Origin of the sequence: Streptomyces glaucosporus, assembly GCF_039533345.1 — a bacterium.
In the GTDB taxonomy this organism is placed as follows: domain Bacteria; phylum Actinomycetota; class Actinomycetes; order Streptomycetales; family Streptomycetaceae; genus Streptomyces; species Streptomyces glaucosporus.
Genome location: NZ_BAAATJ010000039.1, coordinates 1 through 51,369, shown reverse-complemented (window position 1 = coordinate 51,369; position 51,369 = coordinate 1). Strand labels below are relative to the sequence as shown.

Here is a 51,369-nt window from a genome sequence, read left to right as displayed (position 1 = left end):
GTCCGCGGTGGCGGTCGCCGCGGCGGCGGGGCTCGCCGCGGCCGGCGCGGGCGTGGTGGAGGGCCCGTACGGGGCGGTGCGGTGCGCGGCGGCGGCCGTGTCGGCGCTCGGCGCCGCGGAGCTGCTGCTGGTCCGCTGCCGGCGGCGGCTGGGCGGGGTGACCGGCGACGTCTTCGGCGCCCTGGCCGAGACGGCTCTCACCACGGCCCTGGTGGTGCTTGCGCTGGGTTAGCGCCCCCCGGAGAATTCCGGGGCGAAGGGTCCGTAACGCCCGTCCCGCTCCTGCCCGGCGGGCGGCCTCCCGCGCCCGTCCGGAGCCGCCGAGGCGACCGCACGGGCCGCGAGTAGGCTCGGCTCGTGCCCGAAGCCGTGCACACCCACTCGGCTTTCCGACCGGAAGAGGGATTCCCACCACCGTGTCTGCTCTGACTCTCAGTACCTCGTCCGCCGCGGCGCTGCGCGCGGACGCCGTCGTCGTCGGCGTCGCCAAGGGCCCCGGCGGACTCGTCGTCGCCCCGGGCGGCGAGACCGTCGACCAGGCCTTCGGCGGCAGGCTGGCCGCCGTCCTGGACACCCTCGGCGCCTCGGGCGGCGAGGGCGAGGTCACCAAACTCCCGGCGCCCGACGGTGTGAAGGCGGACCTGGTGCTGGCGGTCGGGCTCGGCGACGCCCCGGCGGAGAACGGCCCGTACACGCCGGAGGCGCTGCGCCGCGCCGCCGGCTCGGCCGCCCGCGCGCTGGCCGGCCGCAAGAAGGCCGGCTTCGCGCTGCCCGCCGGGGACGAGGCGTCGGTGGGCGCCGTCTGCGAGGGCGCCCTGCTGGGCGCGTACGCCTTCACCGCGTACCGCGGCAAGGAGGACAGGACCGCCAAGGCCGGCAAGGCTGCCAAGGCCGACAAGGGCTCCAAGGCCGCCAAGGGCAAGGACGGGAAGGACGCGGACGGCGCCCCGCTCGGCGAGGTCGTCGTGCTCGGCGCCAAGCCGCGCGACAAGGCGCACAAGGCCGCGGCCGAGCGCGCCGAGGTCGTCGCCGCCGAGGTCAACCGCACCCGTGACCTCGTCAACACCCCGCCCAACGACCTCAACCCGAAGTCCTTCGCCGCCGCCGTCCAGTCCGCCGCCAAGGAGTACGGGCTGGAGGTGGAGGTGCTGGACGAGAAGGCCCTCGCCAAGGGCGGCTACGGCGGCATCCTCGGCGTCGGCCGGGGTTCGGCCAACCCGCCGCGTCTGGTGCGGGTCGCGTACCGGGGCTCCAGGGCGAAGAAGACCCTGGCCCTGGTCGGCAAGGGCATCACCTACGACTCGGGCGGCATCTCCCTCAAGCCGGCCGGCCACAACGAGACCATGAAGTGCGACATGAGCGGCGCCGCCGCCGTCTTCGCCGCGGTGGTCGCCGCCGCCAGGCTCCGCCTCGCGGTGAACGTCACCGGCTGGCTGGCCCTGGCCGAGAACATGCCGTCGGGCAGCGCGACCCGGCCGGGCGACGTGCTCACCATGTACAGCGGCAAGACGGTCGAGGTGCTCAACACCGACGCCGAGGGCCGTCTGGTGCTGGCCGACGCCCTGACCCGCGCGTGCGAGGAGAAGCCGGACGCGGTGGTGGACGTGGCCACGCTGACCGGCGCGATGATGCTGGCCCTGGGCAGCCGCACCTTCGGCGTCATGGCGAACGACGACGCGTTCCGCACCGCCGTCCACGAGCTGGCCGAGGAGGCGGGCGAGCCGTCCTGGCCGATGCCGCTGCCCGCGCACCTGCGCAAGGGCCTGGACTCCTCCGTCGCCGACATCGCCAACATGGGCGAGCGGATGGGCGGCGGCCTGGTCGCCGGCCTGTTCCTGAAGGAGTTCGTCACCGAGGGCACCCCCTGGGCGCACCTGGACATCGCGGGCCCGGCCTTCAACGAGTCCGGCCCCTTCGGCTACACCCCCAAGGGCGGCACCGGTTCCGCGGTGCGCACCCTGGTCCGTCTCGCCGAGAGCGCGGCGGCGGGAGAGGTGCTGTAGGAGCGCCTCCCGCCCGTACGGCCCGCCCCCGGCACGCGTGTGCCGGGGGCGGGCCGGTTGCGGGGACCCGCCCGCCCCGCCGCGGTGGTCCGTCCGGGCCCGCCCACCGCCTCCCGGCGCCCCGGAACCCGCGCGTCCGTCCTTCCGAACGCACGCTCGCCCTCTCGACAGGTGTTCGCCCTGAGCGATCACCGATGGGCTACTCTCCGGTAGACACGCGTGGCGGCTCGCGATCCCCCTGCTCAGGGCGGTATGAGCGGTTCGGGCACCGGCCCCGCGTCCCACCACTCGCAGACAAGTGCAAAGATGTTGTCTCGGCAGGACAGGGCCCGCTTAACCCACAGGGCCGAGCAGAAAGCGGCCGAACATACAGCCGCCCGGTCTCCGACGGACCGGCTCCGGCGCACCCATGCATGGAGGACGTGACGTGGCGAACGACGCCAGCACCGTTTTCGACCTAGTGATCCTCGGAGGCGGTAGCGGCGGTTATGCCGCTGCCCTTCGCGCTTCGCAGCTGGGTCTGGACGTCGCCCTGATCGAGAAGGACAAGGTCGGCGGTACCTGTCTGCACTACGGCTGCATCCCGACGAAGGCCCTGCTGCACGCGGGCGAGATCGCGGACCAGGCCCGCGAGAGCGCCGACTTCGGCGTCAAGGCCACCTTCGAGGGCATCGACATGGCGGCCGTCCACAAGTACAAGGACGGTGTGATCTCCGGCCTGTACAAGGGCCTGCAGGGGCTGATCGCCTCCCGCAAGATCACCTATGTCGAGGGCGAGGGCCGGCTGTCCTCCCCCACCTCGGTGGATGTCAACGGGCAGCGCTACGAGGGCCGGCACATCCTGCTCGCCACCGGTTCCGCGCCCAAGTCGCTCCCGGGGCTGGAGGTCGACGGCAACCGGATCATCACCTCCGAGCACGCACTGACCCTGGACCGCGTACCGCAGTCCGCCATCATCCTCGGCGGCGGTGTGATCGGCTGCGAGTTCGCCTCCGCGTGGAAGTCCTTCGGCACCGACGTCACCATCGTCGAGGGCCTGCCCCACCTGGTTCCGGCCGAGGACGAGAACAGCTCCAAGCTGCTGGAGCGCGCCTTCCGCAAGCGCGGCATCAAGTTCTCGCTGGGCACCTTCTTCGAGAAGGCCGAGTACACCCAGAACGGCGTCAAGGTCACCCTCGCCAACGGCAAGGAGTTCGAGGCGGAGCTGCTGCTCGTCGCCATCGGCCGCGGCCCGGTGTCGCAGGGCCTGGGCTACGAGGAGGCCGGGGTCGCCATGGACCGCGGCTACGTGCTCGTCGACGAGTACTGCCGCACCAACGTGCCCACCATCTCGGCCGTCGGCGACCTCATCCCGACGCTCCAGCTCGCGCACGTCGGCTTCGCCGAGGGCATCCTGGTGGCCGAGCGGCTGGCCGGGCTGAACGTCGTGCCGATCGACTACGACGGCGTGCCGCGCGTGACGTACAGCCACCCGGAGGTCGCCTCCGTGGGGCTCACCGAGGCCAAGGCCAAGGAGAAGTACGGCGCGGACAAGGTCGTGACGCTGAAGTACAACCTCGGCGGCAACGGCCGGAGCAAGATCCTCAAGGCGCAGGGCGAGATCAAGCTCGTCCAGGTCCGCGACGGTGCCGTGGTCGGCGTCCACATGGTCGGCGACCGGATGGGCGAGCAGGTCGGCGAAGCCCAGCTGATCTACAACTGGGAGGCCCTGCCCGCCGAGGTCGCGCAGCTCATCCACGCCCACCCGACGCAGAACGAGGCCCTCGGCGAGGCCCACCTGGCCCTGGCCGGCAAGCCGCTGCACTCCCACGACTGACACTCCCCGGGCGCGACCACATCCGCACATCTCGTTAGAGGAGCAACCGAAACCATGGCGGTTTCCGTAACCCTGCCGGCGCTCGGCGAGAGCGTCACCGAGGGCACCGTCACCCGCTGGCTGAAGGCCGAGGGTGAACACGTCGAGGCCGACGAGCCCCTGCTGGAGGTGTCCACCGACAAGGTGGACACCGAGATCCCCGCCCCCGCCTCCGGCGTCCTGTCGTCCATCAAGGTGGCCGAGGACGAGACGGTCGAGGTCGGCGCCGAGCTGGCCGTGATCGACGACGGCTCCGGCGCCCCGGCCGAGGCTCCCGCCCAGGAGCAGGCCCCGGCCGCCGCCGAGGCCGCTCCGGCGCCCGCCCCGGCCCAGCCCGAGCCGCAGGCCCAGCCCGAGCCCGCCCCGGCCCCGGCTCCGCAGGCCCAGGCCGCCCCGCAGGGCGGTGCGGCGGAGGGCACCGACGTGGTGCTGCCGGCGCTCGGCGAGTCCGTCACCGAGGGCACCGTCACCCGCTGGCTGAAGTCGGTCGGCGAGGAGGTCGAGGCCGACGAGCCGCTGCTGGAGGTGTCCACCGACAAGGTGGACACCGAGATCCCCGCCCCCGCCTCCGGCACCCTGCTGGAGATCCTGGTGGGCGAGGACGAGACGGCGGAGGTCGGTGCCAGGCTGGCCGTCATCGGCGCCCCGGGCGCCGCTCCGGCGGCCGCCCCGGCCCAGCCCGAGCCGCAGGCCCAGCCCGAGCCCGCCCCGGCCCCGCAGGCCGAGGCCCCGGCCCCGGCGCCCGCCCCGGCTCCGCAGACCCAGGCTCCGGCCCAGCCCGCTCCCGCCCCGCAGGCGCCCGCCGCTCCGGCTCCGGCGCCCGCCCCGGCCCCGCAGGCCCAGGCTCCGGCCCCGGCCCCGCAGGCCCAGGCTCCCGCCCCGGCTCCGCAGGCCCAGGCTCCGGCCCAGCCCGCTCCCGCCGCCGCCGGCGGCGGCGAGGGCGCCTATGTGACCCCGCTGGTGCGGAAGCTCGCCGCCGAGAACGGCGTCGACCTCTCCACCGTCAAGGGCACCGGCGTCGGCGGCCGCATCCGCAAGCAGGACGTCGTCGCCGCCGCCGAGGCCGCCAAGGCCGCGAAGGCCACGGCCGCCCCGGCTCCGGCGCAGGCCGCTCCGAAGGCCGGCCGGGCTCCGGTCACGCCGTCGCCGCTGCGCGGCCAGACGGTTCCGATGACCCGGATCCGCAAGGTCATCGCCGAGAACATGATGAAGGCGCTGCACAACCAGGCGCAGCTCTCCAGCGTGGTCGAGGTGGACGTCACCAGGATCATGCGGCTGCGGGCCCGGGCCAAGGAGGACTTCCTGGCCCGCGAGGGCGTCAAGCTCTCCCCGATGCCGTTCTTCGTCAAGGCGGCCGCCGAGGCGCTGAAGGCCCACCCGTCGATCAACGCCAAGATCAACGACGACGGCACCGTGACCTACCACGACGTCGAGAACATCGGCATCGCGGTGGACTCGGAGAAGGGCCTGATGGTCCCGGTCATCAAGGGCGCGGGCGACCTGAGCATCGCCGGCATCGCCAAGAAGACCGCGGAGCTGGCGAACAAGGTCCGCACCGGCAAGCTCAGCCCGGACGACATGTCCGGCGGCACGTTCACGATCAGCAACACCGGTTCGCGCGGTGCGCTGTTCGACACGATCATCGTGAACTACCCGCAGGTGGCCGAGCTGGGCATCGGCGCCACCGTGCGCCGCCCGGTCGTGATCGACCACCCGGAGCTGGGCGAGACCATCGCCATCCGGGACATGGTCTACCTGACCCTGTCCTACGACCACCAGCTCGTCGACGGCGCGGACGCCGCCCGCTACCTGACGGACGTCAAGGCCCGTCTGGAGGCCGGCGAGTTCGAGGGCGAACTGGGGCTCTGAGCGGTCCGTCCCACGTCGTCGGCGCCCCCGTCCGGAGAGTCTCCGGGCGGGGGCGCCGCCTTTTCGGCAGAACTCCCCGCGGGTTCCCCGCGTCTTTCCGAAGGCCCGCGGCGATCCCGCCGGCCGCCGTATCGTCGATGGTCCCGACCCCGCAAGGAGCATCCATGTCCCTCCCCGTCGTCCACTCCCTCCGCGAGCAGATCCGCGAGCACATCGTGGAGGGGATCGTCAGCGGACGCTGGAAGCCGGGCGAGCGCATCGTGGAGCGGCGGATCGCCGTGGAGCTGGAGGTCAGCCAGACCCCCGTGCGGGAGGCGCTGCGCGAGCTGGAGGCGCTGCGGCTGATCGAGTCGGCCCCCAACAAGGGCGCGCGGGTGCGGAACCTGACCGCCGCCGACCTGGAGGAGATATACCCGGTGCGGGCCGGGCTGGAGCAGATCGCCGCCGAGCTGGCCGCCCCCCGGCTGGCCGAGGACGTCTCGGCGCTGGAGGCGCAGGTGGCGCGGCTGTACGAGGCCGACCGCGCCGGGGACTCGGAGGCGCAGGTGCGGCACACCGTGGCCTTCCACCGGGAGCTGGTGCGGGCGGCCGGCAACAGCGTCCTGCTGCACACCTGGGAGTCGCTGGGCATCGGGGTGTGGACCACGCTCGCCATCCGCTGGCTGGGTACCCGTCAGCAGTCGTACGCCGAGGAGCACGAGGCGGTCGTCGAGGCGTTCCGGAGGCGTGATGCCCGGGTGGGCGAGCTGGTCAAGGAGCACGTCCTGGGCTGTGCACCCCGTGCCTGATTAGTGGCACTGAATGCCAATTTCTCTCTTCCGGCTTCTTTTCTTGTTCCTTCCTTTGATCGATCATCGATCGTGGGCGTACAGTGCGTCGGGGCGACACCCCCACCTCCCGCCGGGGCGGCACCCCGCCCCGCTCCCCCCGTTCTGTCGTCCGGAAGGCGGCCACCATGACCAGTGCCGAACGCCGTCCGAGCGAGCTGGACCAGCTCCCGGACCGCGACCCCGAGGAGACCGCCGAGTGGGCCGCGTCCCTCGACGCCGTCGCCCGCGCGGCCGGCCCCCAGCGCGCCGCGTACCTGATGCGGCGCACCCTGGAGCACGCCGGACACGCCGGGATCGCCCTGCCCCCGCTGCTGGAGACGGACTACGTCAACACCATCCCCACCTCCGCCGAACCGGCCTTCCCCGGCGACGAGGAGATGGAACGGCGGATCACCGCCTGGAACCGCTGGAACGCCGCCGCCATGGTCACCCGCGGCAGCCGCTGGGGCCTGGGCGGCCACATCGCCACCTACGCCTCGGCCGCCTGGCTCTACGAGACCGGCTTCCAGCACTTCTTCCGCGGCAAGGACGCCCCCGAGGCCCCCGGCTCCGGCGACCAGCTCTACATCCAGGGCCACGCCTCCCCCGGCATCTACGCCCGCGCCTTCCTGGAGGGGCGGCTGACGGAGGAGCACCTGGACAACTTCCGGCAGGAGGCGGGCGGCCGCGGGCTGCCGTCCTACCCCCATCCGCGCCGGCTGCCCTGGCTGTGGGAGTTCCCGACCGTCTCCATGGGCCTGGGCCCGCTCGCCGCGATCCACCAGGCCCGCTTCAACCGCTACCTGACGCACCGCGGCATCAAGGACACCTCCGGCAGCCGGGTGTGGGCGTTCCTCGGCGACGGCGAGATGGACGAGCCCGAGTCGACCGCCGCGCTGTCGCTGGCCGGACGCGAGGGCCTGGACAACCTCGTCTTCGTCGTCAACTGCAACCTCCAGCGGCTGGACGGCCCGGTCCGCGCCAACTTCAAGATCGTGCAGGAGCTGGAGGCCCGGTTCCGCGCGGCCGGCTGGAACGTGGTCAAGGCGCTGTGGGGCACCGCCTGGGACGAACTGCTGCGCCTGGACACCGAGGGCGCGCTGCTGCGGCGGCTGCGCGAGGTCCCCGACGCGCAGTTCCAGACGTACGCCACCCGCGACGCCGCCTACGTCCGCGAGCACTTCTTCGGCCCCGACCCGGCGCTGAGGCGGATGGCCGGGTCGCTGACCGACGAGCGGATCGCCGAGTGCTTCGGCTCCTCGCGGGCGGGCCACGAGCCGCGCAAGGTGTACGCCGCCTACCGCGCGGCCGTGGAGCACTCCGGCGCGCCGACCGTGGTCCTCGTCCAGACCGTCAAGGGCCACACGCTCGGCCCGGGGTTCGAGTCGCGCAACGCCAACCACCAGATGAAGAAGCTCTCCGGCCAGGAGTTCCGCGCGATGCGCGACCGGCTGGAGCTCCCCGTCCCCGACAGCGCCCTGGGCGAGGAGCTGGTGCCTTACGCCCACCCCGGTCCCGACTCCCCCGAGGTGCGGTACCTGAAGGAGCGCCGCGCCGCGCTCGGCGGCCCCGCCCCGGAGCGCCGGTTCCACGCGGTGGGCCTGCCCGAGCCGTCCGAGAAGCCGTTCCGGGCCCTCGCCAAGGGGTCCGGCAAGCAGGAGATCGCCACGACGATGGCGTTCGTCCGGCTGGTGAAGGACCTGCTGCGGGAGAGGGGCACCGGCCCGCGCTGGGTGCCCATCGTCCCCGACGAGGCGCGCACCTTCGGCATGGAGTCGCTGTTCCCGACGGCCGGGATCTACTCCCCGGTCGGCCAGACCTACGACCCGGTGGACCGCGACCAGCTCCTGTACTACAAGGAGGCCGTCGACGGCCAGATCCTCAACGAGGGGATCACCGAGGCCGGTTCGATGGCCGAGTTCACGGCCGCCGCCACCGCGTACGCCACGCACGGCGAGCCGATGATCCCGTTCTACATCTTCTACTCGATGTTCGGCTGGCAGCGGACGGCCGACCAGATGTGGGCGCTCGCCGACCAGCTCGGCCGCGGCTTCCTCATCGGCGCCACCGCCGGCCGCACCACCATGACCGGCGAGGGGCTCCAGCACGCCGACGGCCACTCCCCGCTGATCGCCTCCACCAACCCGGCGGCGATCTCCTACGACCCGGCCTTCGCCTACGAGGTGGCCGTGATCGTGCGGGACGGCCTGCGGCGGATGTACGGGCCGGACCCGAGCAGGCACGAGGACGTCTTCTACTACCTGACCGTCTACAACGAGCCGAAGGTCCAGCCGCCGATGCCCGAGGGGGTCGAGGAGGGCATCCTGCGGGGGCTGTACCGCTTCCGGGAGGGGAGCGTCCCCGCGTCCCCTGGCGGGGGCGACGCCCCGCGCGTCCAGCTGCTGGCCTCCGGCACCGCCGTCCACTGGGCGCTGGACGCCCAGCGCATGCTCGCCGACGACTGGGGCGTGGCCGCCGACGTGTGGTCCGCCACCTCCTGGAGCGAGCTGCGCCGCGATGCCCTGTCCTGCGACGCGGCGCAGCTCAAGGGCGAGGACCGGACCCCCTACGTAACCCGTGCTCTGCAGGGCGCGCCCGGTCCGGTCCTCGCCGTCAGCGACTGGATGCGGGCCGTCCCGGACCAGATCGGCCAGTGGGTCGAGCAGGACTGGTCCTCGCTGGGCACCGACGGCTTCGGCCTGTCGGACACCCGTGAGGCCGCCCGCCGCCACTTCGGCGTGGACGCCGAGTCGATCACGGTCGCGGCGCTGGACCGGCTGGCCCGGCGCGGCGAGGTCAAGCGGGAGACGGTGCGCGAGGCCGCCGAGCGCTACGGCCTGGCCTGACACCGGTGCGGCCGGGACCGCCGGGCGCGTCCCGGCGGCCCCGGCCCCGGTCGGTTCCCCCGGCGCCGGGGGCCCGTCGGCACCGGGGAGGGCGGCTGCCCGTCAGCGGTCCTCCCCGGTGCCCTCCCCGGGCCGCTGCTCGTCGGGGTGGCCGCGGAGTTTGAGGACGGCCGCCACCAGTCCTCCCCACACGACGACGATGGCCACGATCAGCATCACGACGGCGTCCGCCGACATCAGCGGCTCCCCTCTGCCGGTGTGTCACGCTCCGGTCCCGCCGGCGGCTCGTCGCGCCGCCACGGGATCAGGGAGACCAGTACGGCCAGCACCAGTGCTCCCAGGGCGGGGAGCCACCCGGCCCAGAACAGGAAGCCGGCCGGGTAGTCCCCGTAGTTCTCGTCGAGTTCCGTGCGCAGGCTGTCGACCATCATCCAGCCCAGCACCAGCGGGGTGACCACGCCCAGGGCCAGGCGCCACCACACGCCCAGCCGGATGGCCGAGGTGGCGTCCGCGTCCTTCTGGAGCACCGGGAGCGCGCGCAGCACCCAGGCGACGGCGACCAGGGACACCAGGGAGGCCAGCACGATGCCGTACTGGTTGATGAAGTGGTCGGCGCTGTCCAGCAGGTACAGCCCGGCGTCGGTGGGGAAGACCAGCAGGGAGACCAGGGCGATCGCCCCGCCGACGGTGAGCACCGCCGGCACGCGTCCCATTCCGGTGCGGTCCTGCACCGCCGCGACGGCCACCTGCACGATGCTGATGAGCGAGGTCAGTCCGGCGATCACCAGCGAGACGAAGAACAGCACTCCGAACAGGGCGCCCAGCGGCATGTTGGAGATGATCGTCGGGAAGGCGACGAAGGCCAGTCCGATGCCGCTGGTGACCGTCTCGTCCACCGGCGTGCCGCTGGTGGCGGAGAGGAAGCCGAGCGTGGCGAAGACCCCGATGCCCGCCAGTACCTCGAAGGAGCTGTTGGCGAACCCGGCGACCAGGGCGGAGCCGGTGAGGTCGGCGCGGCGCCCCAGGTAGGAGGCGTAGGTGATCATGATGCCGAAGCCGACCGAGAGCGAGAAGAAGATCTGCCCGTAGGCCGCGACCCAGACGCTTCCCCTGGTCAGGGCCTCCCAGTCGGGGGAGAACAGGGCGTCCAGACCGGTGGCGGCGCCGTCCAGGGTGACCGCCCGGACGACCAGGGCGCCGAAGAACACCACCAGCAGGGGGATGAACACCTTGTTCGCCACCTCGATGCCGCGCCGCACCCCGAGGGCCAGGATCACCAGGACGACGACCCAGATGGCGGCCAGCGGCCAGAACACCCCGCCGACGTAGGAGGAGACCCAGCCCGGTTCCTCGGCGGCCTTCAGGAAGTCTCCGAAGAAGAAGGCGTCGGGGTCGTCCCCCCAGCTCTCGCCGACCGAGAAGCCGACGTAGCGCACGGCCCAGGCGAGGATGACGGCGTAGTAGGAGGCGATGACGCAGCAGATCGCCACCTGCCACCAGCCGATCGGCTGCAGCGCGGAGGCCATCCTGCGGAACGCGGCCGGCGGGGACTTGCGGTGGCGGCGGCCGATGACGTATTCGAGGATCAGCAGCGGGATGCCGGCCGTCAGCAGGGCGATCAGGTAGGGCAGCATGAACGCTCCGCCGCCGTTCCGGTACGCCTCGGACGGGAAGCGCCAGATGTTGCCGAGCCCGATGGCCGAGCCGATCGCGGCCATCAGGAAGCCCAGGCGGGATCCCCACTGTTCCCGGGGTTGGGCGTCGCGGGGTTGAGTGGCCATAAGCGACAGTCCTTGATATGTGTGCTTATCAGTTGACAGCACGTTAACAGTGCCGTCGGTCCCGCGCGCCCCGGCGCGATGATGGTCCCATGCGCGCTGCCCGGCTGATCAAGATGGTGCTGCTGCTCCAGACCCGGCGGTCGATGACCGCCGCCGAACTGGCGGAGCGGCTGGAGGTCTCCGAGCGGACGGTGGCCCGGGACGTGCTGGCCCTGTCGGAGGCCGGCATCCCCGTCTACGCGGACCGCGGGCGGGCCGGCGGGTACCGGCTGGTCGGCGGCTACCGCACCCGGCTGACGGGGCTGGGGCGGGACGAGGCGGAGGCGCTGTTCCTGTCCGGGGTGCCGTCCGCCCTGCGGGACATGGGCCTGGAGGACGCGGCGTCGGCGGCCCGGCTGAAGGTGGCGGCGGCGCTCACGCCCGAGCTGGCCGACGCCCCGCACACCGCGGCGCAGCGGTTCCACCTGGACGCCCCCGGCTGGTGGCAGCCGCCCGAGACCCCCGGGGAGCTGCCGGCGGTCGCCGAGGCCGTGTGGGACGACCGGCTCCTGTCCGTGCGCTACCGCCGCCGGGACGGGGAGGTGGAGCGGACGCTGGAGCCGTACGGCCTGGTCCTCAAGGCGGGCGTCTGGTACCTCGTGGCCCGCGTGGCGGACGGCCACCGCGTCTACCGGGTGGACCGCCTCGTCGCCGTCCGCCCCCTCGACGAGGGCTTCGCCCGGGACGAGGGGTTCGACCTGCCCGGCTTCTGGGAGGAGCACTCCGCCGCCTTCGCCCGTTCGATCCTGCGGGAGAGCGCGGTGCTGCGGCTGACGGAGGCCGGGGCGCGCGCACTGCGGTACGTCACCGACCGGGCGGCGGCCGACGAGGCCCTGGTCCGGGGGGAGCCCGACGGGCAGGGGCGGATCACCGTCACCCTGCCCGTGGAGTCCTGGGACGTCGCCTACACCCAGCTGCTCTCCCTCGGCCCGGAGTGCGAGGTGCTGGGCCCGCCCGCGCTGCGGGAGCGCATGGCGGAGGCGGCCGAGCGCACGGCCGCGCTCTACCGGCGGGCGCCGTAGGGCCCCTACCGGTACTCCTCCGCGCTCGCCTCCTTCCCGCCGTGGACGACCTCGATGAAGTAGCGCCAGGCGTCCGGCCGCGAGCCGTCGGCGTCCGTGAAGCCGTACTCGCCCGCGAGCTGTCCGCTGGAGAGCGACTGCCCGTTCCAGCGCGCCACGTCCGGGTCGCACGCCAGGGCGGCGACCGCCCGGCCGACGTAGACGGGCGACTCGGCGATCGCGAAGTGGGGATCCTTGGCGACGGCGTCGCGCCAGTTCTCCTCGGCCACCCCGAAGTGGTCGAGCATCTGCTCCGAGCGCAGGAAGCCCGGGGTGACGGAGACCGCCGTGCAGCCGTGCTCCTTCAGCTCCTCGGCGAGGCCGAAGGCCATCCGGATCGGGGCGTTCTTCGTCAGGTCGTAGAAGAGGTTGCCGCGGTACCTGGGGCCGTTGTACTCGCTCGTGCCGTCGGTGACCTCCACCACCAGGCCGCCGCGCCGGCGGATCAGCAGCGGAAGGGCGAAGTGGCTGGTGATCAGGTGGGTCTCGACGCCGAGCCGCAGCATGCGCAGGCCCCGCTCCAGGCCGACCTCCCACACCCTGGTGTCGTCGAGGTCGACCAGGTGCTCGCCGCCCCACACGTCGTTGACCAGGACGTCCAGCCGGCCGTGGTCGCGGTCGATCCGCTCCACCAGGGCGCGCACCCGCTCCGGCTCCAGGTGGTCGGTCGGCACGGCGATGCCGGTGCCCCCGGCCGCCGTGACCAGCTCGGCGGTCTCCTCGATCGTCTCGGTCGGGCGGCCCACCTCGCTGACGCTCCCCCGGGTGGTGCGGCCGGTGACGTACACCGTCGCACCCACCCGGCCCAGCTCCACGGCGATCGCCCGGCCCGCGCCCCGGGTCGCCCCGGCCACCAGGGCGACCCTGCCCGTCAGGTCCTTCGCCGAACCGGTCCGTACCGATGCAGTGCTCACGTGCGTACTCCTTCTCCGGATGCGTACGCCGGGCACGCTGCCACCGATACCCGACACCTCCTGTCGGGTTTTCCGCCGGATTTCCCTCCGCTCCCCGTCCGGCCCCGCCCGCGGCGGGTCAGGACACGGGCGGGGCGGCGCGGGCCAGGGAGCGTCCCATCAGCACGTCGTCCGCGTAGCCGCCCTCCAGCAGGAACTCCCCGGGCAGCACGCCCTCCACCGCGAAGCCCTCGGACTCGTACAGGGCCCGTGCGGGCTCGTTGTGGCCCAGCACCCGCAGGGTGATCCGGGAGGCGCCCTGCCGCCGCGCCTCGTGCATCGCCGCCCGCAGCAGCGCCCGGCCCACCCCCCTGCCGCGCGCCCGGCCGTCCACCACCAGCCCCTGGATCTGGCGGACGTGGGCGTTGCAGGCGAGCCGGGTGGGCGGCACCAGCCGGACGTAGCCCACGAGTTCCCCCTCCAGCTCGGCGACGAGGAACTCCCGGGGCCGGTGGTCGGAGTCGAAGAACGGGTCGTACGGCGGCTGCGGCCGGGGGGTCACCGCGTGCAGCGGCGACCAGGCTCGCCGGTCCAGCTCCCCGAGGAGCTCCCCGTCGCCGGAGTCGGCGGTGCGTATGACGGGCTGTGCTGACATGCGGCCACTGTGCCTCGCCATCGGGCGCGGCGTCCATCAGGATGGCTCCATGCGCATCGCCGTCACCGGATCGTCCGGACTCATCGGCCGGGCCCTCGTCACCTCCCTGCGCGCGTACGGCCACGAGGTGGTGCGCCTGGTGCGCCGTCCCGCCCGGGCCGGGGACGAGGTGGAGTGGGACCCGATGCGGCAGTACGTGGACGCCGCCGGGCTCGTCGGCTGCGAGGCCGTGGTGCACCTGGCGGGCGCCGGGGTGGGGGACCGCCGCTGGACACGGGAGTACAAGCGGGTGATCCGCGACAGCCGGGTCCTGGGCACCGCCGCCATCGCCGAGGCCGTCGCCTCGCTCGACACACGGCCGCGGACGCTGGTGGTCGGCACCGCCGTCGGGTACTACGGCGACACCGGCGACCGCGCCGTGGACGAGGACGCGCCGCCCGGCGACGGCTTCCTCGCGGACGTCTGCCAGGAGTGGGAGGAGGCCGCCGCGGCGGCCGAGGAGGCGGGCGTGCGGACCGTGTACGCCCGCACCGGCCTGGTGGTGGCCCGGCACGGCGGCGCCTGGGGGCGGCTGTTCCCGGTCTTCAGGGCGGGGCTCGGCGGGCGGCTGGGCAGCGGCCGCCAGTACTGGAGCCACATCGCGCTCCACGACCACATCGCCGCGCTGCGGCACCTGCTGGAGCGCGAGGAGCTGTCCGGGCCCGTCAACCTCACCGCACCCGAACCGGTCACCCAGCGCGAGGTGGCCGCCTCGATGGGGCGGGTGCTGCACCGCCCGGCGGTCCTCACCGTGCCCGCGCCCGTGCTGCGGGCGGTGCTCGGCGAGTTCTCGCAGGAGGTGCTCGGCAGCCGGCGGGTGCTGCCGCGGCGGCTGCTGGAATCCGGGTTCGTGTTCGCCTTCCCCGGCATCGAGGACGCCGTCCGGGCCGCCCTGCGCTGACCTTGGCGGGCGGCCCACACGCCGGCGGACGGACCGGCGGGCACGCGGCCGGAGTGCGCGTTCCACGCGCCCCCGTGCGACCGTTGTGCGACCGTGCCCGCTCCATACGCGCTGTCCACGGTCCCAGACCCCCCTAGTGTCGAACCGGTGCGCGAGTCGAACGGGTCCGCAGCGGGCAGGAACCTCCCGGACGCGCACCTCGCGCCGACGCGTCAACCAGGGGAGGGCCCATGCTCGGCAGCGCACTCCGTCCGGGTCCCGGCCGGGACACCACCGACGTCGCCGTCATCGGCGCGGGCCTCGCGGGGCTGGCCGCCGCACACCACCTGACGGCCTCCGGGCTGCGGGTCACCGTCCTGGAGGCGGCCGGGACGGTCGGCGGCCGGATGGCCACCGAGGAGATCGACGGCTACCTGCTGGACCGCGGCGGCCGGCTGCTCCCCTCCGACTGGCCCGAGCTGAGCCGCTGCCCCGGCCTGGAGCGGCTCTCCCTGCGCCCCTTCTCCGGGGTCCTGGTCCACAGCGGCGACCGCGCGCTGCGCATCACCCCGCCCCGTGCCCAGCGGGCCCCCCGGGGTCCGAGGGCGGGCGGCGGCAGGACGGGCGCGCGCGCCGCGGCGAGCGCCCTGGCCGGCGCCCGGCGCCCGCTGAGCGGCACCCTGGACCTGGCACGGCTGCGCGCCCAGCTCGCCCGGCTCGCCGCCACCCCCTCGGAACGGCTGCGGACCCGGCCGGAACTGCCCGCCGCCCAGGCCCTGGCCGCCCGCGGCCTCCCGGCCCGCACGGTCGAGGGCCTGCTGCGGCCCCTCCTGGGCGCGCTGCTGTGCGACCCGGACCTGACCACCTCCAGCCGGGTCGGCGACCTGGTGCTGCGCGGCTTCGCCCGCGGCGGCCTGTGCCTGCCCGCGGGCGGCGCGGCGGCCGTGCCCGGGCTGCTGGCCGCCGGCCTGCCGCAGGGCACCGTCCGGACCGGGGTGCGCGCGGTCTCCGTGTCCACCAACGCCGTGGTGACGCACGGACACGGCACCGTCCGCTGCCGCGCGGTGCTCATCGCCACCGGCGCGCACGACGCGGCGGAGCTGCTGCCGGGTCTGCGGGTGCCGGACTTCCACCCGGTCACCGTCCTCCACCACGCGGTGGACGAGCGGGCGCCGACCGCCGGGCCCCAGCTGCTGATCGACGCCGACCGGCGCGGTCCGGTGGCGTACACGATGGTCGCCAGCGCCGTCGATCCCTCGCGCGCCCGGCCCGGCCGGGCTCTGGTCACCTCGGTGGTGCTCGGCTCCGCCGCGGGCCTCCCGGCCGGCGAGCTGGACCGGGCGGCCCGCGCCCAGCTCGCCGTGCTGTACGGCGCCCCGACCGGCCGCTGGAACCTGCTGGCCGCCCACCACGACGCGCGGGCCGTGCCCGCGATGCCCGCCCCGCACGACCCGGGACGGCCCGTACGCGTCCTGGACGGCCTGTACGTCTGCGGCGACCACCGCGACACCTCCGGCCCCGACGGCGCCCTGCGGTCGGCCCGGCGCGCCGCGGACGCGATCCGCCGCGACTTCGGCATCGGGCCGCTCACTCGGGAGGACGGCGGTCCGCTGTCCGCCGTCGCCTGACGCCGTGCGGCCGCGCCCGCGAGGGGCGCGGCCGTCCCTCCGGGGGCCGGGCCGGTTCAGGTCGGTTCAGGTCAGTTCAGGGAGGCGACGCGTTCGCGGTAGGCGCGCACCGGGGCGGCGTCCCGGTAGGGCTCCAGGCGGCGCTCGAAGTCCTTCACGTACTCGTGCGCCCGCACCGACCGCATCTCCGCCGCCTGCTGCGCCGCCTCCGCGGCCAGGGCGCACGCCTGCTCCACGTCGCCCAGCCCCAGCCGGGCCGTGGCCAGCACCACCCTGCAGAACAGCCGGCCGCGGACGTGGCCCGCGCACCGCAGCTGCAGGGCGCGCTCCGCGTGCTGGGCCGCCGAGCGGTACTGCTGGAGGTCCCGGTGGCAGTGGGCGAACTCGTCGGCGAGCTGTCCCTCGTCGAACCCCTTCGCCCAGTTCGGCGTCTCGTCGCCCGGCCGCGCCTGCTCCAGCGCCCGCTCGGCGCGGGCCAGCGACGCCGAGCAGGCCCGCACCTCGCCCAGCACCCCGTGCCCGCGCGCCTCCACCGCGTGGAGCAGCGCCTGGACCGCCGGGGGGACCGAGGAGCCCACGCCCTGCTGGGCGACCCGCGCCAGCTGCACCGCCTCCCGGCCGTGCCCGAGGTACACCGCCTGCCTGCTCATCGTCGCCAGCACGTAGCTGCCGTAGGCCCGGTCCCCCGCGGCCTGGGAGAGCCGCAGCGCCTGGACGAAGTAGCGCTGCGCCAGCCCGTGCGCCGCGATGTCGTACGCCGTCCAGCCCGCCAGGCGGGTCAGGTCGGCCACCGCCGCGAACAGGCGGCGGCCGACCTGCTCGCCGTAGGCGCCCCGCAGCATCGGCTCGGCCTCGTGCTCCAGGTAGCGGACCAGCGCCTGCCGGGCGTGGCCGCCGCCGTAGGCGTGGTCGAGCGTGCGGAACAGCTCGCCGACGGAGCGCAGGGCGGCCACGTCCCCGGCGGTCACCCGCTGCCCGGGGCCGCGCTCGGTCCGTCCGGCGCGGGCCGCCTGCCCCGCGCGGGGCGGCGGCACGGCGGCGGGCCCGCGTCCCTGCGGGGGCACCCGCGGGGCCTCCGGCGCCGGCTCGCCGCGGGCGACGCGCTCGTCGGGGCGGCCGATCAGCCAGTCCCGGCTGGGCACGACCAGCCCGGCCGGGGTGAAGGCGATCTTCCGCAGTTCGGCGTGACTGCCGGTGTCCTTGCGCCACAGCCCGCCGACGATGTCCACCGCCTCCGCGGGCGTGGCCGCGAACTCCAGCCCGGCGTACACCGGGGCGCACGCGTCCAGCCCCAGGTCCTGGGCGGTGAGCCTGCGCCCGAGGCGGCGGGTGAAGACCTCGGCGATCAGCGCGGGGGTCGTGCCGCGCGGCTGCTGGCCGCGCAGCCAGCGCGTCACCGAGGTCTTGTCGTAGCGGAGGTCCAGCCCGTGCTCCAAGCCGAGTTGGTCGACCCGCCGCGCGAGGCCGGCGTTGGAGAACCCGGCCTCGGCGATGAGGGCTGCGAGCTGGCGGTTGGGGGTGCGCTGGGAAGGCTTCCCACGTCGTTCCGTCGACATCGGCTTTGCGGTCTCCTGCCTCGCGGCTTTCCTACGACAGACGCCGCGCCGGGGCGCCCTGCCGGAACGGCGCGAATGTAGCGGGCCGGGCGGCTCTCCCGCGGGTCTGCGCCCGGCTTTCATCCGTACGTGTGAGGCCGGGACGGATCCCGGCCCTCCCTCCCCGCGCCGTACAGTGGCTGCCGGGTGCGGGAGAGGCCCGTGACGACCCGAGGAGGAGCCGCGTGAGCGAGCTGCACTTTGTGCACCTGGGCTTCGGCGAGGACGCCGTGGAGTATCTGGAGGCGCTGCAGAGGCAGCGCGAGGTCCACGCGGCCCGCTCCGCGGGCGAGATCCCCGACACCTGCCTGCTGCTGGAGCACCCCCCGGTCTACACGGCCGGGCGCCGCACGGAGGACGGCGAGCGCCCGCTGGACGGCACCCCCGTGGTGGACGTCGACCGCGGCGGCAAGATCACCTGGCACGGCCCCGGCCAGCTCGTCGGCTACCCGATCCTCAGGCTGCCGGACCCGGTGGACGTCATCGCCCACGTGCGGCGGCTGGAGGAGGCGCTGATCCGCACCTGCGCGGAGTTCGGCCTGGAGACGACCCGGATCGAGGGCCGCAGCGGGGTGTGGGTGCTGGGCGACCCGGCGCAGAGGACGGCCCTGGGCGGGCTGGAGCTGGACTTCGCCCCCCGGCCGGCGGGCGGGGACGAGGAGTACGACGCCCGGCTGAGGGGGCCCGAGTACGCCCCTTCCAACGCCGGCCAGCGCGGCGAGGACCGCAAGCTCGCCGCGATCGGGGTCCGCGTCGCCAGGGGCGTCACCATGCACGGCTTCTCCCTCAACTGCGACCCGGACACCACCTGGTTCGACCGCATCGTGCCGTGCGGCATCCGGGACGCCGGGGTCACCTCGCTCTCCCAGGAGCTGGGCAGGAGGGTGACGGTCGCGGAGGTGCTGCCCGTGGTGGAGAAGCACCTGCGGGCGGTGCTGGAGCGGACGGAGCCGCTGCCCCGCGCCGTCTGACCCGCGGGGCCGGGGCGTACGCTTGTGCACGCCGAAGAGTCAAGTCCAAGGGAGCCGGACGTGTCCGCTGTCGCACCCGACGGTAGGAAGCTGCTGCGCCTGGAGGTCCGGAACAGCCAGACCCCCATCGAGCGCAAGCCCGAGTGGATCAAGACCCGGGCGAAAATGGGCCCCGAGTACAACGCCCTGCAGTCCCTGGTGAAGCGCGAGGGTCTGCACACGGTCTGCCAGGAGGCGGGCTGTCCCAACATCTTCGAGTGCTGGGAGGACCGCGAGGCGACCTTCCTCATCGGCGGTGAGCAGTGCACCCGGCGCTGCGACTTCTGCCAGATCGACACCGGCAAGCCGGCCGAGTTCGACCGCGACGAGCCGCGCCGCGTGGCCGAGTCCGTGAAGCAGATGGAGCTGCGGTACGCCACGATCACCGGCGTCGCGCGCGACGACCTGCCCGACGGCGGCGCCTGGCTGTACGCCGAGACCGTCCGCCAGATCCACGCGATGGTCCCCGGCACCGGCGTCGAGCTGCTGATCCCCGACTTCAACGCGGTGCCCGAGCAGCTCGCCGAGGTGTTCTCCTCGCGTCCGGAGGTGCTGGCGCACAACGTCGAGACGGTTCCGCGGATCTTCAAGCGCATCCGTCCGGCCTTCCGCTACGAGCGCTCCCTGGAGGTGATCACCCGCGCCCGCGAGGACGGCCTGGTCACCAAGTCCAACCTGATCCTGGGGCTGGGCGAGACCCGCGAGGAGGTCTCCCAGGCACTGCGCGACCTGCACGAGGCGGGCTGCGAGCTGATCACCATCACCCAGTACCTGCGGCCCTCGCCCCGGCACCACCCGGTGGAGCGCTGGGTGAAGCCCCAGGAGTTCGTGGAGCTGCAGCAGGAGGCGGAGGAGATCGGTTTCGCCGGTGTCATGTCCGGGCCGCTGGTCCGTTCCTCCTACCGCGCGGGCCGGCTGTACCGGCAGGCGGTCGAGCGCCGGGGCGCCACCGCGGCCTGACGCGCGGCCTCCGCTCCGTTCACCCGCTCGCGGCCGGTTCCTTCCGGTGCTTTTGACCGCTGTGTCATCTTCCGGTAACACCGGAAAGTGATGATGTGGGCGCACACCGCTCACGTCACGCGCCGCACGAGGCCCGTCACCCCAAGGGGATCCTCGATGAACACGACTCTGCGGGTTCTGGAGAGACTGGAGGGGCTGCTGCTGCCCGGCGGGCAGCGGGCGGCACGCCGCAACGCCTGGGCGGCGGTCCTGGAGGACCGCCGCCGGGCGCGGGCGCGCAGCGAGGCCGCCGCCGTGCTGGAGGCCGCGGCGACCCGACCCAGACGGGCGACGTAGACTTCGCCGTATGGCGAGGAAGGAAACTACCGAGAATCCCCCGGGGCGGCTCAAGCAGATCGCCCTGACCTACAAGATGACCCGACGCGTTGACAAGAAGGTCGGCTTCGTCATCGCGGGCGTGGGCATCGTCACCTTCGGTGTCCTTCTCGCGATCGGCTTCTGGGTCGGTCATCCGGTCTACCTGGGCATCCTGGGCTTCCTGCTGGCCTTCCTCGCGATGGCGATCGTCTTCGGGCGGCGCGCGGAGCGGGCCGCCTTCAGCCAGATGGAGGGGCAGCCGGGCGCGGCGGCGGCCGTACTGGAGAACATCGGCCGCGGCTGGACGGTGACCCCGGCGGTGGCCGTCAACCGCCAGCAGGACGTCGTCCACCGGGCCGTCGGCAAGGCCGGCATCGTGCTCGTCGGCGAGGGCAACCCGAACCGGCTGCGCGGCCTGATGGTGGCCGAGAAGAAGCGCATGGCGCGCATCGTGGGCGGCGACACCCCGGTCCACGAGGTGCTCGTGGGCAACGGCGAGGGGCAGACGGAGCTGAAGAAGCTCCGCACCAAGCTGCTGAAGCTGCCCCGTGTCCTCCAGGGCCCCCGGGTCACGGAGATCAACGACCGGCTGCGGGCCATGGGCGACCTGATGAGCAACCTGCCGCTGCCCAAGGGCCCGATGCCCCGCGGGCTGCGGATGCCGAAGGGTCCGACCCGCCGCTGAGACACGGCCCGAGACGCGTGTGGCTGCGGCCCGGAACCGAGGGGTTCCGGGCCGCAGCCACACGCGTCTCGGGCGTCCTCGCGCCCGGGTCAGATCCTCACCTGGACGGCGCCGGAGAACCGGTCGTGCAGGCCGCGGGAGTCGCGGTCCCAGACGAGGGCGGGGACGGCGAGCGACAGCAGCAGTGTGCGGAGGACGGCGCGGGGCAGTGTGAGCCGGCCCCCGTTCACCGAGATCACGCGCAGGCCCATCAGCCGCTTCCCCGGGGTGAAGCCGACCGTCCCCACGGTGAGGACGCCGAGCACCGCGAAGACCAGCAGCGCCCAGTTCCCGGCGGCGCGGAAGTCGCCGCCCGTGAGCAGACCGTATGCGATCAGGAGGCACAGGCCCCAGTCGACGCAGATCGCGGCGATCCTCCGCCCGGGCGGGGCGATCGACCCGCTCCCCTCCTCGGGCAGGCCCAGCCGCTCACCGCGGTAACCGAAGTCCGCGCCCATCTGCTCGGCCGCCGCGCGGGGGCCGGAGAGCCACGAGCCGATTGCTTGCCTGTTGTCCACCCGACCACGGTAACGCGCGCCCCCTCGGGGTACCCGGTGGGGTTCGGGCGGTCCGCACGCGGGTGCCTCCGGCCCCGTCGGCGCGTCCGTTCGCACATCCGCCCGGTTAACATCACCGAAACGAATGGGTCATGGGAGAGAAATCCCGCAAACCTATCGTCGAGCGCAGCAGGACACCGCACTGGACTGCCACTCGAGCTGCCACCCCGTCCCCTCGCGGCGGGACTAGGAGGACTTGGATGTTCCAGAACGCCGACGAGGCAAAGAAGTACATCTCGGACAACGACGTCAAGTTCGTCGACGTCCGCTTCTGCGACCTGCCGGGCGTCATGCAGCACTTCACGATCCCGGCCTCGACGTTCGACCCCGAGGAGATGCAGGCCTTCGACGGGTCCTCGATCCGCGGCTTCCAGGCGATCCACGAGTCCGACATGGCGCTGCTGCCGGACCTGTCCACCGCCCGTCTGGACCCGTTCCGCCGCGACAAGACGCTCAACATCAACTTCTTCATCCACGACCCGATCACCGGCGAGCAGTACAGCCGCGACCCGCGGAACGTGGCGAAGAAGGCCGAGGCGTACCTCGCCTCCTCCGGCATCGCCGACACCGCCTACTTCGGTCCCGAGGCCGAGTTCTACGTCTTCGACAGCGTCCGCTTCGAGACCAGTGCGAACCAGTCCTTCTACCACATCGACTCCGAGGCGGGCGCCTGGAACACCGGCGCGCTGGAGGACAACCGCGGCTACAAGGTCCGCTACAAGGGCGGCTACTTCCCGGCTCCGCCGGTCGACCACTTCGCCGACCTGCGCGCCGAGATGTCGCTGGAGCTGGAGAAGGCCGGCCTGCAGGTCGAGCGCCAGCACCACGAGGTCGGCACCGCCGGCCAGGCGGAGATCAACTACAAGTTCAACACGCTGCTGGCCGCCGCCGACGACCTGATGCTGTTCAAGTACATCATCAAGAACGTCGCCTGGCGCAACGGCAAGACCGCGACCTTCATGCCGAAGCCGATCTTCGGCGACAACGGCTCGGGCATGCACGTCCACCAGTCGCTGTGGCAGGGCGGCGAGCCGCTGTTCTACGACGAGCAGGGCTACGCGGGCCTGTCGGACACCGCCCGCTACTACATCGGCGGCATCCTCAAGCACGCCCCGTCGCTGCTGGCCTTCACCAACCCGACGGTCAACTCCTACCACCGCCTGGTGCCCGGCTTCGAGGCGCCGGTGAACCTGGTGTACTCGCAGCGCAACCGCTCCGCCGCGATGCGCATCCCGATCACCGGTTCGAACCCGAAGGCCAAGCGCGTCGAGTTCCGCGCCCCGGACCCGTCCTCCAACCCGTACCTGGCCTTCGCCGCGCTGCTGCTGGCCGGTCTGGACGGCATCAAGAACAAGATCGAGCCGGCCGAGCCGATCGACAAGGACCTCTACGAGCTGGCTCCGGAGGAGCACGCGAACGTCCCGCAGGTCCCCACCTCCCTCCCGGCCGTCCTGGACGCCCTGGAGGAGGACAACGAGTACCTGCAGGCGGGCGGCGTCTTCACCGCGGACCTGATCGAGACCTGGATCGACTACAAGCGGACCAACGAGATCGCCCCGATCCAGCTCCGCCCGCACCCGCACGAGTTCGAGATGTACTTCGACATCTGAGCCGTCCGGGACCGCCCCAGGTCAGAGCGGGTTTCCGCTCGCCCGGGCCGTCTGTGGGCCGCCGGCCGCGCCTTGGGGGAGGCGCGGCCGGCGGCCGTTTCACGGTGGGGCTCCCCGCGCGGTGGCATCCTGGTGACCGTGTCCGAGCCCTCTCCCCTTCCCGACGCCCCCGAGCCTCCGGCCCAGGACCGCCCGCCCGTGCTGTGCCGGATGTGCGGCCGGCCGCTGCGGGACCGGCAGGCCAGGCTGTGGGGGCTCGGGCCGGAGTGCCGGGGGAAGCTGGCGGTGCGCCCCGCGCCGAGGACGACGGGCTGGGACGTGGCGCAGGAGACGCTGCCCGGCCTGGAGTCTCCCCCGGACGCGGCGCCACCGGACGCGGCGCCGGCGCGCCGGCGCGGCCGCCCGGACCGGGCCTGACGTCGCCGCGGGCCGCCCGGCCGCCCCTCACCCCCGCCTGCGGGTCCTGGTGCTCCGGTAGCCGAAGGGGCCGGGAAGGTCGATGGAGGTGGTGCGGCGGCCGGTGGAGCTGATGGTGTGGCGCGGGCCCCTGCCGCCGCCCAGGGTGACCGACCAGGAGCGGCGTCCGATGTTCAGCCGGACACCGGGCAGGATCCGGAAGCTCTTGCGGAATGTGACGGCCATGCGGCGCTCCCCTTCTCGGCTGCCGACGGGAACAGGTGTACACCCTCCGTGTTCCCTTCCCGGCGGCGGCCGAACTCGGCGCCGCTCCGGCCCGTCCCGGGGCGGGTCTCTCCCGGCGGGTCGCTCACGGCGGTCACCCCCCGAAGTCCGCTCTCCGGGTCACTCCCCGCGGGGCCGGTCCGGTGAGTCCGGGGAGCGCCGGCCGTCCCGCTCCGCCGGCCCGTCCGGCTCCCGGAAGACGGGCGCCAGGGGTCCGCGGTCGTCCTCGTCCTCGGTGGCGAGGGGCGTGGCGGTGGTGTCGTCGAGGAAGGCCCGCTCCACCGCCGGGTCCTCCTCCACCGGCCTCACCGGTGTCCGTTCCCGGTCCTGCCCGCCGTCGCCCTTCTCCGGCCGGCCGGAGGCGCCGGAGGGCCTCGCGCGCTGTTCGGACATGGGATCCTCCCTTCCTGCCGGGGCTCCGCCGAGTACCCCGCCGGACGCCGGGGACGCCGGGGACGCCGTCGGAACGGATGCCCGCCGTCCGGGTGGCCTGGCCCGTCCGGGTGAATCCCGCACAGGGCGCCGGAGGCCCGCGGGAAAGCGTTCTCCGGCCTTTTCCCGCCCCCGGGGCCGGGTGGCGGGTCACTCCTCCGGTGGCCGCCCGGAAGGGGCGCACGTAGCTTCGTGCGCAGAACGGAACAGATGTGCGGAGGCAGGCTCCGCACCCGCCCGTACGGCCGGCCCCGCAGGCGCGTCACGCGCATTCCGGGGGCGGGGCCCCAAAGCCCCGTCCCGCGGGGACCGGCCCGGCGCGACCGGCGGGCACCGAGCGCGGCGGAGGTGAATGCCGTGGCCACGCAGACAGGAATCCTGCTCGAACCGCCCGGGGTCGAGGACGGTGCCGCCGTCTGGCGCATCGCCCGCGACTCCAGGGCGCTCGACCTGAACTCCTCCTACAGCTACCTGCTGTGGTTCCGCGACTTCGCCGCCACCTCCGTGGTGGCGCGCGGCGACGGCGGCGAACCGGTCGGCTTCACCACCGGCTACGTCCGCCCCGAGCGGCCCCGCACGCTCGTCGTCTGGCAGATCGCCGTGGAGGAGCGGCAGCGCGGGCGGGGCCTGGCCGCGGCCATGCTGGACCACCTGGCCGCCCGGCTGCGGCCGCGGGGAGTGCGGTACCTGGAGACCACCGTCACACCGGCGAACACCGCCTCGAACCGGCTGTTCACCGTCTTCGCCCGGCGGCACGGCGCCGCGCTCGGGCGCGAGGTGCTCTTCGACGGCGGGCTCTTCCCCGACGGCCACGAGCCGGAGGTGCTGTACCGGATAGGCCCGCTGCCCTGACCCGCTCCGCGGACGCGAGCGGTCCGCACGCCCGGGAGGGGTTCACCGAGGAGGACACGTCATGACCACCACCACAGCCGAACCGTCCGTCTTCGAGGTCCTGGAGTCGGAGGTGCGCAGCTACTGCCGCGGCTGGCCCGCCGTCTTCGACCGCGCCGAGGGCAGCCGCATGTACGACGAGGACGGCCGGGTCTGGCTCGACTTCTTCGCCGGGGCCGGGGCCCTCAACTACGGGCACAACAACAAGGTTCTCAAACGCGCCCTGCTGGACTACCTGGAGCGCGACGGCGTCACCCACGGTCTGGACATGTCCACCACCGCCAAACGGGCCTTCCTGGAGACGTTCCGCGATCTGGTCCTCGAGCCGCGCGGCCTGGACCACAAGGTGATGTTCACCGGCCCCACCGGGGCCAACGCCGTGGAGGCGGCCCTGAAGCTGGCCCGCAAGGTCAAGGGCCGCGAGACGGTGGTGTCGTTCACCAACGCCTTCCACGGCATGTCGCTGGGCGCGCTGGCGGTCACCGGCAACGCCTTCAAGCGGGCCGGCGCGGGCGTGCCGCTGGTGCACAGCGTGCCGATGCCGTTCGACGACTACTTCGGCGGCACGGTCGAGGACTTCCTGTGGTTCGAGCGGCTGCTGGGGGACCGCGGGTCCGGGCTCGGCCGTCCGGCCGCGGTGATCGTCGAGACCGTGCAGGGCGAGGGCGGCGTCAACGTGGCCCGGCCCGAGTGGCTGCGCGGTCTGGCCGACCTGTGCCGCCGCTGGGACATGCTGCTGATCGTCGACGACGTCCAGATGGGCTGCGGCCGCACCGGCGCCTTCTTCTCCTTCGAGGAGGCGGGCATCGTCCCGGACGTCGTCACCCTGGCGAAGTCCATCAGCGGCTACGGCCTGCCCATGGCGCTGACCCTGTTCCGGCCGGAGCTGGACGTGTGGGAGCCCGGCGAGCACAACGGCACCTTCCGCGGCAACAACCCGGCCTTCGTCACCGCCACCGCCGCGCTGGACACCTACTGGGCCGACGGCCAGACGGAGAAGCAGACCCTGGCCCGCGGCGAGCGGGTCGAGGCCGCCCTGCGCGCCATCGCCGCCGAGCACGGCGACGAGGTCGCCGGCGTCCGCGGCCGCGGCCTGGTGTGGGGCCTGGAGTTCCACGACAAGACGCACGCCTCCCGGGTGTGCGCCCGGGCCTTCGAGCTCGGGCTGCTGATCGAGACCTCCGGCCCGGAGAGCGAGGTCGTCAAGCTGCTCCCGCCCCTCACCACCACCCCGGACGAGCTGGACGAGGGCCTGCTCGTGCTGGCCCGCGCCGTCGCCGAGACGGCCTGAGCCCGGGAGGCCCGCGCCTCGCCGGCGGGCGGTTCCGCGTCCCCGGCGGCCCGCCTCCCCCACGGCGAAGTCCCCGGGCCTTCAAGGGGGCGCACTCCCCGGCCCCGTCACGCGGGTCCGCCTTCCCGGGCCCCGTCGGCCCCCACAGACCTCACAGACCCCACCGACCCCACGGGTGTCAGCACGGCACCCGCCGGAAGTCGGCCGCGGACGGTCCCGTTCCGGCCGACGACGAACGGAGCCTGAACATGCGTACAAGGCACTGGGCCTCCACCACCGTGGCGGCTCTCGTCCTGGCCGGCGCGTCCGCCGCCCCGGCCGTCGCCGTCGAGCAGGTCGGCGAGCAGGACAGCACCTTTCTGAAGGCAGCCCACCAGGGCAATCTCACGGAGATCGCCGCCGGCCGGGACGCGCAGGAGAACGCCGCCACCGCCTGTGTGCGGAACGTGGGCGCCACCCTGGTCCGCGACCACACGCGGCTGGACGCGCGGACCAAGGCCCTGGCGGACAAGTTCGGCGTCGCCCTGCCGGCCGCCCCCGCCCCCGAGCAGCGGCGGCAACTGGAGGACGTGCGGGCCAGGGCCGGCACCGCCGAGTACGACCGGGCCTGGCTGCGGGTGCAGGCCGCCTCCCACCAGAAGACCCTGGACCTGATCGACCAGGAACTCCGGGCCGGCCGGAATCCCGAGGTCAGGGCGGCGGCCCGGGCCGCCCGGCCGGTCGTCGCCATGCACCTGGAGATGGTCCGCGGCGGCACCTGCCGCGAGCACGCCGGCGCCGCGTCCGTCCCCGCGGGCAGCGGGGGCCGGGCGGCCGGGACGCCGGACGCGTCGCGGAGCGCCGGAGCGGCGGCCCTGGGCGGTGGGCTCCTCCTCGCGGCGGCCGGCGCCGCGTGGACCGTCCGCTCCCGCCGTGCCGCGGCCGGCCGCTGACCGCCCCTCCGCCGTGCGCGTCCGACCGCCGCGGTGGACCCGCCCCGGACCGGCCGGCGCCGGTCCGGGGCGGGCGGCCGTCCTGGCGGGACTGGCGGCGGCCGTCGCCGGAGCCCTCCTGCTGGGCAGCCCCGCCCCTTACGGACGGGACCCCGTGGGGAGCGCCGGGACCGTGCCCGGGGCGGCGGCCCCCTCCCCGGCCGTCCCCTCCTCCCCCGCGCTCCCCGCGGCGGCTCCGCCGGTCTCCCTCACCCTCCCCGGCCGGTTCACCGCGCCGGTCGAGGCCGTGGCCGCCGACGCCGGCGGCGCCCTGCGCCTCCCCGAGTCGCCGCGCCGGCTGGGCTGGTGGGCGCTCGGGGGCACGCCCGGGGCCGGGCGGGGCACGGTGCTGCTGGCCGGGCACGTCGACGTCCGGGGCGCGGGACCGGGGGTGTTCGCGGCCCTGCGCGAGGTGCCCCTCGGCACGTACGCCGACGTCACCACGGCGGACGGCGAGCGGCACCGCTATGTGATCACCGCGCGCCGGGTCCACCGCAGGGAGGCGCTGCCCGGGGACCTGTTCGGCTCCGGCGGCGCCGCCAGGCTGGCGCTGGTCACCTGCACGGGCCGCTGGCGGCCGGAGACGGGCGGCTACGAGGAGAACCTCGTGCTGTACGGCGTCCCGCTGCCGTCCGCCCGCCGCCCCGGGGACGGGCCCGGCGGGACGGCGTCCTGAGGCCGGGACGCGCCCGCCGCCCGGTACGGCCGGAGGCGTACCGGGCGGCGGGCGGGCCGGGCCGGCCCGGCGGGTGCGGCGGGTGCGGTCAGCGCAGCAGGTGCAGGGGGACGGCGTCCGCCATCGCCTTCGCGCCCGCGTCGCTGGGGTGCAGGTGGTCGCCGCTGTCGTAGCGGGGCAGCAGCCGCTGCGGGTCGGACGGGTCGCGCAGGGCCCGGTCGAAGTCGATGACCCCGTCGTACTCGCCGCTGGTGCGGATCCACCGGTTGACGGCCTGGCGGGCGGCCTCGTTCTCCTCGGTGTGGAAACCGAAGGTGTCGCCCTTGAACGGCAGGATCGTGCCGCCGTAGATCTTCAGACCGCGCTCGTGGGCGCGGGCGATGAGCTGGCGGTGGGCGGCGATGACGTCCCGCGCCGTGACCTTCTCGGACGTCGGGGCGGTGCCGGCGACCGGGTGGCCGAGGTCGTTCACCCCCAGCAGGACGACGACGTGCTCGGCGCCGGGCTGGGCGGCGACGTCGCGGTCGAAGCGGCGCAGCGCGCTCTGCCCGAAGTACGCGGCGTAGGCGTCCGCTCCGGAGCCCTCGGGCGGGTTGGGGTCGTGCAGCAGGCGGTTGCCGCTGATGCCCTGGTTGAGCACGCCGAGCGGGTGCGGGCCGCGGGCGTCGCGCAGCCGCCGGGCGAGGAAGTCGGGCCAGCGGTGGTTGGCGTTCACGTCGGTGTCGGAGCCGTCGGTGATGGAGTCCCCGAAGGCGACGACGGCCGCGGAGCGCGGGGAGCGGCCGTCCGCGGCGACGCTGACGCCGGTCAGGAAGTACCAGCGGTCCACGGTGGCGGTCGGGGTGACCTCCGCGGCGCGGGTGACGTTGCCGGAGGCGACGTAGTTGTGCTGGAACGCGAACGCGTGGACCGTCGAGCCCGGGGTGCGCTCGGGCAGGTGGATGCTGATCACCAGGTCGGAGCCCGCGGGCACCGTCAGCTCCACCGGGTCGCTGACGGCGGGGGCGCCGGCCGGGACGGTGACGGAGGTGCGTCCGCCGAAGGTGAGGGGGCGGTCGGTGCGGGTGTCGATGCGGGCGCCGGAGCCGCCGGCCCGGCGGGCGATGCGGGCCTCGCCGATGACCAGGGGCTGCTCGCCGAACTCGTTCGACAGCCGGACCCGGACCCGGTCGCCGCCGATGCTGGTGCGGACGGTCTGGCGGATGGTCTGGTTCTCGAAGGCGGTGGTGTCGGACGCGGGGACGGCCGTGGGGGTGGTCGACCAGGTGCCGACCCAGGTGCGGCCGCGGCCGTGCCCGTCCTTCCCGTCCTTCCCGTCCTTCCCGGACACGGCGGTGGCGGTGGTGGTGGCCGGTGTGGACTGCGCCGTCACCAGCAACAGCGCGCCGGTGAGCAGGGCCACCACGCAGGCCCGTGCGCGGCCGCGCGCGAAGTGTGGTCTCACGTCGGTTCTCCTGGAACGTCGGAGCGGGTGAACGCCGGGGAGGGTCAGCCGCGGCGGGCGGGCTTCTCGAAGCGCCAGCCCTCGGCCCTCAGCTGCGGGATGATCCGGTCGACGGCCTCGACGGTCTGGCTGCGGTCGCCGCCGCCGTCGTGCATCAGGACGACGGCCCCGGGGGTGACGCCCTCGGTGACGCGGCGGACCAGTTCGTCGGTGCCCGGCGGCTCCCAGTCGCCGATGGCGAGCCTCCAGCCCAGCGGCTGCATCCCCAGCGATGCCGCCACCTCGGGGCTCTTGCCCCAGCTGCCGTACGGGGCGCGGAAGTAGGGGATCGGTGCGCCCGGCGCCGCCTTGCGGATCTCGGCGCTGGTCCGCTCCAGGTCGGCGCGGATCCGCTCCTCGTCCCAGGCGCCCATGTCGTCGTGGTTCATGGAGTGGTTGCACAGCGTGTGGCCGCCCCGGACGATGGCGCGCACGAGGTCGGGGTGCTGCCTGACGTGGTCGCCCCACAGGCAGAAGACCGCCTTGACGCGGTGCTTCCGCAGCACCTCCAGCAGCTCCGGGGTGTCGGTGGGGTTGGGGCCGTCGTCGAAGGTCAGGGCGAGGGTCCGGCCCCCGTGCCGGGTGGAGTCGACGATGGCGGCCGTGGCCTTCCCCTTCCCGTTCCCCTGTCCCCTGCCCTGCTCCTGCGCCTGGCCCGCCTGGGCGGTGCCCGTCAGGCCGAGTGCGCCCAGGCACAGGCCGGTGGTGAGCAGCAGGGGCATCGCGAGGCGGCGCAGCGGGCGCGGGCGCCGGGAGCGCCTCCCGGCGCGGACGGTCCGCCCGGCGGCGCCGGTGGTCCCGGTGGTCCCGGTGGTCTCGGTGGTCTCGGTCAACGCTGGTCCCTTTCCGGTGCGTTGTCAGGCCGGCGCTCCACCGGGGTGCGGACACGCGTCCGTACGACATGAGCCGAAACGTTTCGGAAACTTTCCGGTCGAGCGGGGAGACCATAGAGAGGCCCCGGGCCCGCGTCAAGAACGTCCCGCTCCCCCTCCGAGAGGGCTTCTTCGCTGGTCGGAGCGGGTTTCGGCCGGATCACGGGGCCGGCCGCGCCGGGAAACGCCGCGAAGACCGCGCGGGTGTCGGTCCGGGGCCGCCGTTATCCCGACACCCGTCTGATGACCTGGGAGGACCCCCGATGCCACCGTCTCACCACGACACCACCGCACACCCCGCCAGGCCGTACCCGCACACCGACGACCGCGACCGGAGGACGGACATGCGCTACCGGTTCGATCCCGAGCTGGCCGCGGCGCTCCCGCTGATGCCCGAGGTCGACATCACCGACATCGACCTGGCGCGTGCCGCGCAGGCGGAGCAGCTCACCGCGCACATCGCGGCGGCGGACACGGAGGGGGTGGACGTCACCGAGGTCCGCGCGCCCGGCCCGGACGGCGCGCCCGACGTCCCGCTGCGGCTCTACCGGCCGCTCGGGGCGCGCGGTCCGCTGCCGGCCGTCTACGGCATCCACGGCGGCGGCTTCGTGCTGGGGTCGCCGGACGTCGACCACGACTGGAACCTGAGGCTGTGCCGGGAGCTGGAGGCGCTGGTGGTCTCGGTCGACTACCGCCTGGCGCCCGAGCACCCCTTCCCCGCGCCCCTGGAGGACTGCTACGCCGGGCTGTGCTGGCTGGCGGGGAACGCCGCCGCGCTGGGCGTCCTGCCCGACCGGATCGCCCTGTGGGGGGACAGCGCCGGGGCCGGCCTGGCCGCCGGGCTGGCCCTGCTCGCCCGCGACCGGGGCGGGCCGGCGGTCTGCTTCCAGCACCTGTGCAGCCCGGCGCTCGACGACCGGCTGGAGACGCCCAGCGCGCGGCTGTTCACCGACACCCCGGTGTGGAACCGGCGCAACGCCCGGCTGAGCTGGGAGGCCTACCTGGGGTACGGGGTGCGGGGCACCGCCGGGGTCTCCCCGTACGCGGCCCCCGCCCGCGCCACGGTCATCGAGCTGTCGGGCCTGCCGCCCGCGTACGTCTCGGTGATGGAGTACGACCCGCTGCGGGACGAGGGCGTCGGCTACGCCCGCGCCCTGCTGGCCGCGGGCGTGCCCGCCGAGGTGCACCTGTTCCCCGGCACCTTCCACGGCGCGTGGGCGGTGGAGCACGCCGCCGTCATACGGCGCGCGACCGACGAGGCGGTCGCGGTGCTGCGCGCGGCGCTGGGCCGGTGACCGGTGGACGGTCACGCGCCGCCGGGGTTACCGGCCAGCCGCAGGGCGTACAGCGCCAGCTGGGCGCGGAACCGGTCCCTGGGGTCGCGCAGGCGCCACCCCAGCTCCTTCTCCACGTGCGCCAGGCGGGCGGCCACCGAGCTGTGGTGGAGGTGGAGTTCGGCGGCGGCCTGCCGCAGCGAGCCCGTGCGGCAGAACGCGGCCAGGGCGGCCAGCGGGTCGGCGCCCTGCCCGCCCCGCTCCCCGTCGGCCAGTTCCGCCAGCCGCCGCACGTCCGCCTGGTCGCGCAGCCGCTCCACGGGAATGTCCGCCAGCAGCGCGACGGGGCCGAGCTCGTCGTGGTCGGCCACGGCCTCCTCCGGGGTGCCGGGGGCGGTGAACCGCAGGGCGTCGCGGGCCTGCTCCCAGGAGGTCCGCGCGTCCAGGGGGTCCGCCGCGCCGCCGACGCCGACCCGGACGCCGTGCGCGGCCCCGCGGCCCGTGCCGCGGTCGCGGGCCCGGTCGCGGACGGCCGCCCGCAGCTCAGCGGCCGGTGAGGCGGTGCCGCCGCGCGGGCCGCCCGGGCGCGCGGCCAGCACCGCGCCCAGCGAGCCGACCCGCGCCACCCGCACGGCGCCGGGCAGCGCGCCGCGGCCGAGCAGCGCCACCGCCTCCACGCCCACGTCCGTTCCCCGTCCGCCGGCCACCGCGACCACCCGCAGCGGCGTCTCGGGGGCCAGGCCCAGCAGCCGCAGCGCGCGGGCGCGGTCGGGGGCGTCCTCCCGCCCGGACAGCACCAGCTCGACCAGCGCCGGGTCGGCGGCCCGGGGCGGGCGGGTCTGCCGGGGGCGGCCGGCCAGCACGCGGGCGGCGATGGCCATCCACTCCAGGACCAGTTCGTCGAAGGGGCCCGGTGTGCCGGGCCGCTCCAGCCAGACCCGCCCGGCCGGCTCCAGGTCCACCCGGCCGGAGACGTGTCCGGGCGCGCCCGGGAGGGCGACGCCGCCCGGGCCGAACCGCGCGGTGCGGCCGTCGGGCAGTTCCAGGCCCGCCGGGCACCCGGCCAGCCCGGCGGTGGACCGGGCCAGGGTGGCCGGGTCGAGCCCGCCGCCGAGCAGCGCCTCGAAGTGGGCGATCACGCGCACGGCGGTGGCGGCGTCCGCGTCGAGCTCCGACAGCCGCAGCAGCAGTCCCTTCACAGTCCGCAGTCTAGGAAGGACGACGACATGACCGACAGATCCGTGCACGCGACGGACGGAACCGCGGGGAGGAGGCGACGGCCCGGGGCGCGTCTCGCGGCGCTCCTGGGGGGCGTCCTGCCGATGCTGGCGGCGTTCCTCGTCGCCCTCGCCGCGCCGCCCGCCTCGGCGGCCTCCCTGACGGAGGTGACCGGCTTCGGCGCCAACCCGAGCAACCTGCGGATGCACCTGTACGTGCCCGACCGGGTGCAGCAGAGGCCGGGGCTGCTGGTGGCGGTGCACTACTGCACCGGCTCCGGCCCGGGGTTCTACTCCGGCACGGAGTTCGCCCGGCTCGCCGACCAGCACGGGTTCATCGTGATCTACCCGTCGGCGACCCGCAGCGGCAGCTGCTACGACGTCTCCTCGCCCCAGGCGCTGCGCCGTGACGGGGGCAGCGACCCGGTGGGCATCCGGTCGATGGTGGGCTACGTCCAGCAGCGCCACAACGTCGACCCCGAGCGGATCTTCGCCGTCGGCTCCTCGTCGGGCGCGATGATGACCAACGTCCTGCTGGGCAACTACCCCGACGTGTTCAGGGCGGGCGCGTCCTTCGCGGGCGTGCCGCACTCCTGCTTCTCCACCACCGACGGCTCCAGCTGGAACAGCTCCTGCGCCAACGGGACCCGGAACCACACGCCGCAGCAGTGGGGCGACATGGTCCGGAACGCGTACCCGGGCTACACCGGCCCCCGGCCGCGCGTCCAGATCTGGCACGGCACCAACGACGACACCATCCGCTACCCGAACTTCACCGAGCAGATCGAGCAGTGGACCAACGTCCACGGGCTGAGCCAGACCCCGTCGTCCACCGACTCCCCGCAGAACGGCTGGACCCGCACCCGCTACGGCGGCACCGGCGCCCAGGCCCCGGTGGAGGCCATCAGCATCCAGGGCGGCAGCCACGCGATACCCACCACCGGCATGGCGGCCCGGGTCATCTCGTTCTTCGGCCTGGACGGCGCCGGCACCCCGCCGGACGAGCCCACCGACCCGGACCCCGGGCCCGACCCGGTGCCGGGCGCCTGCCGGGTCGCCTACACCGTCAACGCCTGGAACACCGGCCTGACCGCGACCGTCACCGTCACCAACACCGGCAGCGCGCCCGTCTCCGGCTGGTCGCTGGGCTTCACCCTGCCCGCCGGGCAGACCATCGTCTCCGGCTGGGGCGCGACGTACAGCCCCTCCAGGGGCGCGGTGACCGCCAGGGCCGTCTCCTACAACTCCACGCTGGCCCCCGGGGCGAGCGTCCAGATCGGCTTCCAGGCGAGCCACACCGGCAACACCGGGAAGCCCTCCTCCTTCACCCTGAACGGGAGCGCCTGCTCCACCGCCTGACGGACCCTCCGTCACCGGCGTGACCCGGCCCCGGCGGGGAGCTCCCCGCCGGGGCCGGGCCGTCCTTCCGGCCGCCGGGTCAGCGGACGGCCGGCTGGTCGAAGGAGTATCCCTGGGCCCGCAGCTGCGGGATGGTCTGGTCGACGGCCGAGACCGTCTGGCTGCGGTCGCCGCCGCCGTCGTGCATCAGGACGACGGCCCCGGGGGTGACGCCCTGCATGATGCGGCGGACCAGCTCACCGGTGCCCGGGGGCTGCCAGTCGTTGATCGCCAGCCGCCAGCCCAGGGGCTGCATCCCCAGCGACGCGGCCACCTGCGGGGACTGGCCCCAGTTGCCGTACGGGGCGCGGAAGTAGGTGATCTGCGCGCCCGGCGCGGCCTGGCGGATCAGGTTGTTGGTCTGCTCCAGGTTCTGGCGGATCTGCTGCTGCGACCAGCCGCCCATGTCCTGGTGGGACATGGTGTGGTTGCACAGCCGGTGGCCCTCCGCGGCGATCTGCCGCACCAGGTGGGGGTACTGCCTGACGTGGTCGCCCCACAGGCAGAAGGTCGCCTTGACGCCGTGCCTGCGGAGCACCTCCAGCAGGCGCGGGGTGTGGGTGGGGTCGGGGCCGTCGTCGAAGGTGAACGAGACGGTCCGGCCGCCGCTCTGGGTGGAGGTGACGACGGTGCCGTCGACGGCCTGGGCCGGTCCCGCCGCGGTCAGGGTGCCCAGGCACAGCCCGGCGGAGAGCAGCACGGACGTCGCCAGGCGGCGCAGCCGGCTCCGGCGCCTGAGGGACGTGCGGCCCGGGGCCGTCCTCTCGGTGGTCCTCGTGGTCACGGTCAACTCTGGTTCCTTTCCGGCGCGGCACCGGTCCGGTGCTCCTCGTCCGGGAGCGCGGCGGCGCGGTCCGCACCGATGTGGGGGGTGAAAGTTTTCGGAACCTTTCCGGTCGAGCGAGGAGACAGTAGGAAGGCCCCGGCTCGGCGTCAAGCACCGCCCCCGACTCCTCGGGTGAGGCGTTCTCCCTGGTCAGGAGGGGTGGTGAGGGGTTTTCCCACCGGTCGGCGGGGTGAAGAGCGAGCGATTGTCGGGCCGTGGAGGCCGTCCCTCCGCCAGTCGTCTGACGCCTCCGGCTCACTCCCCCGCCGCCGTCCCGCCGGATCGGTAAATTGCAAAATTCTGCAATTCATTAGACGCTGTATCCGCCGCGCTTCCCCCGTGGGCGGCGACAGACCGCGAGAGACCGAGGTTCCCGTGCCGGTTCCGCTGTACCAGGCCAAGGCCGAGTTCTTCCGGATGCTGGGGCATCCGGTCCGCATCCGGGTCCTGGAGCTGCTCCAGGACGGCCCGATGCCCGTGCGCGACCTGCTGGCCGCGATCGGGATCGAACCCCCCAGCCTCTCCCAGCAGCTCGCGGTGCTGCGCCGCTCGGGCATCGTCACCGCCACCCGCGAGGGCTCCACCGTCGTGTACGAACTCGCCGGCGGGGACGTGGCCGAGCTGATGCGGGCCGCCCGCCGCATCCTGACCGAGATGCTCGCCGGGCAGAACGAGCTCCTGGAGGAGCTGCGCGCCGCCACCGGGACCGGCACGGCGCAGGCCGGGGGCGGAACGGAGTGAGCGCCGCCCCCCGCCGGGTGTGGGCCCCGGTGCGCTCCCTGCTGCCCGCCCGCTCCGACCTGTCCGCGATGGCCTCCGCCCCGCGCCGGGACCTCCTGGCCGGTCTGACCGTGGCGGTCGTGGCGCTGCCCCTGGCGCTGGGCTTCGGAGTCTCCTCCGGGCTCGGCGCGGAGGCCGGCCTGGCCACCGCGGTGGTCGCCGGCGCCCTGGCCGCCCTCTTCGGCGGCTCCGACCTCCAGGTCTCCGGGCCCACCGGCGCGATGACCGTGGTGCTGGTCCCGATCGTCGCCGCGCACGGCCCCTCCGGGGTGCTGACCGCGGGCCTGCTCGCGGGCCTGATGCTGGTCGCGCTCGCCCTCGCCCGCGCGGGCCGCTGGATGCGGTACGTCCCGGCGCCCGTGGTGGAGGGCTTCACCCTCGGGATCGCCTGTGTGATCGCCCTCCAGCAGGTCCCCGGCGCCCTGGGGGTGCCCGCGCCGGAGGGCGACCGGGTCCTGGTCACCGCCTGGCGGGCCGCGCGGGAGTTCGCGGCGCACCCGAACTGGACGGCCCTCGCGCTGGCCCTCGGCGTCGCCGCCGCCATGCTGCTGGGCGCGCGGTGGCGGCCGGCCGTCCCGTTCTCCGTCCTCGCGGTGATCGCCGCGACGGCGGCCGCCGGACTCCTCGGCCTGGAGGACGCCACGCCGATCGGCGACCTGCCGCCCGGCCTGCCCGCGCCCTCCCTGGGCTTCCTCGACCTCTCCGCGCTGCCCTCGCTGCTCGCCCCGGCGGTGGCGGTGGCGGCGCTGGCCGCGCTGGAGTCGCTGCTGTCGGCGTCGGTCGCGGACGGCATGACGGTCGGGCAGCGGCACGACCCGGACCGGGAGCTGTTCGGGCAGGGACTGGCGAACATCGCCGCCCCGCTGTTCGGCGGCGTGCCCGCCACCGGCGCCATAGCCCGCACCGCCGTCAACGTCCGCACCGGCGCCCGCTCCCGGCTGGCGGCGCTCGCGCACGCCGCCGTCCTCGCCGCCGTCGTCTTCGCCGCCGCCCCGCTGGTCTCCCGCATCCCGCTGGCGGCGCTGGCCGGTGTGCTGCTGGCCACCGCCGTGCGCATGGTGGAGGTCGGCTCGCTGCGCGCGATGGCCCGCGCCACCCGCTCCGACGCGGTCGTCCTGGCGCTGACGGCCGTGACGACCCTGGTGCTGGACCTGGTGTACGCGGTGATCGCCGGCCTGACCGTCGCGGGCGCGCTCGCCCTGCGGGCGGTGGCCCGGCAGGCCCGCCTGGACCAGGTGGACGTCACCCCGGACCTGCCCGGCGAGCACGGCGACGAGGAGCGCGCCCTGCTGGCCGAGCACATCGTCGCCTACCGGATCGACGGCCCGCTGTTCTTCGCCGCCGCCCACCGCTTCCTGCTGGAGCTGTCCGAGGTCGCCGACGTCCGCGTGGTGATCCTGCGGATGTCGCGCGTGACGACGGTGGACGCCACCGGCGCCCTCGTCCTCAGGGACGTGGTGGAGAAGCTGCGGCGGCGCGGCATCGCCGTGCTGGTCTCCGGCGTGCGGCCCGGCCAGCGGCAGGCCCTGGAGTCCGTCGGCGCGCTGGACGCGATACCCCCGCGGGACCGCGTCTACGCCGGCACCCCCGAGGCGATCCGGGGCGCCCGCGCGTACCTGCGCGGCGCCGGAGTGCTGCCCGCCCCGGCGGGCGCGCCCGCCGGGGAGCGCGCGCCCGCCGGGGAGCCCGCGCGCTGAGCGGCGCCCCGGGCAGGTCCTTCCCGGCGGGGGGCGCGCCGCGGCTACGGTGGCCCCATGGAGATCTGGATCAACCCCGCCTGCTCGAAGTGCCGCAGCGCGGTGAAGCTGCTGGACGCCGAGGGCGCGCAGTACACCGTCCGCCGCTACCTGGAGGACCCGCCGGACGAGCGGGAGCTGGGGGAGGTGCTGGAGCGGCTGGGGCTGGAGCCGTGGGACATCGCCCGGACCCAGGAGCCCGAGGCCAGGGAGCTGGGGCTGAAGGCATGGCCGCGGGAGCCCGCCGAGCGGGACCGGTGGATCGCGGCGCTGGCGGAGCACCCGCGGCTGATCCAGCGGCCGATCATCACCGCCGACGACGGCTCGGCGGTCGTGGCCCGCAGCGAGGAGGCCGTGCGCGACGCGCTGTCCCGCGACGCCGGGGACCGCTGACCCCGCTCCCCGGCCGAGCCGCCGGGGCCGGCGCGGGGCCCCGGCCCCGGCGGCTCAGCCGCGCCGGGGCCACAGGAGGTCCCACCACCGGCCGGGACCGCGCCGGGGCGCGGCGGGCCGCACGGCCTGCGGTGTCCGCTCCGGCTGCGTGATCCGCTCCGGCTGCGCGGGCGCCTCTCCGGTCCGCGCGGCGGCCGGGACGGGCGGGCGCTCCTCCTCCGCTCCGGCCGCTTCCGCTCCTCCGTCCGCTTCCCCGTCCGCTTCCGCCGCGGGCCGGGGTGCGAAGGGGTTGCGGGCGTGGCGGGGCGTGAACAGCACCGGCAGCGCGTCCAGGTGGCGGGACCAGGTGGAGGACGTCCAGGTCAGCCCCTCCTCGGGGACGGCCAGTTGGAGGTCGGGCAGCCTGGCGAGGAGGGTGTCGATGCCGGAGCCGGTGATGGCCCGCCCGATGTCCTGCCCGGGGCACTCGTGCGGCCCGCTGTTGAACGACAGGTGCGAACGGTTGCCGTGCATGTCCTCGCCGGCCGCGCGTCCGATGGCCGGGTCGGTGTTCCCGGCGGCCACGCACAGCAGCAGCAGGTCGCCCCTGCGGACCTCGTGCCCGGCGATCTCCATGTCGTGGGTGGGGAACCGCCCCGGGACCACCATCAGCGGCGGCTCGTCCCACAGGATCTGCTCGACGGCTGCCGGGACCGTCATCTGGCCGCCGTGGAGGGTGCCGCGGAAGCGGGGGTCGGTGAGGACCATCCGCAGCGTGTTGACCATCAGGTTGGTGGTGGTCTCGTTGGCCAGGACCAGGACGAGCCGCAGGTGCTGCCGGACCTCCTCGTCGGTGAGGTCCGCCTCGTGCTCGATCAGCCAGGAGGCCAGGTCGGGGCCGGGCGCGCGGTGCTTCTCCGCCACCAGCCGGCCCAGGATCCCGTGGATGCGCCGGTCGGCCTCCAGGGCCTTCTCCGTGCCCCTGACGAGCTGCCTGCTGGCCTCGACCAGGTCGGCCCCCTCCTCCTCGGGCAGCCCGAAGAGGTCGGTCAGCACCATCATGGGCAGCGACTCGGCGAACTGGGAGACCAGTTCGGCCCGTCCGGCGCCGGCGAACCCGTCGACGAGCTGGTGGGAGCGGCGGTGGACGTGGCGGCGGATGGCGCGGCGGTCGAAGTTCTCCAGGCTGTCCTTGACCGCGCCGCGCAGCCGCCTGTGCTCGTTGCCGTCCTGGGAGATGCAGTCGGGGCGCCAGGCCAGCAGCGGCATCAGCGGGGAGTCGTCGGGGATCCTCCCCTCCTCCCGGTCGCGCCAGTGGCGGGTGTCCCGGGCGAAACGGCGCGGGTTGCGGGCGATCTGGAGAATCTCGTCGTAGCCCAGGACCAGCCAGGCGGGGACGTCGCCCTCCAGCAGGACGGGGGCGACGGCGCCGTGTTCGGCGCGCAGCCGCTCGTAGAGCGCCATGGGGTCGGCCGAGGCGGCGGGGCCGTACAGCCTGACGATGCCGCCGGGGCCCCTGTCCGGCTCGAAAGCCCCGTTCGGTTCGGGAGCCCCGTTCGGTTCGGGAGCCCCGTTCGGTTCGGGAGCCCGGGCGGGGACGTGGGCGGGGCAGCCGGGCGGGGGCGCCCCGGCGGGCGCCCCGTTCTCCGAGGGGCCGGGGAAGGACGTGCTCACAGTGCCTCCGAGGTGGCGGAGTCGTAGAGGTGGCGCATCAGCGTCAGCAGGACGTCGCGGCTGGAGTCGAGCCGGCGGGCGTCGCAGCCGACCAGGGGGACGTGGCCGGGCAGGTCGAGTGCCGACCGCAGGTCGGACGCCGGGTACACCGGGGCGCCGGGGAAGTTGTTGACGGCGACGACGAAGGGGACGCCGCCCTGCTCCAGGCGGTCCATGGCCGGGAAGCCGTCCTCCAGGCGCCGGGTGTCCACCAGCACCACCGCGCCGAGCGCCCCCGCGATCACGCCGTTCCACAGGAACCAGAAGCGCTGCTGGCCGGGGGTGCCGAACAGGTAGAGGACGAGCCGGTCGTCGAGCGTGATCCGGCCGAAGTCCATGGCCACGGTCGTCTCGGTCTTGCGTTCCACGCCGGAGAGGTCGTCCACGCCGACGCCGGCCTGGGTCATCGTCTCCTCGGTGGTCAGGGGACGGATCTCGCTGACCGAGCGCACCATGGTGGTCTTGCCGACGCCGAAGCCCCCGGCCACCACCACCTTGACCGACCTCTCGGTGGAGGCGGGCAGCAGGTCCTCGTGCCGCGGCCCGATGAGCGGTTCAGAGTCGTTGCAGTCCATCGATGAGCGCTTTCAGGATCTCGACGTCGGGTTCCACGGCGGCCGTGGTGTGCGCGGCGCGGGTCTGCCGCGCCTCCACCAGGGAGTCGGCGAGCAGGTCCGCGATCAGCACGTGGACGGCGCTGAACGGCAGGTCCAGGTACGCCGAGAGCTCGGCCACGGAGAGCGGGTTGGCGCACATGCGCAGGATGGAGACGTGCTCGGGGCGCATGCCGGGCTCCGGTTCGGCCCGGGCGACGATCAGGGTGACCAGGTCCAGCACCCTGGCGTCCTCGGCCTCGGCGCGTCCTCCGGTGACGATGTACAGGGGGACGGGGGTGCCCTCCTCCCATTCCCGCTCCCCCTGCCGGGCGTCTTCGCTCACAGCGCCTGCTCGGGGGCGCGGGGCGGACTGGCGAGGTGGTCGCCGATGCGGAGGACCAGGTCCCTCATCCGCTGGCTCATCAGTCCGGCGTCCACGCCCTCGTCGGCGGTCACCGCCAGGTAGGAGTTGGCGGCGGCGGCCATCAGGTAGAAGAAGCCGCCGTCGACCTCCAGGACGACCATGCGCACCCCGCCCTCGCTGTGCGGGAACTCCGCGGCCACCGACTGCGCCAGGCTCTTGAGTCCGGAGGACGCGGCGGCGAGCCGGTCGGCGGTGTCCTTGTCGGCGCCGAACCGGGCCATGCACAGCCCGTCGGCGGACAGCAGCACGATGTGCCGGGTGCGGGGGACGGTGGCGGCCAGGTCCTTGAGCAACCAGTCCATGTTCTTGAGCCGCTGCTGCGTCACGTGCTGATCACCTGATTCCACTACTGGTTCCGCGACTCGTTACCGGCCGCGGGGGATGTCCGGGGTGCGGGGGGCGTCCGGGGCGCGGCGCCGTCCCCGCCGCCCTCACCGCCCTCCCCGCCGGTTCTGGAGAAGAAGGCGCCCATCCACAGGCCCGTGTCGGGGTGGGCCTCCAGGGGCGGCCGGTCGTCCGCGCGCCGTGCCGCGGGGACGGCCGGCGTGCTCCCCGTGCCGGCCGCGGTCCGGGGGGCGGCGTGCCGGCGGCGGCGCTGCGGGAGCCCGTTGGCGTTCCGCTCGACGACGACCGCCTCCTCCTCGTCCGGGAGCGGGGCGGCCGTCCCCGGCCTCCGGGTCACCGGGCCGGGTGGCCGGCCGCCGACCCGGAGGTAGCCGTCCATGGGCAGGGTGGTGAGCAGGTCGTGGGGGACGAAGACGACCGCGCGGACGCCGTCGCAGGTGGAGGGCCGCAGGGAGATCCGCAGGCCCAGGCGGTTGGCCATGATGCCCGCGACGCGCAGGCCCATGCGGGCCGTCTCGCCGAGGTCCTCCAGGTCCAGGCCGCCGACCGCCTGGGTGAGCAGGAACTCGGCGTACTCGCGGGTCTCCTCGGTGAGGCCGACGCCCTTGTCCTCGATGGAGACCTCGACGCCGGAGGCCACCTCCTCGGTGTTGACGACCACCTTGGTGCTCGGCGGGGAGTAGCGGGTGGCGTTGTCCATCAGCTCGCTGAAGACCAGGCTCAGCGGTTCGACGGCGGGGCCGAGCACCGCGACCTCGGCGATCCGGTGGAGTTCGATGCGCAGGTACTCGGCGATGGGCGCGCTGCCGGCGCGCAGCACGTCGTAGAGCGAGACCGGCTTCTGCCACTGGCGGGCCGGGCTGCCGCCGCCGAGGACGGCCAGGCTGGTGGCGACGCGGCCGGCGACGTTGACGCCGTGCTCCAGGTGCATCAGGTCGCCCAGGATCGCCGGCTCGGGGTGCTTGAACTGCATCCTGCGCAGGTCGGCCTGGAGGCGGTGGATCTCGGCCTGGATGCGGCAGGCGATGTTGACGATCGCGCGGCGGGCGGAGTCGCGCTGGTACTCGCGGTCCTGGACGGCCTGGACGACCACGCGGGTCAGGTCCTGGTGGGCGGCGACCAGCCGCGGGTCGGAGTCGGGCGGGTGGAGGGCGGCGGGCACCACGTCGGCGGGCGCCTCGCCGCGCTGGACGGCCGCGACGACGGGGGGCATGACCTCGCGGCAGTACCGTTCGAGGTCCGCGAGGTGGCGTTCGGCGCGCCGTTCCAGGGCGGCGGCCGCGCGGCCGCGGCGGACCGCCTCGTACGCGGCCGCGGCGACCGCGAGCACCGCCGCGGCCCCGCACCAGGCGACCGCGGCCCGGGCCTCGTCGGTGACGGCGGACAGGGCCGCGGCCGCGCAGGCGGCGACCAGTGCTGGGGGGACGAGCCACACGCCCCCGGGAGCGGGGCGCGGGCCTCCCGTCGACGAGCCGGCGGGCTCCATGGGCATCCTCGGGCGTTGGGCGGACGGGTGGGCGGGGGGCCGCGGCGAGGAGGGCCGTGCGCGGGCATGTGCCGTGAGCGCGTACCTCTGGCATACGCCCGCGCCGGAAGGGGGACGTCCCGGCGCGCGGGACTCCCCCTCCCTCCCCCCTCGGGGCGGGTGGGCGCCGGAACGCCGCACACGGCGACGGCAGGCCATGACGGCAGGCCATGGCAGCACACCGCGACGACAAGCCGTGACGGCGCCGACTCACTGCGTGACAGGGAGCATAGGGGGATCCGGCGGGCCGTCGCAGAAACTTGACAAACACAACCCGAATATGCGGTTGCACGGGGGCGGCGCGGGCGGGCGATAACGCCCGGTGCAGCGCGTTCGTTCCGTTTTGGGCGGTTGCACGCTCCGGAAATCCATAGCCAAAGCCGGACATGCGTTCCCTCACTCGGCCGAGTGGCGCCCCCGCTTCCCGGAGCGCCGCGGGGAGGCCCACGGGGAAGCCCGCGGGAGAACTCCCGGGAAAGCCCGGGAAAGTCGCGGAAGCGCGGGGAAAGTGCGGGGAATTTCCCACGCCGCGGGTCCGGATGGGGCAGGGTGCCGTCATCCTCTCCATGGGACCGCTCCGGCAGAGGGGACCGAGGGGGGCGAGGGATGAGCAGTTTCGGTACGCACCGGGCCCGTGTGCACGACACGACACGGCCGCCGCGGCACCGGCTGGTCGACCTGCGCTCGTGCCTGACGCACTTCGCGCCCTACGGATTCCGGGCCACCTTCCACCACCTGTGCCAGAGCGCCGGCATCCCCCGGCGCCCCGAGCGGGACCCCGACTCGCTGGTGCGGGCCGTGGAGGAGCTGCACCGGGCCCGGCTGGTCTGGCTGGCCTCCGTCACCGCCTACGCGGAGCTGCGGACGCGCGAGAAGCGTGCGGGCCGGCGGCAGCCGCCGGCCGACGACGCGTGGCGGGCGTGGCGGCGGGGCTGGAACAACATCGCCCACTGCCCCGATCCCCACCGCCATCCCGCCGAGCCGCTGCCCGTGGTGGTGCGCCGGGTCCTGGCCGGCCCGCCGCCCGGCGGGCCCGGTGACGGCCCGGTGTGCCGGGTGTGCGCCGGACCGGCCACCGCCGAACGCTGGAGCGACGGCTACTGGATCCACACGCTGTGCGCGGGGTGCGGGGTGAGCCTGGGCCGGGAGTGACGGTCCGTCAGGTCACATGGGGGTCGGCCGCGCGGAAGCGGCGCAGCAACTCCCGCGCCGGGGCGCTCTCTCCGTCGAAGGCGATCGGCCTCCCCCGCCCGCCGGGGTCGACGACCAGTGCCCGGTTGCAGGCGAAGCAGAACGCGATCTCGCGGACGACCTCGTCGTCCGCGTGGAGGCGGATGCCGTAGCGGGGAAGGAAGCAGCGCGCCGGCTCCCCGTCGGGCAACGCGGCGACGAGGGCGAGGACTTCGGCGGCCTCCCCGCCGTCCCACAGCGCGATCCCCTCCCCCGGCACCGTCCGCCAGGAGAGGGCGTCGCGCACGCCGGCGACGCGGACGGCCTCGGCGATCACCACCGGGCGCGCGGGGACGGGAGGCATCATCCGGCCATCCTCCCGGAACGGCCGGACGCGGCGGCGGCCGGGGCCCGCCCGCCGCCGCGTCCCGGTCAGCCGCCGAGCCGGGCCTCGGCCGCCGCGAGGATCTCCGTCACCCGCACCCCGAACCGGATGTCGCACGGGTGCGGCTCGCCGGTGCGGGCCGAGGCGAGCAGGGCGTCCACGGCGTGCCCGAGGGCGGTCACCGCGTCCGATCCCCTCTCCGGCAGCGTCACGACGCCCGCGGTGCCGCGCAGTTCCACCCGGGTCACGGCCGCCGCCGGGGCCACGGCCAGACCCAGCGCGCAGGTGCTGGACGCGCCCGAGGCGTGGCGCAGGGCGAGTTGGACGGTCTCCCCCGCACCGGAGACGGCCGCCACCGAGCCGTCCAGGTCGGCCACGTCGCCGAGCACCGGCAGCAGCACGGACAGGGCGTGCGGCCCGACGTCCCACAGCCCGCCCTTCTCCCGCCGCCACGGCGAGGCCGCGTACGGGCTGGGCGCGGCGCCCTCGGCGAAGATCCCGCCGAGCCAGTCGGCGCGGCCGAGCTGCCAGCCGCCCGTCACCCGCTGCTCCTCCAGCCACGCCGCCGTCTCGGGGCGGAACCGCAGCGTGAAGAAGACCACCGAGGCCACCCCCGCCGCCTCGGCCGCGTCGGCGACCTCGCGGGCGGCGGCCACGGTGGTGGCCACCGGCTTGTCCAGCAGCAGGTGGCATCCGGCCTTGGCGGCCCGGACGGCCAGGGGCGCCTGTATGTCCGGGGGCAGCGCCACGGCGACCGCGTCGCAGTCGGCCAGCAGCGCGTCCACGTCGTCGTAGGGCCGGCCGCCGAAGCGTTCGGCGATGTCGGCCGCCGCCTCCGGGCGGCGGCCCCACACCCCCGCCAGTTCGACGTCGGGGTGGTCGCGCAGTGCGGGGCCGTGGGCGAGTTCCGCCCAGGGGCCGGTGCCGAGCAGGCCGAATCTCATGTCGCGGTGTCTCCTTGGCTTGACCGGTCAAGACGAGTGAGGCGCCGCCCACTATGCCGGACGCCCGCCGGGCGGCGACCGCCCGGGAGCGGGTGCGTCCGCGCCTCTGCCCGATGGTGGTGCCAGGTACACCCCCGGTCCGGTGTCCGTCCCCCGTGCCCCGGGCCCCGTCCCGCCGCCAGACTGGACCCGCACCGGGCGAAGGGCCCGGGCGGAGACGACGAAGGGGGCACGGGGATGGGCGGGAGCACCGCGACCACCGCGCGGAACACCGGAGGGACGACGCTGCGGAACGGGCTGACGGCCGCGGCACGGGGGCTGCCCCTGGCGGTGGTGTCGCTCGCCGCGGGCATCACGCTGTTCGTGGCGTCGGTGCTGTCGATCGCGTTCATCCCGCTCGGCATCGGGCTGCTGACCACCCCGGCCGTCCTGGGCGCCGTCCGCTCCCACGCCCGCCGGCGCCGCTCGCTGGCCGCCGACCGGGCCGGCGTGACGGTCCCCGAGCCGTACCTCCCCCTCCCCGAGCGGACGCGTCCCGGGCTCGCCGGGCAGGCCGGGCGCTGCCTGTTCCTGCTGAGGGACCAGGCGACCTGGCGCGACCTCCAGTGGCTCCTGGCCGACGCCACCGCGGGCTTCCTCCTCGCCCTGCTGCCCACCGTCCTCACCCTCTACGGCCCCTACGGCACGGTGGTGGCCGCGGGCCTGTGGCGGGCCATGGACGGCACGTGGTTCCTGTTCGTGCCGCTGACCTCGCAGTTCGCCGCCTTCCTGGCGATGGGCGCGGGCTGGTGCCTCACCGCGGCCGGGCTCCGCTGGGGTCCGGCGCTGCTGGACGCCGACTTCCGGCTCGCCCGCGCCCTGCTGGCCCCCACCCGCGAGATGGAGCTGCGCCGCCGTGTGGACCGCCTCTACGAGACCCGGCACGACGCCGTGGACGCCTCCGCCGCCGAACTGCGCCGCATCGAACGCGACCTCCACGACGGCGCCCAGGCCCGGCTGGTGGCGATGGGCATGAGCCTCGGCGCGATCGAGGCCCTGATCGAGAAGGACCCCCGGCAGGCCCGCAGGCTCCTCGCCCAGGCCCGCGAGAACTCCGCCGAGGCCCTGAACGAACTCCGCGACCTGGTGCGCGGCATCCACCCCCCGGTCCTGGCCGAACGCGGCCTCGGCGACGCGCTGCGGGCCCTGGCCCTGCGCACGCAGCTCCCGGTGGAGGTCGAGGTGGACCTGCCCGGCCGCTTCGAGGCGCCGGTGGAGGCGGCGGCGTACTTCGCGGCGAGCGAGGTCCTCACCAACGCCGTCAAGCACTCCGGCGCCGGACGCGTCTGGCTGGACGTCCACTACGCCGCAGCCGACGGCACGCTCCGCGTCACCGTCACCGACGACGGGCACGGCGGCGCCGACCCGGCCGGCTCGGGACTGGCCGGGGTGGAGCGCAGGCTCGGCGCGTTCGACGGCGTCCTGGCCGTCAGCAGCCCGGCCGGCGGCCCGACGGTGGTCACCATGGAGATCCCCTGCCTCCCCGACCCCCGGGCCGGGGACGCCGGCCGCCCGGCGCGGACCCGCCCGTAGGCGCCCGCGGGGCGCCGCCCGGCGCACCGCCCGCGGCGGTCGCCCGTACGGGGCGACCGGCCCGCGCCGGGCGGTGCATCGCGGAAAACCGGGTACGCGGGCGGCATGGCAGTGCGACACGTGTGGGTGAACAGAGAACCCGGAAGGGTGTGGGGCGTCCTCGCCGACGCCGACCAGTACCAGAAGTGGGTCGTCGGCACCCGGTCGACGCACGAGGCGGAGGGCGACTGGCCCGGTGTCGGCGCCTCCCTGCGCTACGAGATCGGCATGGGGCCGCTGACCGTCCAGGGCCACACCGTCGTCCGCGTCTGCGAGCCGCCCGACCGGCTCGAACTGGAGGCGTCCGCGGGCCGGCTGGGCACCGCCCGCATCGCCGTCCGCCTCACTCCCTGGGGCGAGGGCACCCTGATCACCATGGACGAGCACCCCCTGCGCGGCACCGTCGCCCGGCTCCACACCGCTCCCGTGGACGTGGCCCTGCAACTGCGGCACCGGCTGATGCTGACCCGGCTGCGGAACGTGGTGGAGGGGGGCCGCTCCCCGGCCGACAAGGAAGCGGGAGAACACGTATGACGCACACCGACGACCGGCCCGCCGGCCGCGCCCCCGAAGCCGGCGAGGACCGCCCCGACCGGGCCCACCGCCGCCCGCCGGGCGTGGACGACGCCACCGTCGAGGCCGTCGGCAAGGTCTCCGAGGCCCTGGAGGCCACCGAACGGGCCCGCGGCCACCTCTACTCCTTCCACCAGATGACCGGCCGCGCCGACCTCCTGCTGGGCGAGGCCGTGGACCTGCTCCGCGCCGCCGGGCACGACCGGGAGGCGGACCTGCTGGAGACCGAGATCCTCGGCCGCAACGTCATCCCCGGCCACTGGACGTTCCAGATCGTCGAGGGCTACGACGACCACTACTACCGGCCGTTCACCGCCGCCGAGGAGAAGGTGCGCCGGCTGGTGGGCGGCCTGCGGCACCTGTACGAGGCGGAGATGAAGGAGGCCCGGCGCACCCACGGCCACTCCGCCCACACCGCGCGCCCCGACACCCCCCGTCCCGGCACCCCCCGTCCCGGCACACCGCGCGCCTGACCCGCGCCCCGGCCCGCCGTCCGTACGTCCCGTCCGCCGTCCACCCGCAGGAGTGCACGATGACCGACGCGCCCGACGCCGTCGTGGTGGGCGCCGGCCCCAACGGGCTGGTGGCCGCGAACATGCTGGCGGACGCCGGGTGGCGGGTGCTGGTCCTGGAGGCCCAGCCCGAGCCCGGCGGCGCCGTCCGCAGCGACCGCGGCGTCCACCCCGACTACGTCAGCGACCTGTTCAGCTCCTTCTATCCGCTGGCGGCCGCCTCCCCCACCGTCCGCGCCCTGGAGCTGGAGCGGTGGGGCCTGCGGTGGGGCCACGCCCCGGCCGTCGTCGCCAACCCGTTCCCCGACGGCCGCTGCGCCGTCCTCCACCGCGACCGGGAGGACACCGCCCGCAGCCTGGAGACCTTCGCCCCCGGGGACGGGGAGGCGTACCTGCGGCTGACGGACCTGTGGGACCGGCTCGGCCCGGACCTGCTCCGCGCGTTCCTCAGCCCCTTCCCCCCGGTCCGTCCCGCGCTGTCCCTGCTGGCCGAACTGCGGGCGGCCGGCGGGCTGCGGCTGCTGCGGATGCTGCTGCTGCCCGTCCGCCGCCTGGGCGAGGAGGAGTTCGGCGGCCCGGGCGGGCCGGTGCTCCTGGCGGGCTGCGCGCTCCACGCGGACATCTTCCCCGAGTCCACGGCCGGGACGATCTACGGCTGGCTGCTGGCGATGATGGGCCAGGAGGTCGGCTGGCCGGTCCCCGTCGGCGGCGCGGGGACGCTCACCGCCGCCCTGGTCCGCCGCCTGGAGTCCAGGGGCGGCGCCGTGCGCTGCGGCGCCCGCGTGTCGCGGGTGGTCGTCGCGGGCGGACGCGCGCTCGGCGTGGTCACCGGCGACGGGGACGCCGTACGGGCCCGCCGCGCGGTCCTGGCGGACGTCCCCGCCCCCGCCCTGTACGGCGGGCTGGTCGGCTGGGAGCACCTCCCGGCCCGGCTGCGGGACGACGTCCGCCGCTTCCAGTGGGACACCTCCACCGTCAAGGTCGACTGGGCGCTGTCCGGTCCCATCCCCTGGACCGCGCCGGAGGCGGCCGGGGCGGGCACCGTCCACCTGGCCGACGGCATGGACCACCTCACCCGCCACAGCACCCAGCTGGCCACCGGCGCCGTCCCCGACCGGCCGTTCTGCCTGGTGGGCCAGATGACCACCTCCGACCCGTCCCGCTCCCCCGCCGGCACCGAGTCGGCCTGGGCCTACACCCACGTCCCGCAGCGCATCCGCGAGGACGCCGGGGGCGCGGGCATCACCGGGGCCTGGGGGCCGGACGAGCGGGAGGCCATCGCCGACCGGGTGGAGGCCGAGGTCGAGCGCCGCGCGCCGGGCTTCCGCGACCGCGTCGTCGCCCGCCGCGTCCTGGTCCCGCCGGACCTCCAGGCGCGGGACGAGAACCTGGTCGGCGGCGCCATCAACGGCGGCACCGCCGCCGTCCACCAGCAGCTCTTCTTCCGGCCCGTGCCCGGCACCGGCCGCGCCGCCACCCCCGTCCGGGGCCTCTACCTCGCCTCGTCCTCCGCCCATCCGGGCGGCGGCGTCCACGGCGCCTGCGGCGCCAACGCCGCCCGCGCGGCCCTCGCCGCCGAACGCCCCCTCGCCCACTACCTCCTGGGCCCGGCCCAGACCGCCCTCGAACGCGCGGCGAAGAGGACGGCGGACCGGCCGCGGTAGCGGGGCGGGGAAGTGCCCACCCCCTCGTCCCGCCGAGGGCTCACGGCGCACGCGGGGCCCGGAGCGGGGAGTGCGCGGCCGGGCGTAGGAACCGGCGGTCGGACGGGAGGACCCGCTCCCTCGGGCCCGCGGCGCGCAGCACGACGTCGAGCACCGCGTCCGGCGGCGCGGCGTAGCAGTGGGAGAACCACGGCATGTTGGCCTCCACCACCGCCCAGCGCCCGCGCCCGCTCTCCGGGTCCCGTACGAGGCCGATGTCGACGGTGACCGCGCTGGGCAGCAGGTCCCCGGTCGTCTCGAGGAGGCGCCGGACGAACCGGCGCACGTGCCGCTCGTACCGGTCCCGGTGGAGGGGCGCGACATCGAGCCGGCCGTGGACGGCGTACCGGCTGCCGGCCGCGATCCGCCGGTCGAGCAGGAAGAGCCGGTACTCGACGGCGAACGTCACCACCTCGGAGATCAGCACGGGCGTGTCCGGGCCGACGCGCTTCCCGGTGCGGGGCAGCCGCGTTCCGTCGGCGTACACGGCCGCCGGGAAGGACTTGTCGCCGGGCGGCTTGACGAAGGCCGGGCGACGCAGTTCCCACGCCTTCGAGAGCGTGCTCGCCTCGATCCGCCTCCCGGTGAACTCCTCGGGCAGCCGGGCGAGCCAGTCGTCCGGTGGTTCGAGCAGGGCGAGGCCGGTCCGGTCGGTGATCCGGCGGGCCGTGAACGGGCCCCCGTACCAGTGCACCGTCCGCTCGTCCAGGCCGTCGAGCGTGTGCGGGCCGGTGAGCACCCGCACGTCCATTCCCCGCCGTTCCGCCGCCTCCGCCAGGAGCACGGCGGTGCCGGTCCGCTGCGCGGAGGTGAGGAGGACCGGCGTCCCGGTGTCTCCCACGGCTGCCCCTCCCTCGGCCGTTCCGGTGGACGACCACCGTAGCCGTCCCCCTCCCCCGTCGTGCCGGGGACGTCGGTCCCGGCGGCGCGGTGGAGGTCACGGAGGAGGGCGGTCTCGGCCCCGTGGTGGAGCGGTTCCCGGTCGACCCACCAGACGGTGTCGGTCATGGGGCCGTCCGGGTCGCTGCCGTGCGGGCAGGCGCAGTGTCCCACGGTGTCGAGCGCGGTGTCGTCGAGGCCGAGCAGCGCCTCCCGCCAGGCGGTGTCGAAGGCCGCGCCGGCCTCGGCCGCGCTCGCGGCGGCCCGGTGGTCGTCGCGGTCAGCGTGCGGGTGCCCGCCGTGTGGTCGGCGCGGAGCGCCAGCATCTCGCTCAGGTGGTCCGGACGCCAGGCGATGGCGGTGAACGGCGGCGGCTCGGGGTGCGGGGGGTGCGGAGTCGCGTCCCCAGTCGCCCGCGCCCGCCAGGAGGGCCATCCGCGGACCCGGGCCGTCCGCGCGGCGAGCGAGAGCGGCGTCGTCGGCCTGCCTCGCTGCCCGGTCCGCGGCTGTCGCGCACCAGTAGCACGCCCCCGGCCTGCGAGACCACCGCCCGGCCGCCGCCCTCGATACGGACACGCGGGTAGGACCCGATGCGCTTCTTCACCTGGAGAGTGCTTCTTTCCGTGCAGCCAACAGGACCCTAGACAAGTACCATCGTTGCAGGTCAGGAGCGCTCTCCGCTTATTCGGTCAAACCTCGGACACCCCACCTCGTGAAAGCGCGAGGCCGGTGCGGCGGCTGCCACGCCGGTTCGGCTGCCGCCGGCCTGCCTTCCGGCATACCCGTCCGACACCCTTCACCACGCGCCCGGTTCTGTACGGGCACCCACAGCAGGACCGGACCCCGACAAGTCCGGGGTGGCGCGGGTCGCCGTGCTTCCCGGGTCCGGGGAGCGCGGCGGCCCCCGCCACCCCGGAC

49 protein-coding genes and 1 pseudogene are annotated in these 51,369 nt (G+C 74.9%); 29 read left to right on the top strand and 21 right to left on the bottom strand.

Annotated elements, in window-relative coordinates:
- The 6 genes from ABD358_RS27245 to aceE all read left to right on the top strand — a co-directional run.
- The coding region (locus ABD358_RS27245) for an adenosylcobinamide-GDP ribazoletransferase (protein WP_344633822.1) at positions 1-232 on the top strand (232 nt) is incomplete at its 5' end.
- A 184-nt stretch (positions 233-416) separates the two neighbouring features.
- Positions 417-2,003 (top strand): leucyl aminopeptidase, encoded by a 1,587-nt coding sequence (locus ABD358_RS27240; protein WP_344633821.1) that lies wholly within the window; start codon positions 417-419, stop codon positions 2,001-2,003.
- Between the two features lie 427 nt (positions 2,004-2,430).
- Positions 2,431-3,819 (top strand): dihydrolipoyl dehydrogenase, encoded by a 1,389-nt coding sequence (gene lpdA, locus ABD358_RS27235; RefSeq protein WP_344633820.1) that lies wholly within the window; start codon positions 2,431-2,433, stop codon positions 3,817-3,819.
- Between the two features lie 54 nt (positions 3,820-3,873).
- Entirely contained in the window at positions 3,874-5,727 is a 1,854-nt protein-coding gene (gene sucB / locus ABD358_RS27230) for a 2-oxoglutarate dehydrogenase, E2 component, dihydrolipoamide succinyltransferase (protein ID WP_344633819.1), read from the top strand.
- A 164-nt stretch (positions 5,728-5,891) separates the two neighbouring features.
- Positions 5,892-6,515 carry a GntR family transcriptional regulator gene (locus ABD358_RS27225; protein ID WP_344633818.1) on the top strand — a complete coding sequence of 208 codons (624 nt, stop codon included), beginning with the start codon at positions 5,892-5,894 and terminating at the stop codon, positions 6,513-6,515.
- A gap of 167 nt (positions 6,516-6,682) precedes the next feature.
- Positions 6,683-9,382: a pyruvate dehydrogenase (acetyl-transferring), homodimeric type gene (gene aceE / locus ABD358_RS27220; RefSeq protein ID WP_344633817.1), complete on the top strand. Its 2,700-nt coding sequence runs from the start codon at positions 6,683-6,685 to the stop codon at positions 9,380-9,382.
- Positions 9,383-9,484: 102 nt separating this feature from the next.
- Here aceE and ABD358_RS27215 read toward each other — a convergent pair whose 3' ends face one another.
- Both ABD358_RS27215 and ABD358_RS27210 read right to left on the bottom strand, forming a co-directional pair.
- Positions 9,485-9,619, bottom strand: a complete 135-nt coding sequence (locus tag ABD358_RS27215) for a methionine/alanine import family NSS transporter small subunit (RefSeq protein WP_344633816.1) — start codon at positions 9,617-9,619, stop codon at positions 9,485-9,487.
- Positions 9,619-11,163, bottom strand: a complete 1,545-nt coding sequence (locus ABD358_RS27210; RefSeq protein ID WP_344633815.1) for a sodium-dependent transporter — start codon at positions 11,161-11,163, stop codon at positions 9,619-9,621. The genes ABD358_RS27215 and ABD358_RS27210 overlap by 1 nt, the downstream gene beginning before the upstream one ends.
- Positions 11,164-11,252: 89 nt before the next feature.
- On the opposite strand from ABD358_RS27210, the gene ABD358_RS27205 reads away from it, so the two are divergent.
- Positions 11,253-12,224: a helix-turn-helix transcriptional regulator gene (locus ABD358_RS27205; protein WP_344633814.1), complete on the top strand. Its 972-nt coding sequence runs from the start codon at positions 11,253-11,255 to the stop codon at positions 12,222-12,224.
- A gap of 5 nt (positions 12,225-12,229) precedes the next feature.
- On the opposite strand, the gene ABD358_RS27200 is transcribed toward ABD358_RS27205, so the two are convergent.
- Positions 12,230-13,177, bottom strand: a complete 948-nt coding sequence (locus tag ABD358_RS27200; protein ID WP_344633813.1) for an SDR family oxidoreductase — start codon at positions 13,175-13,177, stop codon at positions 12,230-12,232.
- 118 nt (positions 13,178-13,295) lie between these two features.
- Positions 13,296-13,811, bottom strand: a complete 516-nt coding sequence (locus ABD358_RS27195) for a GNAT family N-acetyltransferase (protein WP_344633812.1) — start codon at positions 13,809-13,811, stop codon at positions 13,296-13,298.
- Positions 13,812-13,860: 49 nt separating this feature from the next.
- Between ABD358_RS27195 and ABD358_RS27190 the strand changes: the two genes are divergently transcribed.
- Together ABD358_RS27190 and ABD358_RS27185 are read left to right on the top strand one after the other, a co-directional pair.
- Positions 13,861-14,751 (top strand): TIGR01777 family oxidoreductase, encoded by an 891-nt coding sequence (locus ABD358_RS27190; RefSeq protein ID WP_344633811.1) that lies wholly within the window; start codon positions 13,861-13,863, stop codon positions 14,749-14,751.
- Between the two features lie 230 nt (positions 14,752-14,981).
- Positions 14,982-16,358, top strand: a complete 1,377-nt coding sequence (locus ABD358_RS27185) for an FAD-dependent oxidoreductase (RefSeq protein WP_344633810.1) — start codon at positions 14,982-14,984, stop codon at positions 16,356-16,358.
- A gap of 71 nt (positions 16,359-16,429) precedes the next feature.
- Here the strand turns inward: ABD358_RS27185 and ABD358_RS27180 are convergent, their stop codons facing one another.
- Complete coding sequence (locus ABD358_RS27180) at positions 16,430-17,914, bottom strand: NsdA family TPR-like regulatory protein (protein WP_344633809.1); 1,485 nt, start codon at positions 17,912-17,914, stop codon at positions 16,430-16,432.
- Between the two features lie 224 nt (positions 17,915-18,138).
- Between ABD358_RS27180 and lipB the strand changes: the two genes are divergently transcribed.
- The 4 genes from lipB to ABD358_RS27160 all read left to right on the top strand — a co-directional run bounded on the left by lipB (position 18,139) and on the right by ABD358_RS27160 (position 20,965).
- The gene (lipB, locus tag ABD358_RS27175; protein WP_344633808.1) at positions 18,139-18,924 is read left to right on the top strand and encodes a lipoyl(octanoyl) transferase LipB; all 786 of its coding nucleotides are present in this window, start codon (positions 18,139-18,141) and stop codon (positions 18,922-18,924) included.
- Positions 18,925-18,984: 60 nt separating this feature from the next.
- Positions 18,985-19,923: a lipoyl synthase gene (lipA, locus tag ABD358_RS27170; protein WP_344633807.1), complete on the top strand. Its 939-nt coding sequence runs from the start codon at positions 18,985-18,987 to the stop codon at positions 19,921-19,923.
- Between the two features lie 156 nt (positions 19,924-20,079).
- Positions 20,080-20,259 (top strand): hypothetical protein, encoded by a 180-nt coding sequence (locus tag ABD358_RS27165; RefSeq protein ID WP_344633806.1) that lies wholly within the window; start codon positions 20,080-20,082, stop codon positions 20,257-20,259.
- 10 nt (positions 20,260-20,269) lie between these two features.
- A complete protein-coding gene (locus ABD358_RS27160; RefSeq protein WP_344633805.1) occupies positions 20,270-20,965 on the top strand; it encodes a DUF4191 domain-containing protein in 696 nt (231 codons plus the stop codon).
- Positions 20,966-21,054: 89 nt separating this feature from the next.
- Here ABD358_RS27160 and ABD358_RS27155 read toward each other — a convergent pair whose 3' ends face one another.
- Entirely contained in the window at positions 21,055-21,522 is a 468-nt protein-coding gene (locus tag ABD358_RS27155) for an RDD family protein (protein ID WP_344633804.1), read from the bottom strand.
- Positions 21,523-21,761: 239 nt separating this feature from the next.
- On the opposite strand from ABD358_RS27155, the gene glnA reads away from it, so the two are divergent.
- Together glnA and ABD358_RS27145 are read left to right on the top strand one after the other, a co-directional pair.
- The gene (glnA, locus tag ABD358_RS27150; protein ID WP_344633803.1) at positions 21,762-23,171 is read left to right on the top strand and encodes a type I glutamate--ammonia ligase; all 1,410 of its coding nucleotides are present in this window, start codon (positions 21,762-21,764) and stop codon (positions 23,169-23,171) included.
- Between the two features lie 138 nt (positions 23,172-23,309).
- A complete protein-coding gene (locus ABD358_RS27145; RefSeq protein WP_344633802.1) occupies positions 23,310-23,588 on the top strand; it encodes a DUF6011 domain-containing protein in 279 nt (92 codons plus the stop codon).
- 27 nt (positions 23,589-23,615) lie between these two features.
- Here ABD358_RS27145 and ABD358_RS27140 read toward each other — a convergent pair whose 3' ends face one another.
- Both ABD358_RS27140 and ABD358_RS27135 read right to left on the bottom strand, forming a co-directional pair.
- Entirely contained in the window at positions 23,616-23,813 is a 198-nt protein-coding gene (locus ABD358_RS27140) for a DUF4236 domain-containing protein (RefSeq protein WP_344633801.1), read from the bottom strand.
- Positions 23,814-23,972: 159 nt separating this feature from the next.
- The gene (locus tag ABD358_RS27135; protein WP_344633800.1) at positions 23,973-24,245 is read right to left on the bottom strand and encodes a hypothetical protein; all 273 of its coding nucleotides are present in this window, start codon (positions 24,243-24,245) and stop codon (positions 23,973-23,975) included.
- Positions 24,246-24,641: 396 nt separating this feature from the next.
- On the opposite strand from ABD358_RS27135, the gene ectA reads away from it, so the two are divergent.
- The 4 genes from ectA (at position 24,642) to ABD358_RS27115 (ending at position 28,113) form a co-directional block, all read left to right on the top strand.
- Positions 24,642-25,136, top strand: a complete 495-nt coding sequence (ectA, locus tag ABD358_RS27130) for a diaminobutyrate acetyltransferase (protein WP_425576436.1) — start codon at positions 24,642-24,644, stop codon at positions 25,134-25,136.
- Between the two features lie 61 nt (positions 25,137-25,197).
- On the top strand, positions 25,198-26,466 hold the full coding sequence (gene ectB, locus ABD358_RS27125) for a diaminobutyrate--2-oxoglutarate transaminase (RefSeq protein ID WP_344633799.1): 1,269 nt from the start codon (positions 25,198-25,200) through the stop codon (positions 26,464-26,466).
- 248 nt (positions 26,467-26,714) lie between these two features.
- Entirely contained in the window at positions 26,715-27,398 is a 684-nt protein-coding gene (locus ABD358_RS27120) for a DUF4142 domain-containing protein (protein ID WP_344633798.1), read from the top strand.
- A 154-nt stretch (positions 27,399-27,552) separates the two neighbouring features.
- Positions 27,553-28,113, top strand: coding sequence for a class F sortase (locus ABD358_RS27115; RefSeq protein WP_344633797.1), 561 nt, complete (start codon positions 27,553-27,555; stop codon positions 28,111-28,113).
- 88 nt (positions 28,114-28,201) lie between these two features.
- Here the strand turns inward: ABD358_RS27115 and ABD358_RS27110 are convergent, their stop codons facing one another.
- On the bottom strand, positions 28,202-29,557 hold the full coding sequence (locus ABD358_RS27110) for an SGNH/GDSL hydrolase family protein (protein ID WP_344633796.1): 1,356 nt from the start codon (positions 29,555-29,557) through the stop codon (positions 28,202-28,204).
- 44 nt (positions 29,558-29,601) lie between these two features.
- Complete coding sequence (locus ABD358_RS27105) at positions 29,602-30,429, bottom strand: polysaccharide deacetylase family protein (protein WP_344633795.1); 828 nt, start codon at positions 30,427-30,429, stop codon at positions 29,602-29,604.
- A 383-nt stretch (positions 30,430-30,812) separates the two neighbouring features.
- Here ABD358_RS27105 and ABD358_RS27100 point away from each other — a divergent pair, with 383 nt between their 5' ends.
- Positions 30,813-31,763: an alpha/beta hydrolase gene (locus tag ABD358_RS27100; protein WP_425576437.1), complete on the top strand. Its 951-nt coding sequence runs from the start codon at positions 30,813-30,815 to the stop codon at positions 31,761-31,763.
- Positions 31,764-31,774: 11 nt separating this feature from the next.
- On the opposite strand, the gene ABD358_RS27095 is transcribed toward ABD358_RS27100, so the two are convergent.
- A complete protein-coding gene (locus ABD358_RS27095; RefSeq protein WP_344633793.1) occupies positions 31,775-32,941 on the bottom strand; it encodes a PucR family transcriptional regulator in 1,167 nt (388 codons plus the stop codon).
- 27 nt (positions 32,942-32,968) lie between these two features.
- Here ABD358_RS27095 and ABD358_RS27090 point away from each other — a divergent pair, with 27 nt between their 5' ends.
- Positions 32,969-34,318, top strand: a complete 1,350-nt coding sequence (locus ABD358_RS27090; RefSeq protein WP_344633792.1) for an extracellular catalytic domain type 1 short-chain-length polyhydroxyalkanoate depolymerase — start codon at positions 32,969-32,971, stop codon at positions 34,316-34,318.
- Between the two features lie 79 nt (positions 34,319-34,397).
- Here ABD358_RS27090 and ABD358_RS27085 read toward each other — a convergent pair whose 3' ends face one another.
- Entirely contained in the window at positions 34,398-35,141 is a 744-nt protein-coding gene (locus tag ABD358_RS27085) for a polysaccharide deacetylase family protein (RefSeq protein ID WP_344633791.1), read from the bottom strand.
- 417 nt (positions 35,142-35,558) lie between these two features.
- Between ABD358_RS27085 and ABD358_RS27080 the strand changes: the two genes are divergently transcribed.
- From ABD358_RS27080 to ABD358_RS27070, 3 genes are read left to right on the top strand one after another with little or no spacing between them, the layout of a single operon-like run.
- Positions 35,559-35,924, top strand: a complete 366-nt coding sequence (locus ABD358_RS27080; protein ID WP_344633790.1) for an ArsR/SmtB family transcription factor — start codon at positions 35,559-35,561, stop codon at positions 35,922-35,924.
- Positions 35,921-37,660, top strand: a complete 1,740-nt coding sequence (locus tag ABD358_RS27075) for a SulP family inorganic anion transporter (RefSeq protein WP_344633789.1) — start codon at positions 35,921-35,923, stop codon at positions 37,658-37,660. The genes ABD358_RS27080 and ABD358_RS27075 overlap by 4 nt, the downstream gene beginning before the upstream one ends.
- Positions 37,661-37,717: 57 nt before the next feature.
- Positions 37,718-38,092: an ArsC/Spx/MgsR family protein gene (locus tag ABD358_RS27070; RefSeq protein WP_344633788.1), complete on the top strand. Its 375-nt coding sequence runs from the start codon at positions 37,718-37,720 to the stop codon at positions 38,090-38,092.
- 54 nt (positions 38,093-38,146) lie between these two features.
- On the opposite strand, the gene ABD358_RS27065 is transcribed toward ABD358_RS27070, so the two are convergent.
- From ABD358_RS27065 to ABD358_RS27045, 5 genes are read right to left on the bottom strand one after another with little or no spacing between them, the layout of a single operon-like run.
- Positions 38,147-39,745, bottom strand: coding sequence for a cytochrome P450 (locus ABD358_RS27065; RefSeq protein WP_344633787.1), 1,599 nt, complete (start codon positions 39,743-39,745; stop codon positions 38,147-38,149).
- The gene (locus tag ABD358_RS27060; protein ID WP_344633786.1) at positions 39,742-40,359 is read right to left on the bottom strand and encodes a GTP-binding protein; all 618 of its coding nucleotides are present in this window, start codon (positions 40,357-40,359) and stop codon (positions 39,742-39,744) included. The genes ABD358_RS27065 and ABD358_RS27060 overlap by 4 nt, the downstream gene beginning before the upstream one ends.
- Positions 40,340-40,723 carry a DUF742 domain-containing protein gene (locus tag ABD358_RS27055; protein ID WP_344633785.1) on the bottom strand — a complete coding sequence of 128 codons (384 nt, stop codon included), beginning with the start codon at positions 40,721-40,723 and terminating at the stop codon, positions 40,340-40,342. The genes ABD358_RS27060 and ABD358_RS27055 overlap by 20 nt, the downstream gene beginning before the upstream one ends.
- Positions 40,720-41,106 (bottom strand): roadblock/LC7 domain-containing protein, encoded by a 387-nt coding sequence (locus tag ABD358_RS27050; protein ID WP_344633824.1) that lies wholly within the window; start codon positions 41,104-41,106, stop codon positions 40,720-40,722. Before ABD358_RS27050 ends, ABD358_RS27055 begins: the two co-directional genes overlap by 4 nt.
- A gap of 44 nt (positions 41,107-41,150) precedes the next feature.
- Entirely contained in the window at positions 41,151-42,635 is a 1,485-nt protein-coding gene (locus tag ABD358_RS27045; RefSeq protein ID WP_344633784.1) for an ATP-binding protein, read from the bottom strand.
- Between the two features lie 645 nt (positions 42,636-43,280).
- Between ABD358_RS27045 and ABD358_RS27040 the strand changes: the two genes are divergently transcribed.
- Positions 43,281-43,826: a hypothetical protein gene (locus ABD358_RS27040; RefSeq protein WP_344633783.1), complete on the top strand. Its 546-nt coding sequence runs from the start codon at positions 43,281-43,283 to the stop codon at positions 43,824-43,826.
- A gap of 7 nt (positions 43,827-43,833) precedes the next feature.
- On the opposite strand, the gene ABD358_RS27035 is transcribed toward ABD358_RS27040, so the two are convergent.
- Entirely contained in the window at positions 43,834-44,211 is a 378-nt protein-coding gene (locus ABD358_RS27035) for a hypothetical protein (protein ID WP_344633782.1), read from the bottom strand.
- A gap of 65 nt (positions 44,212-44,276) precedes the next feature.
- The gene (locus tag ABD358_RS27030; protein ID WP_344633781.1) at positions 44,277-45,173 is read right to left on the bottom strand and encodes a Gfo/Idh/MocA family protein; all 897 of its coding nucleotides are present in this window, start codon (positions 45,171-45,173) and stop codon (positions 44,277-44,279) included.
- A gap of 237 nt (positions 45,174-45,410) precedes the next feature.
- On the opposite strand from ABD358_RS27030, the gene ABD358_RS27025 reads away from it, so the two are divergent.
- From ABD358_RS27025 to ABD358_RS27010, 4 genes are all read left to right on the top strand, one after another.
- Positions 45,411-46,745, top strand: coding sequence for a sensor histidine kinase (locus ABD358_RS27025; RefSeq protein WP_344633780.1), 1,335 nt, complete (start codon positions 45,411-45,413; stop codon positions 46,743-46,745).
- A 105-nt stretch (positions 46,746-46,850) separates the two neighbouring features.
- Positions 46,851-47,318, top strand: coding sequence for an SRPBCC family protein (locus tag ABD358_RS27020; RefSeq protein WP_344633779.1), 468 nt, complete (start codon positions 46,851-46,853; stop codon positions 47,316-47,318).
- Positions 47,315-47,830, top strand: a complete 516-nt coding sequence (locus ABD358_RS27015) for a hypothetical protein (protein WP_344633778.1) — start codon at positions 47,315-47,317, stop codon at positions 47,828-47,830. Before ABD358_RS27020 ends, ABD358_RS27015 begins: the two co-directional genes overlap by 4 nt.
- A 59-nt stretch (positions 47,831-47,889) precedes the next feature.
- Positions 47,890-49,533, top strand: coding sequence for a phytoene desaturase family protein (locus ABD358_RS27010; protein ID WP_344633777.1), 1,644 nt, complete (start codon positions 47,890-47,892; stop codon positions 49,531-49,533).
- Between the two features lie 40 nt (positions 49,534-49,573).
- Here the strand turns inward: ABD358_RS27010 and ABD358_RS27005 are convergent, their stop codons facing one another.
- Positions 49,574-50,323 carry an ATP-grasp domain-containing protein gene (locus tag ABD358_RS27005; protein WP_344633823.1) on the bottom strand — a complete coding sequence of 250 codons (750 nt, stop codon included), beginning with the start codon at positions 50,321-50,323 and terminating at the stop codon, positions 49,574-49,576.
- A gap of 173 nt (positions 50,324-50,496) precedes the next feature.
- A pseudogene (locus ABD358_RS27000) lies at positions 50,497-50,922 on the bottom strand (DinB family protein); the annotation flags it as partial.
- Positions 50,923-51,369: the final 447 nt, after the last annotated feature.

Bases quoted from the DNA above. Each gene is read 5' to 3' on its own strand.
- sucB (WP_344633819.1), top strand. From the start codon at position 3,874: ATGGCGGTTTCCGTAACCCTGCCGGCGCTCGGCGAGAGCGTCACCGAG.
- ABD358_RS27225 (WP_344633818.1), top strand. From the start codon at position 5,892: ATGTCCCTCCCCGTCGTCCACTCCCTCCGCGAGCAGATCCGCGAGCAC.
- aceE (WP_344633817.1), top strand. From the start codon at position 6,683: ATGACCAGTGCCGAACGCCGTCCGAGCGAGCTGGACCAGCTCCCGGAC.
- ABD358_RS27215 (WP_344633816.1), bottom strand. From the start codon at position 9,619: ATGTCGGCGGACGCCGTCGTGATGCTGATCGTGGCCATCGTCGTCGTG.
- ABD358_RS27210 (WP_344633815.1), bottom strand. From the start codon at position 11,163: ATGGCCACTCAACCCCGCGACGCCCAACCCCGGGAACAGTGGGGATCC.
- ABD358_RS27205 (WP_344633814.1), top strand. From the start codon at position 11,253: ATGCGCGCTGCCCGGCTGATCAAGATGGTGCTGCTGCTCCAGACCCGG.
- ABD358_RS27195 (WP_344633812.1), bottom strand. From the start codon at position 13,811: ATGTCAGCACAGCCCGTCATACGCACCGCCGACTCCGGCGACGGGGAG.
- ABD358_RS27190 (WP_344633811.1), top strand. From the start codon at position 13,861: ATGCGCATCGCCGTCACCGGATCGTCCGGACTCATCGGCCGGGCCCTC.
- ABD358_RS27185 (WP_344633810.1), top strand. From the start codon at position 14,982: ATGCTCGGCAGCGCACTCCGTCCGGGTCCCGGCCGGGACACCACCGAC.
- ABD358_RS27180 (WP_344633809.1), bottom strand. From the start codon at position 17,914: ATGTCGACGGAACGACGTGGGAAGCCTTCCCAGCGCACCCCCAACCGC.
- ABD358_RS27165 (WP_344633806.1), top strand. From the start codon at position 20,080: ATGAACACGACTCTGCGGGTTCTGGAGAGACTGGAGGGGCTGCTGCTG.
- ABD358_RS27160 (WP_344633805.1), top strand. From the start codon at position 20,270: ATGGCGAGGAAGGAAACTACCGAGAATCCCCCGGGGCGGCTCAAGCAG.
- glnA (WP_344633803.1), top strand. From the start codon at position 21,762: ATGTTCCAGAACGCCGACGAGGCAAAGAAGTACATCTCGGACAACGAC.
- ABD358_RS27140 (WP_344633801.1), bottom strand. From the start codon at position 23,813: ATGGCCGTCACATTCCGCAAGAGCTTCCGGATCCTGCCCGGTGTCCGG.
- ABD358_RS27135 (WP_344633800.1), bottom strand. From the start codon at position 24,245: ATGTCCGAACAGCGCGCGAGGCCCTCCGGCGCCTCCGGCCGGCCGGAG.
- ectB (WP_344633799.1), top strand. From the start codon at position 25,198: ATGACCACCACCACAGCCGAACCGTCCGTCTTCGAGGTCCTGGAGTCG.
- ABD358_RS27120 (WP_344633798.1), top strand. From the start codon at position 26,715: ATGCGTACAAGGCACTGGGCCTCCACCACCGTGGCGGCTCTCGTCCTG.
- ABD358_RS27100 (WP_425576437.1), top strand. From the start codon at position 30,813: ATGCGCTACCGGTTCGATCCCGAGCTGGCCGCGGCGCTCCCGCTGATG.
- ABD358_RS27090 (WP_344633792.1), top strand. From the start codon at position 32,969: ATGACCGACAGATCCGTGCACGCGACGGACGGAACCGCGGGGAGGAGG.
- ABD358_RS27070 (WP_344633788.1), top strand. From the start codon at position 37,718: ATGGAGATCTGGATCAACCCCGCCTGCTCGAAGTGCCGCAGCGCGGTG.
- ABD358_RS27060 (WP_344633786.1), bottom strand. From the start codon at position 40,359: ATGGACTGCAACGACTCTGAACCGCTCATCGGGCCGCGGCACGAGGAC.
- ABD358_RS27050 (WP_344633824.1), bottom strand. From the start codon at position 41,106: ATGGACTGGTTGCTCAAGGACCTGGCCGCCACCGTCCCCCGCACCCGG.
- ABD358_RS27045 (WP_344633784.1), bottom strand. From the start codon at position 42,635: ATGGAGCCCGCCGGCTCGTCGACGGGAGGCCCGCGCCCCGCTCCCGGG.
- ABD358_RS27040 (WP_344633783.1), top strand. From the start codon at position 43,281: ATGAGCAGTTTCGGTACGCACCGGGCCCGTGTGCACGACACGACACGG.
- ABD358_RS27035 (WP_344633782.1), bottom strand. From the start codon at position 44,211: ATGATGCCTCCCGTCCCCGCGCGCCCGGTGGTGATCGCCGAGGCCGTC.
- ABD358_RS27030 (WP_344633781.1), bottom strand. From the start codon at position 45,173: ATGAGATTCGGCCTGCTCGGCACCGGCCCCTGGGCGGAACTCGCCCAC.
- ABD358_RS27025 (WP_344633780.1), top strand. From the start codon at position 45,411: ATGGGCGGGAGCACCGCGACCACCGCGCGGAACACCGGAGGGACGACG.
- ABD358_RS27020 (WP_344633779.1), top strand. From the start codon at position 46,851: ATGGCAGTGCGACACGTGTGGGTGAACAGAGAACCCGGAAGGGTGTGG.
- ABD358_RS27015 (WP_344633778.1), top strand. From the start codon at position 47,315: ATGACGCACACCGACGACCGGCCCGCCGGCCGCGCCCCCGAAGCCGGC.
- ABD358_RS27010 (WP_344633777.1), top strand. From the start codon at position 47,890: ATGACCGACGCGCCCGACGCCGTCGTGGTGGGCGCCGGCCCCAACGGG.
- ABD358_RS27005 (WP_344633823.1), bottom strand. From the start codon at position 50,323: ATGGACGTGCGGGTGCTCACCGGCCCGCACACGCTCGACGGCCTGGAC.